The organism is Bradyrhizobium sp. HKCCYLRH2060, assembly GCF_051168135.1.
GTDB lineage: Bacteria > Pseudomonadota > Alphaproteobacteria > Rhizobiales > Xanthobacteraceae > Bradyrhizobium.
This window is the reverse complement of record NZ_JBNPUK010000016.1, coordinates 1-57,671: the sequence shown is the minus strand read 5'-3', so window position 1 is coordinate 57,671 and position 57,671 is coordinate 1. Positions and strand designations below refer to the sequence as shown.

44 protein-coding genes (1 of these 44 running past the window's edge) are annotated in these 57,671 nt (G+C 65.9%); 24 read left to right on the top strand and 20 right to left on the bottom strand.

What is annotated here, in order from left to right:
* The 4 genes from ACQR10_RS26420 to ACQR10_RS26405 all read left to right on the top strand — a co-directional run.
* Nucleotides 1-1,624: the 3' portion of a circularly permuted type 2 ATP-grasp protein gene (locus ACQR10_RS26420; protein ID WP_316218544.1), read on the top strand. The gene continues 911 nt to the left of window position 1, outside the view; 1,624 of the gene's 2,535 nt are visible here — the last part of the coding sequence; the start codon falls outside the window, past its left edge; its stop codon occupies nucleotides 1,622-1,624.
* Nucleotides 1,621-2,499 carry a transglutaminase family protein gene (locus tag ACQR10_RS26415; RefSeq protein ID WP_434912114.1) on the top strand — a complete coding sequence of 293 codons (879 nt, stop codon included), beginning with the start codon at nucleotides 1,621-1,623 and terminating at the stop codon, nucleotides 2,497-2,499. The genes ACQR10_RS26420 and ACQR10_RS26415 overlap by 4 nt, the downstream gene beginning before the upstream one ends.
* A gap of 99 nt (nucleotides 2,500-2,598) precedes the next feature.
* Complete coding sequence (locus ACQR10_RS26410; RefSeq protein ID WP_434892307.1) at nucleotides 2,599-2,979, top strand: hypothetical protein; 381 nt, start codon at nucleotides 2,599-2,601, stop codon at nucleotides 2,977-2,979.
* Nucleotides 2,980-3,166: 187 nt separating this feature from the next.
* Nucleotides 3,167-3,418: a hypothetical protein gene (locus ACQR10_RS26405; RefSeq protein ID WP_434892308.1), complete on the top strand. Its 252-nt coding sequence runs from the start codon at nucleotides 3,167-3,169 to the stop codon at nucleotides 3,416-3,418.
* A gap of 823 nt (nucleotides 3,419-4,241) precedes the next feature.
* Here ACQR10_RS26405 and ACQR10_RS26400 read toward each other — a convergent pair.
* From ACQR10_RS26400 to ACQR10_RS26360, 9 genes are all read right to left on the bottom strand, one after another.
* The gene (locus ACQR10_RS26400) at nucleotides 4,242-5,144 is read right to left on the bottom strand and encodes an SMP-30/gluconolactonase/LRE family protein (RefSeq protein WP_434912113.1); all 903 of its coding nucleotides are present in this window, start codon (nucleotides 5,142-5,144) and stop codon (nucleotides 4,242-4,244) included.
* Between the two features lie 199 nt (nucleotides 5,145-5,343).
* A complete protein-coding gene (locus ACQR10_RS26395; RefSeq protein WP_434912112.1) occupies nucleotides 5,344-7,389 on the bottom strand; it encodes a PQQ-dependent sugar dehydrogenase in 2,046 nt (681 codons plus the stop codon).
* 9 nt (nucleotides 7,390-7,398) lie between these two features.
* The gene (gene nhaD, locus ACQR10_RS26390; RefSeq protein ID WP_434892311.1) at nucleotides 7,399-8,682 is read right to left on the bottom strand and encodes a sodium:proton antiporter NhaD; all 1,284 of its coding nucleotides are present in this window, start codon (nucleotides 8,680-8,682) and stop codon (nucleotides 7,399-7,401) included.
* Nucleotides 8,683-8,797: 115 nt separating this feature from the next.
* Nucleotides 8,798-10,324, bottom strand: coding sequence for a cryptochrome/photolyase family protein (locus tag ACQR10_RS26385; protein WP_434912111.1), 1,527 nt, complete (start codon nucleotides 10,322-10,324; stop codon nucleotides 8,798-8,800).
* A 30-nt stretch (nucleotides 10,325-10,354) separates the two neighbouring features.
* Nucleotides 10,355-10,948, bottom strand: a complete 594-nt coding sequence (locus tag ACQR10_RS26380; protein WP_315801270.1) for an RNA polymerase sigma factor — start codon at nucleotides 10,946-10,948, stop codon at nucleotides 10,355-10,357.
* A 162-nt stretch (nucleotides 10,949-11,110) separates the two neighbouring features.
* A complete protein-coding gene (locus tag ACQR10_RS26375) occupies nucleotides 11,111-11,761 on the bottom strand; it encodes a ChrR family anti-sigma-E factor (RefSeq protein ID WP_315749232.1) in 651 nt (216 codons plus the stop codon).
* Complete coding sequence (locus ACQR10_RS26370) at nucleotides 11,758-12,303, bottom strand: sigma-70 family RNA polymerase sigma factor (protein WP_315772520.1); 546 nt, start codon at nucleotides 12,301-12,303, stop codon at nucleotides 11,758-11,760. The genes ACQR10_RS26375 and ACQR10_RS26370 overlap by 4 nt, the downstream gene beginning before the upstream one ends.
* Nucleotides 12,304-12,508: 205 nt before the next feature.
* Nucleotides 12,509-13,129 carry a GTP cyclohydrolase I FolE gene (gene folE, locus ACQR10_RS26365; RefSeq protein WP_315714899.1) on the bottom strand — a complete coding sequence of 207 codons (621 nt, stop codon included), beginning with the start codon at nucleotides 13,127-13,129 and terminating at the stop codon, nucleotides 12,509-12,511.
* A 90-nt stretch (nucleotides 13,130-13,219) separates the two neighbouring features.
* Complete coding sequence (locus ACQR10_RS26360) at nucleotides 13,220-14,956, bottom strand: methyl-accepting chemotaxis protein (protein WP_316183363.1); 1,737 nt, start codon at nucleotides 14,954-14,956, stop codon at nucleotides 13,220-13,222.
* A 570-nt stretch (nucleotides 14,957-15,526) separates the two neighbouring features.
* Between ACQR10_RS26360 and ACQR10_RS26355 the strand changes: the two genes are divergently transcribed.
* Together ACQR10_RS26355 and ACQR10_RS26350 are read left to right on the top strand one after the other, a co-directional pair.
* On the top strand, nucleotides 15,527-17,113 hold the full coding sequence (locus ACQR10_RS26355) for a B12-binding domain-containing radical SAM protein (protein WP_316183364.1): 1,587 nt from the start codon (nucleotides 15,527-15,529) through the stop codon (nucleotides 17,111-17,113).
* Between the two features lie 380 nt (nucleotides 17,114-17,493).
* Nucleotides 17,494-19,851 carry an efflux RND transporter permease subunit gene (locus ACQR10_RS26350; RefSeq protein WP_316183365.1) on the top strand — a complete coding sequence of 786 codons (2,358 nt, stop codon included), beginning with the start codon at nucleotides 17,494-17,496 and terminating at the stop codon, nucleotides 19,849-19,851.
* Between the two features lie 319 nt (nucleotides 19,852-20,170).
* On the opposite strand, the gene ACQR10_RS26345 is transcribed toward ACQR10_RS26350, so the two are convergent.
* On the bottom strand, nucleotides 20,171-20,665 hold the full coding sequence (locus ACQR10_RS26345) for a hypothetical protein (RefSeq protein WP_316183366.1): 495 nt from the start codon (nucleotides 20,663-20,665) through the stop codon (nucleotides 20,171-20,173).
* A 477-nt stretch (nucleotides 20,666-21,142) separates the two neighbouring features.
* Here ACQR10_RS26345 and ACQR10_RS26340 point away from each other — a divergent pair, with 477 nt between their 5' ends.
* The 5 genes from ACQR10_RS26340 (at nucleotide 21,143) to ACQR10_RS26320 (ending at nucleotide 25,679) form a co-directional block, all read left to right on the top strand.
* Nucleotides 21,143-21,379 carry a hypothetical protein gene (locus tag ACQR10_RS26340; protein WP_315801265.1) on the top strand — a complete coding sequence of 79 codons (237 nt, stop codon included), beginning with the start codon at nucleotides 21,143-21,145 and terminating at the stop codon, nucleotides 21,377-21,379.
* Between the two features lie 225 nt (nucleotides 21,380-21,604).
* Nucleotides 21,605-22,483, top strand: a complete 879-nt coding sequence (gene hpnC / locus ACQR10_RS26335; RefSeq protein ID WP_315801264.1) for a squalene synthase HpnC — start codon at nucleotides 21,605-21,607, stop codon at nucleotides 22,481-22,483.
* On the top strand, nucleotides 22,480-23,319 hold the full coding sequence (hpnD, locus tag ACQR10_RS26330) for a presqualene diphosphate synthase HpnD (protein ID WP_315801263.1): 840 nt from the start codon (nucleotides 22,480-22,482) through the stop codon (nucleotides 23,317-23,319). Before hpnC ends, hpnD begins: the two co-directional genes overlap by 4 nt.
* Complete coding sequence (gene hpnE / locus ACQR10_RS26325) at nucleotides 23,319-24,569, top strand: hydroxysqualene dehydroxylase HpnE (protein WP_316183367.1); 1,251 nt, start codon at nucleotides 23,319-23,321, stop codon at nucleotides 24,567-24,569. Before hpnD ends, hpnE begins: the two co-directional genes overlap by 1 nt.
* Before the next feature lie 345 nt (nucleotides 24,570-24,914).
* Nucleotides 24,915-25,679, top strand: a complete 765-nt coding sequence (locus ACQR10_RS26320; RefSeq protein WP_410051994.1) for a phosphorylase — start codon at nucleotides 24,915-24,917, stop codon at nucleotides 25,677-25,679.
* Between the two features lie 218 nt (nucleotides 25,680-25,897).
* On the opposite strand, the gene hpnH is transcribed toward ACQR10_RS26320, so the two are convergent.
* On the bottom strand, nucleotides 25,898-27,046 hold the full coding sequence (gene hpnH, locus ACQR10_RS26315) for an adenosyl-hopene transferase HpnH (RefSeq protein ID WP_316183626.1): 1,149 nt from the start codon (nucleotides 27,044-27,046) through the stop codon (nucleotides 25,898-25,900).
* 34 nt (nucleotides 27,047-27,080) lie between these two features.
* Complete coding sequence (ispH, locus tag ACQR10_RS26310; protein ID WP_315801259.1) at nucleotides 27,081-28,007, bottom strand: 4-hydroxy-3-methylbut-2-enyl diphosphate reductase; 927 nt, start codon at nucleotides 28,005-28,007, stop codon at nucleotides 27,081-27,083.
* 487 nt (nucleotides 28,008-28,494) lie between these two features.
* Here ispH and ACQR10_RS26305 point away from each other — a divergent pair, with 487 nt between their 5' ends.
* Nucleotides 28,495-31,095, top strand: coding sequence for an MMPL family transporter (locus ACQR10_RS26305; protein ID WP_434840196.1), 2,601 nt, complete (start codon nucleotides 28,495-28,497; stop codon nucleotides 31,093-31,095).
* Nucleotides 31,096-31,164: 69 nt separating this feature from the next.
* Here the strand turns inward: ACQR10_RS26305 and ACQR10_RS26300 are convergent, their stop codons facing one another.
* The gene (locus ACQR10_RS26300) at nucleotides 31,165-31,791 is read right to left on the bottom strand and encodes a DUF2147 domain-containing protein (protein ID WP_409997886.1); all 627 of its coding nucleotides are present in this window, start codon (nucleotides 31,789-31,791) and stop codon (nucleotides 31,165-31,167) included.
* Between the two features lie 101 nt (nucleotides 31,792-31,892).
* Here ACQR10_RS26300 and hpnO point away from each other — a divergent pair, with 101 nt between their 5' ends.
* Complete coding sequence (gene hpnO, locus ACQR10_RS26295; RefSeq protein WP_315714885.1) at nucleotides 31,893-33,284, top strand: aminobacteriohopanetriol synthase HpnO; 1,392 nt, start codon at nucleotides 31,893-31,895, stop codon at nucleotides 33,282-33,284.
* A 197-nt stretch (nucleotides 33,285-33,481) separates the two neighbouring features.
* Here hpnO and ACQR10_RS26290 read toward each other — a convergent pair whose 3' ends face one another.
* From ACQR10_RS26290 to ACQR10_RS26275, 4 genes are all read right to left on the bottom strand, one after another.
* A complete protein-coding gene (locus tag ACQR10_RS26290; protein ID WP_315801256.1) occupies nucleotides 33,482-34,264 on the bottom strand; it encodes an anti-sigma factor family protein in 783 nt (260 codons plus the stop codon).
* Nucleotides 34,261-34,815: a sigma-70 family RNA polymerase sigma factor gene (locus ACQR10_RS26285; RefSeq protein WP_316218572.1), complete on the bottom strand. Its 555-nt coding sequence runs from the start codon at nucleotides 34,813-34,815 to the stop codon at nucleotides 34,261-34,263. The genes ACQR10_RS26290 and ACQR10_RS26285 overlap by 4 nt, the downstream gene beginning before the upstream one ends.
* A gap of 97 nt (nucleotides 34,816-34,912) precedes the next feature.
* Nucleotides 34,913-35,227 (bottom strand): cupredoxin domain-containing protein, encoded by a 315-nt coding sequence (locus ACQR10_RS26280; RefSeq protein ID WP_316218557.1) that lies wholly within the window; start codon nucleotides 35,225-35,227, stop codon nucleotides 34,913-34,915.
* Between the two features lie 12 nt (nucleotides 35,228-35,239).
* Entirely contained in the window at nucleotides 35,240-36,184 is a 945-nt protein-coding gene (locus ACQR10_RS26275; protein ID WP_316218558.1) for a metallophosphoesterase family protein, read from the bottom strand.
* A 202-nt stretch (nucleotides 36,185-36,386) separates the two neighbouring features.
* Between ACQR10_RS26275 and ACQR10_RS26270 the strand changes: the two genes are divergently transcribed.
* Entirely contained in the window at nucleotides 36,387-37,574 is a 1,188-nt protein-coding gene (locus ACQR10_RS26270; protein WP_316218559.1) for an acyltransferase family protein, read from the top strand.
* Between the two features lie 358 nt (nucleotides 37,575-37,932).
* Here ACQR10_RS26270 and ACQR10_RS26265 read toward each other — a convergent pair whose 3' ends face one another.
* On the bottom strand, nucleotides 37,933-39,552 hold the full coding sequence (locus tag ACQR10_RS26265) for a GMC family oxidoreductase (protein WP_316218560.1): 1,620 nt from the start codon (nucleotides 39,550-39,552) through the stop codon (nucleotides 37,933-37,935).
* Between the two features lie 173 nt (nucleotides 39,553-39,725).
* Here ACQR10_RS26265 and ACQR10_RS26260 point away from each other — a divergent pair, with 173 nt between their 5' ends.
* The 7 genes from ACQR10_RS26260 (at nucleotide 39,726) to ACQR10_RS26230 (ending at nucleotide 48,090) form a co-directional block, all read left to right on the top strand.
* Nucleotides 39,726-40,895, top strand: a complete 1,170-nt coding sequence (locus tag ACQR10_RS26260; RefSeq protein WP_316218561.1) for a M20 aminoacylase family protein — start codon at nucleotides 39,726-39,728, stop codon at nucleotides 40,893-40,895.
* Nucleotides 40,896-41,387: 492 nt separating this feature from the next.
* On the top strand, nucleotides 41,388-41,738 hold the full coding sequence (locus ACQR10_RS26255) for a hypothetical protein (RefSeq protein WP_316183632.1): 351 nt from the start codon (nucleotides 41,388-41,390) through the stop codon (nucleotides 41,736-41,738).
* Between the two features lie 238 nt (nucleotides 41,739-41,976).
* Nucleotides 41,977-43,008, top strand: a complete 1,032-nt coding sequence (locus ACQR10_RS26250) for an aKG-HExxH-type peptide beta-hydroxylase (protein ID WP_316218562.1) — start codon at nucleotides 41,977-41,979, stop codon at nucleotides 43,006-43,008.
* A complete protein-coding gene (locus tag ACQR10_RS26245; RefSeq protein ID WP_316218563.1) occupies nucleotides 43,005-44,210 on the top strand; it encodes a radical SAM protein in 1,206 nt (401 codons plus the stop codon). Before ACQR10_RS26250 ends, ACQR10_RS26245 begins: the two co-directional genes overlap by 4 nt.
* 82 nt (nucleotides 44,211-44,292) lie before the next feature.
* Nucleotides 44,293-45,408: an aKG-HExxH-type peptide beta-hydroxylase gene (locus ACQR10_RS26240; RefSeq protein WP_316218564.1), complete on the top strand. Its 1,116-nt coding sequence runs from the start codon at nucleotides 44,293-44,295 to the stop codon at nucleotides 45,406-45,408.
* A gap of 43 nt (nucleotides 45,409-45,451) precedes the next feature.
* Nucleotides 45,452-46,741, top strand: coding sequence for a YcaO-like family protein (locus ACQR10_RS26235; RefSeq protein WP_316218565.1), 1,290 nt, complete (start codon nucleotides 45,452-45,454; stop codon nucleotides 46,739-46,741).
* Nucleotides 46,738-48,090 (top strand): TfuA-like protein, encoded by a 1,353-nt coding sequence (locus ACQR10_RS26230; RefSeq protein WP_316218566.1) that lies wholly within the window; start codon nucleotides 46,738-46,740, stop codon nucleotides 48,088-48,090. Before ACQR10_RS26235 ends, ACQR10_RS26230 begins: the two co-directional genes overlap by 4 nt.
* 46 nt (nucleotides 48,091-48,136) lie before the next feature.
* On the opposite strand, the gene ACQR10_RS26225 is transcribed toward ACQR10_RS26230, so the two are convergent.
* Together ACQR10_RS26225 and ACQR10_RS26220 are read right to left on the bottom strand one after the other, a co-directional pair.
* Complete coding sequence (locus ACQR10_RS26225) at nucleotides 48,137-49,621, bottom strand: UdgX family uracil-DNA binding protein (RefSeq protein ID WP_316218567.1); 1,485 nt, start codon at nucleotides 49,619-49,621, stop codon at nucleotides 48,137-48,139.
* 102 nt (nucleotides 49,622-49,723) lie between these two features.
* Nucleotides 49,724-50,962 (bottom strand): putative DNA modification/repair radical SAM protein, encoded by a 1,239-nt coding sequence (locus ACQR10_RS26220; protein ID WP_316218568.1) that lies wholly within the window; start codon nucleotides 50,960-50,962, stop codon nucleotides 49,724-49,726.
* 184 nt (nucleotides 50,963-51,146) lie between these two features.
* Here ACQR10_RS26220 and ACQR10_RS26215 point away from each other — a divergent pair, with 184 nt between their 5' ends.
* From ACQR10_RS26215 to ACQR10_RS26205, 3 genes are all read left to right on the top strand, one after another.
* Nucleotides 51,147-51,935 carry an ImuA family protein gene (locus tag ACQR10_RS26215; RefSeq protein ID WP_316218569.1) on the top strand — a complete coding sequence of 263 codons (789 nt, stop codon included), beginning with the start codon at nucleotides 51,147-51,149 and terminating at the stop codon, nucleotides 51,933-51,935.
* A complete protein-coding gene (locus tag ACQR10_RS26210) occupies nucleotides 51,835-53,421 on the top strand; it encodes a Y-family DNA polymerase (protein WP_316218570.1) in 1,587 nt (528 codons plus the stop codon). The genes ACQR10_RS26215 and ACQR10_RS26210 overlap by 101 nt, the downstream gene beginning before the upstream one ends.
* A 367-nt stretch (nucleotides 53,422-53,788) precedes the next feature.
* Nucleotides 53,789-57,349: an error-prone DNA polymerase gene (locus ACQR10_RS26205; protein WP_316218571.1), complete on the top strand. Its 3,561-nt coding sequence runs from the start codon at nucleotides 53,789-53,791 to the stop codon at nucleotides 57,347-57,349.
* The last annotated feature ends 322 nt before the right edge of the window (nucleotides 57,350-57,671 follow it).

Genomic DNA, 57,671 nt, shown 5'->3' with positions numbered 1-57,671 from the left:
GCTCGACTCCAACTCGCTCGATCCGCTCGAGCTCGATGCCGGCTCGCGGCTCGGCGTCGCCGGCCTGATGGACGTCGTGCGCAAGGGCGGCGTGGCGATCGCCAACATGCCGGGCTCCGGCGTGCTGGAGGCGCGCGCGCTGCTTGGCTTCCTGCCGGGCCTCGCGCGGCGCGTGCTCGGGGAGGATCTCAAGATCCCGCACATCGCGACCTGGTGGTGCGGCCAGAAGTCCGCGCGCGACGAGGTGCTGTCGCGGCTCGAGGAGTTCGCGATCGAAGGCGCCTATGGCCGCGCCGTGCCCGGCTTCGCCAGCAGCGGTCCGGTGCTGGCCGGGGAGCTCTCGGCCGCCGAGCGCGAGCGGCTGCGCGCGGCGATCAGCCAGCGCGGCATCGACTATGTCGGCCAGGAGGTGGTGCGGCTGTCGACCACGCCGGTGTGGGAGGACGGTCGGATCGCGCCGCGGCCGTTCGTGTTGCGGGTGTTCGCGGCCGCCACGCCCGACGGCTGGACCGTCATGCCCGGGGGCTTCTGTCGCATCGCCGACAAGCTCGATGCGCGCGCGGTGTCGATGGGCGACGGCGCCCGCGCCGCTGACGTCTGGGTGGTCGCCGACAAGGCGGTGGCGGCGCGCACCTTGCTGCCGGGCTCCGACAATGTGCGGATCCGCCGCATCGCGGGCGTGCTGCCGAGCCGCGCCGCCGACAATCTGTTCTGGCTGGGCCGCTATCTGGAGCGCGCCGAGGCCACCGTGCGGCTGATCCGCGCGCTCGCAGCCCAGCATCGCGATCCCGGCAAGGGATCGCCGGCGCAGCTCAACACTGCCGAGCGCATCCAGCGGCTGTTGCTGGCGTGGGGCGCGGTTGAGCAGACATCGCGCAGCAAGGGATTTCAGGTGGCGGCCGAGGCTTTGCAGGCCGAGGCGCAGTTCGGCTCGGCGCTGTCGCTGCTCAGATCGGCCCAGCGCACCGCGACCTCGCTGCGCGAGCGCCTCTCGCCCGACGCCTGGCAGGTCATCACCGAGATGCCGAACCGGCTGGCGCAGGAGGCCGAGGATGAGGACGCCGTCGTCAGCATCGCCGAGCTCACGCTGGACCGGCTCGCGAGCTTCGCCGGCCTCGCCCAGGAGAACATGAACCGCGCCGCCGGCTGGCGGTTTCTCGACATGGGCCGCCGCGTTGAACGCGCCATCAACACCGCGCGCTTCGCGCGCCAGTTCGGCTATGACGAGGCGACGCCCGAGGATCTCGACGTCCTGCTCACGCTGGTCGATTGTCAGATCACCTATCGCTCGCGCTATCTGATCGGCCCGTCGCTGGCGCCGATCCGCGATCTCGTCGTGCTCGACCTCTACAATCCGCGCTCGGTCGCGTTCCAGGTCGAGCTGCTCAACGAGCACATCGCGAGCCTGCCGGTGCTGAAGGAGAACGGGCTGATCGAGCGGCCGCAGCGCCTCGCGATCTCGCTGGGCGCGCGGCTGACCGCGGCGGAGGCGGCGCATCTCGACGGCCGCGCCCTGTTTGCGCTGGAGCAGGACCTGCTCAACCTGGCGGAGGCGATCGGCCAGCATTATTTCCCGCACGGTCCGAACGCGACGCGGCCGGAAAAGCTGACGGGCCTCGCGTGATCTACGACATCCGGCACGTCACGACCTATGAGTATGAGAGCGCCGTCAGCTTCGCGCGCTGCTCGCTGCGGCTGGAGCCGCTCAGCGGCGACGGCCAGGAGCTGATCTCGCACAGCGTCGACATCCGGCCGCGGCCCTCGGAGCGGACCGCGCGGCGCGATTTCTTCGGCACGTTGACCGAGAGCGTCGTGATCGACACCCAGCACCGCCACCTGCGCATCGACTCGCGCTCGCGGGTGAAGCTGTCGCGCACGCCGCCCGAGCGCGATGCGCCGAGTGCGGACTGGGAGCAGGTGCGCGATGCAGCGTTCGAGGCGACGAGCCTCGGCCCGTCGTCCCCGATCGGCTACGTCTTCGCCAGCGCACTGGTGCCAGTGCTGGGGCCAGTGACGGACTACGCCGCGGCGAGCTTCGCCGCCGGCACCGGCATCGTGGCCGGCGCCGCCGACCTGATGCGGCGCATCCGCAAGGAGTTCAGATACGACCCGAAGGCGACCGTGATCTCGACGCCGCTGCGCGAGGTGTTCGAGAATCGCCATGGCGTCTGCCAGGACTTCGCCCACGTCATGATCGCCGGCCTGCGCGGGCTCGGCCTGCCCGCGGCCTATGTCAGCGGCTATCTGCGCACCATCCCGCCCGAGGGTCAGCCGCGGCTGCAGGGCGCCGACGCCACCCATGCCTGGGTGTCGCTGTGGTGCGGCGACAAACTCGGCTGGATCGGCTTCGATCCGACCAATGATCTCCTGGTCGGCAATGATCACATCATCCTCGGCATGGGACGGGACTTCTCCGACGTCTCGCCGGTCGACGGCATCATCGTCGGCTCGCGCAAGCAGAAGCTTGGCGTCGCCGTCGATGTCGTGAGGGTCGAGTAGGGTTCCCTGGCCGGGAACGGCCGGAACATTTTTCCCGCATCGCACTTGATCCGCCCGAGGGGCCCGAATGGGGGCTGGCTGACCCTTTCGAGCGATGGAGTGATCGACATGAAACGTGCTGCAATCGTCATTGGCCTGGTCGGCGCCTGCGTCGCCGGCAGCGCCTCGGCCCAGCCGAGCGCCAACCTCACCGGCACCTACCGCTGCATCCAGATGTGCCGTGACGGCATGATCGGCGCGCCTGCCTTCGTGACGCAGAACGGCGATGCCGTGAACCTGACCACCGAGACCGGCGAGTCCCTCCAGGCCTGGCCGGACTGGAATGCGCCGAACAGCAGGCTCTGGATCGATGCACGTGACGAAAGCGCGGTCTATTCGCCCGACGGCATGCGCATCCAGTTCGACGACGGCCGCGTCTGGCAGCGCGACCTGCCGCCGCCGCTGATCGTCGAACGCGCGCCTGTCGTATACGGCCGGTAGTTCGACTTTCGACGTCATTGCGAGGAGCGATAGCGACGAAGCAATCCAGAGCCTCACCCGAGGTTCTGGATCGCTGCGCTCCGCCTGCGCGGGCATGACACGGATCATGGGGCGGCCTTCTCGCGACATGATATGTCCGAGTCAGAATGGATGGCTCGACCCTCCTGTTAGCAAGAGGGCGCAGGGAATGCCGGGTGAGGGCCTCACCCATGGCCCGCCTGCGAAAAAAATGCAGGCGGCAGGTACCACAGGCAAAGCCGATCAACCCGGCATTCCCTGCGCGATGGCTTTACGGTTTATACGTGGTCTCCCTGGTGCGCCGGGCTTTCTGGCCACCATCCCCGGCGCGATCGCATTGCGCCAGGTTGACACCAGCATCGGGGTGTCAGGACATCACGACTTCACCGTGCGCATCATGCTGTTCGTCGGCGCGGCTTAACACGCTGCAGTACGACACGCCCACCGCTCCCCAGGCTCCACGTTCGTGACGATCGCGATCCGCCCCTCTCACGAGCCCGGGATGCGCGGAAACATCCGCCTGATTTGCCCGACGGCGCAAGGGTTTTCCTTGCGACAAACTGGCACGACGGGCAGTTGGCGCAGGTTAGATATGTCAAGAAGAGGATGCTAACGTCGAGCAATTTGGGGGACGGAAAGCAACCAGGACAAGTTACTTGCTAAGCTGAACTAGTCTAGGCCGGGCTTGCAGTGTCGACATTTGCCCCTGTCGCTAAATCCAGGAAATGCTTCGGCCATATAGGTCTCTGCCTCCTCAAGACTTGCAAAAGGGGGCGACCATCCGGTGTGTCCGGAATTATTTCTCTCTTGGTTTTCCTGCCCTCTGCCATCGCGGCAGTGAGGGCATGACCCTTTGTGTATGCGTGCTCGCTTGATGGGGGTCATATGAGAAACATAAAAACTCATTGCAAATCCTCCCGCCATTAATTCGCCGCAAGTGTGAATATACTATAGCGCAACGGGAGGTTAATTCCAATGATCCGGCAGGAAAGCGGAAATTGGGTGGCCTATTGTGATGGTGAGTGCGGTGCTTCGGTGGCGCCGGGCCTGCGATCTTTTCAACAAACTATCAACTACATGAGCCGCGTTGAATCGTGGGAAAATCGAAGAGACCGAGACGGACGATGGAATAACTATTGTCCAGCTTGCGCTGAATATGCGCGCCCCGAACTTGAAGTCGCTGGCATCCATTTTGGAAGACGGTCCGTCCTTGATGACGAATAGCCGGCCGAGATGATTCCATTTCAGCACTTCCCCATCTGCACACAGTGCTCCCGGCCTTCGACGTCCGTGCGAAAGGATTCGACGAAGCCCCCCTGGCGCTGGGTCACGTATACACTCTTGCCGTCGCTGCCGCCGAAGGCGAGGTTGGTCGGCTCCTTGGCTTTCAGCGCGATATCCCTGATGACGCGCCCGTTCGGTGCCAGCACGGCGATCGTGCCCTTCAGGATGCGGGCGACCAGCAGGCGGCCGCTCACATCGGTGCGAAGGCCGTCGATGGTGTTCGGCTCGAACGTCTTGATCAGCTTCGGGCGTGTCAGCGTCTCGCCCTCGATCGCGTAGGACCAGATCTCGCCGCTGTTGGATTCCCCGACATAGAGGGTGCGGCCGTCGGGGCTGAGGTCGATGCCGTTGGTGGTGCCCATCGCCCGCGGTACCGCCATCGCCTCGCCCTGCATCGTCCCGTCGGCGCTCTTGGCAATGCGCCAGATGCGGCCGCTGCGCGCCTTCCAGTTCGGATCGCTCGCATAGATCGTGCCGTCGCGCGACAGCGTGATGTCGTTGGGCTGGCTCATGTCGTCGGCATGGAAGACGAGATGCGGCGCGGTCTCGCCCGGTGCGATGGCAAAGATGTTGTGCTTCTTGTAGTCGGCGATGAACATCGTGCCGGCGGCGTCGATGCGGATCGCATTGCCGACGCTGCCGTCGGGCAGCTCGGTGAATTTCTCTGACGTGGTCGCCTCAGGTGCGAGCCGGCCGATCGTGCCGGGCTTGCCGAGATTGACGACGAAGAGATTGCCGTCGCGATCGACGGCGGGCCCCTCGATGCCGAAGGTGTATTCGCCGGAAGGTGTGAGCTGCGCGCTCTCGAACAGTTTCGAGGTGGCCAGGGCAGGGACGGTCGCGAGGGCGAGCGTGACGAGCATCGCCCAACAGGAGATGCGTAGGGTGGGCAAAGGCGCGATACGCCACTGCGCGCGCCACAACGCGCTCTCGTGCGCGCCGTGCCCACCATCACGGAGACAGGTGCCCGCGGCCGGCGGGCACGGCGCGCGCGAGATTGCGTTTTGGCGGAGGAAGCGTCGCCCTGCGCCTTTGCCCACCCTACGATTCATCGCGGCATCGTCAGAGCGGCACCAGAAGCTGCTGTTGGATGTAATAGCCATCATCGTCCGTGCAGGCGCCGTTGAGATAGGTGTCGGCCGGCCGGAAGAAACGGCTGAAGCCGGGCTTATTGACGGCAGACCTCTCGGTCACCACGACGATCTTGCCGAACGGAATGTCGCCGCATTCGCGGCCATCAGCGGCGAAGAACTTGCGGTGCGGCGGTCCGCCGGGCTTGACGCGCATCCGCGTGCCGGGAACCATGCGCGCGACGAGGTCGTCGGCAACATCAAGCAGCTTCGCATAGCCTGGTTCCGTCTTGATCAGATCAGCGCCGGGCGGCATCTGTCGCTCGGCGCCTAATCCGCGCAGCCGCTGACGCAGCCGGCCGGATTCGGGATCGCCGGGATAGATCCAGCCGTCCTGGGCCAGCATGAAGCGCAGCACCGCAAGGTCCTTGTCTCGGTCGGACTGTCCGGCCTTGAGACCGAAATCCGAATGGCAGCCGCTGCAATGTCTCTCGACGAGGGTCCTGCGCACCGTCGCCAGCCGCGTGCGGTTCGTGCCATCGTCCATCACCAAGGCGGCCAGCCGGTCGATCAACTGATCGCTTCTGACATCGCAGGGCAGCGGCTCGGGCGCAGCCTCGCTGGTGCGGTCGATGCGGATCACGGTCTGGTTCTTGTCCTCGACCAGCCAGAGCGCGCCGTCGTCGGCCACGGTCATGCCGACCGGCGCGCCCTGCGGCCGGATGCCGTTGACGCGATGCCAGCCAGCAATGATCTCGTCGAACGCGGCCGCGCGCGCCGGACCGGCCGCGGTCTGGAAGGCGCGCGTCGGCTCGGCGGCACAGCTCACGTGATAGCGCACCGGCGGCGGGCTCATTTTGGGAAAGCCGTGCTCGTCGACCTCATAGGCGAGCAGGCGGCTGCCGGTCGGGCGATAGCCGTGCAGGCCGACCAGCAGCCTGCCATTCAGCTCCTCGAAACGATCGCCCGTGTAGTAGAGCATGCCGAGCGGTGCACCATGCGGCGGCAGCAGCGACCACGGCTGCTGATAGTGCGAGGCTGTCGTGCAGAAGCTCTTGAGCGTTCCGGATTGCAGCACGCGCCTGAACTCCGGGCTCGGCGTGGCGAGGTCGTAGCAATAGGGCCAGCCATAGTGGCGCCCTTGCTCGATCGCGTTGATCTCCTCGTTCGGTGCGAACACGTCCTGCAGGTCGCGCGCGTTCTCGCCCTGCAGGAAGGCGGTGCCGGGATCGGGAAAGCGCGGATGCAATGCCAGCGCCATCGAGTTGCGCAGGCCGCGGGCGTAGACCTCATGCGGGGGCGAGGGATCGCCGGGCTGCAGCGCCGCAAAGACACCACCGGCCGGTGGCGTGAACAGCCAGATCGCGGCGAGTGCCGAAGGGCCTTCGCCCGCGGCGCAGGGCTGCGTGATCGGCGCCGGCGACAGGCAGTTGTCGCTGGGCGCGCCGATATTGACGAACAACCGTCCGGTGCGGTCGAAGGCGAACGCCTTCAGCGGATGCGCACTTTCCGACAGGCGGGTGCCGTCGGGCAGCGTGAGGCGGCGTCCCGGCAGGTCGCGGATGATGGTCTCGATCGTTGCTCTCGGATCGGCCGCGAGCGGATCGAAGCGGAAGATCGACGTGTCGGTGGAGGCGTAGATGCGGCCGCCAGGGCCGGCCGCAAGTCCGAACGGATAGGATAGCCGCGTGATCACTTCGCGGAGGCGCTGGCCGGCCGGCGCCGCGGGATCGAGGATCAGCAGCCGGCCGTCATCATGGCCCCAGCCGCCCATGTCCGCGATCACGAACTGCCGATGGCCGGGGATCTGCATGATGCCGCGGGGAAATCTCAGGCCGTCGTCGCGGCTGGCGACGAGGCCGGCGCAGAAGCCGGCCTTCATGTCGATCCGCAGCCGTGGAAAGGCGAGGGGCGCTTCGCCGCAGCTCTTCGCGCCGAGCGCGTAGCCGCTCTTGAGCGCCACGTCGTCGGCGCGGCCGTCGCCCGCGCCGAGCAGCAGGGTCGCGACGACTGCCAGAATGCGCCACGACCAGCTCATGCGATCCGCTCAGTGCAGCAGGTTGTATTGGATGATGTAGGCCGCGGCGCCCGCGAAGTAGCCGAGCAGGGCGATGCCGCTGATGCGGCGCACGTACCAGAAGAAGTGGATGTTCTCGAGCCCCATCGCGGCGACGCCGGCCGCCGAGCCGATGATCAGGATCGAGCCACCGGTGCCGGCGCAATAGGCGACGAACTCCCAGAGGAAACTGTCCGGCGGAAACTGGCTCAGGCTGTACATGCCCATCGACGCCGCGACCAAGGGCACGTTGTCGATCACGGCGCTGGCGAGCCCCAGCACGATCACGATCAGGTCGAGCCGGCCGACGCTGCGGTCGAGCCATTGCGCCAGCGCCTCCAGGATGTGGGTGTGCTCGAGCGCGGCCACCGCCAGCAGGATGCCGATGAAGAACACGATCGAGGGCATGTCGATCCGAGTCAGCGCATGCACCAGGGTCAGGCGCTGCTTCTGCTCGAAGGCCTTCTCGCGATGGACGATCTCGCCGACCATCCACAACAGGCCGAGGCCGAACAGGATGCCCATGAACGGCGGCAGGTGCGTCACCGCCTTGAACACCGGCACGGCGACCAGGATGCCGAGGCCCATGAAGAACATCAAATTGCGCTCGAACGGCAGGATCGGGCTGATCGAGGCGAGGCCGGCGCTCGCCGGCGGCACGAGCTGCTTGCCGCGCAGGGTGAAGCTGATGACGGCAAGCGGGACCAGCAGGTTCAGGAGCGAGGGGATGAAGACCGACTTCATGATCGCGAGCGGCGTGATCTGACCGCCGATCCACAGCATGGTGGTGGTGACGTCGCCGATCGCCGACCAGGCGCCGCCGGCATTGGCGGCGATGACGATGATCGATGCGAAGACCAGGCGGTCCTCGTCGCGGCCGGACAGCTTCTTCATCAGCGACACCATCACGATCGCGGTGGTGAGGTTGTCGAGCATGGCGCTGAGGAAGAAGGTGACGAAGCCGACCAGCCAGACCAGCGTGACCTGGTTGCGGGTGCCGATCAGCGAGGTCACGACCTCGAAGCCGTTATGGGCGTCGATCACCTCGACGATGGTCATCGCGCCGATCAGGAAGAAGATGATCTGGGCGGTCGAGGCCACGGACTCGTTGAGCTCGGCCGCGACCGCCGGAGCCGTGCCGCCCATGACAGCATAGACGGTCCACATCAGGCCCGCGCCGACCAGGGCGGTGGCCGCCTTGTTGATCCGGAACGGGTGCTCCAGCGCCACCACGGCATAGGCGAGCGTGAAGACGGCGACGATGGCAGCGGTCATGAGTGAGGCATTCCGGGCTTGATCGGCGGAGGGGCGGGATGGAACTGCCCAAGATATGACCGATCGGCGTCCGGCCAGCAAGCCGTGAGCGCTGTTCAGACCGGCGAACGCCGGATTACACCAGGGCCGACACGATCGCGTCGGCGTGGTTGCGGATGGCGCGGATCTCCGCCGCGCTGCGGCGCTCGAGATTGACGTACTGGTTGCGCATGCGACCATTATTGGCGAAGCGGCGGCGGTGCTTGGCGAGGAAGCTCCAATACAGCGTCGTGAACGGGCAGGCGCTGTCGCCGGTCGCCTGCTTCGGATCGTAGCGGCAATTGCGGCAATGGTCGCTCATGCGGTCGATGTAGTGGCCCGACGCCGCATAGGGCTTGGTGCCGACCACGCCGCCATCGCCGTGCTGGCTCATCCCGAGTGTGTTGGGCAGCGACACCCAGTCGATGGCGTCGTGGAACATCGACATGTGCCAGAGGTGCACGTCGTAGGGCCGGACGCCGAGCAGCATCGCGAACAGGCCGAGCACCATCAGCCGCTCGATGTGATGCGCATAGGCATGGTCAATGGTGTGGCCGATCGCCTGCGCCAGGCAGCGCATCTCGGTCTCGCCGGTCCAGTAGAAGCGCGGCATCGGCAGGCTGGCGTCGAGCGCGTTCTCATCGGCGTAGTGAGGCATGCGCTGCCAATAGATGCCGCGCACGAATTCCCGCCAGCCGATGATCTGGCGGACGAAGCCTTCGAGAGCGTTCAGCGGCGCGTTGCGGCTTTCGAGCGCGGCCGTGACCACCTCGCGCGGGTTCAGCATGTGCAGGTTCAGCGCCCCCGACAGCCGCGAGTGATACAGGAACGGCTCGTCGCTCAGCATCGCGTCCTGATAGGTGCCGAACAGCGACAGCCGCCAGGCGACGAAGTCCGACAGCTCCGTCAGCGCGTCGACGCGCGACACCGGCAGGTCGAAGCGGCCGAGCTTGCCCGGACTGTTGGAGAAGCGCGCCGCGACCAGCTTGAGCACGTCGCGCGTGATCGCGTCGGGAGCATAGGATCGGGGCACGGGAATAGGCGGGCGGCTCCTGCCGAACCCCTTGCGGTTCTCGGCGTCGAAATTCCAGCTGCCGCCGACCGGGCGGCCGCTGTCGTCGATCAGGATGCCGGTCTTGCGCCGCATCGCGCGGTAGAACGTTTCCATGATCGGGCGGGGATGGCGCTCGGTGAAGGCGTCGAACTCGTCGGCCGTGCACAGGAAGTGGCGGTCGGCGCGGATGTCGGGCCGCTGCGGCAGCTTGCGCAAGCCCTCGCGCACGCGAAAATCGCCGGGCTCCAGCACGATCGTCGCCGCCGGCTGCAGCGCGGCCTGATGCCGCGCAATCTCGCTGTCGAGCGTGCCGGTGTTGGCGGGATCATCGAGCCGGACATAGTGGACGGTACGGCCGCGGCCCTCGAGATCGGCGCGGAAGTGGCGCATCGCCGCGAAGAAATAGGCGATGCGCATCTTGTGCTGCGGCACGTAGCTCGCCTCGTCGGTGACCTCCATCTGCAGCACGGCATCCTGCTCCGGGTCGAAGCCGTCGAAGGCCGCCGAGTCCGCATCGAGCTGGTCGCCCAGCACGACGACGAGATGTCTGACGGGACGTGTCCTGATCATGATACGTTGGTCATCGCGCCATGCCGACGATCAGGCCGCCACGGTAACCGCGTGGGCCTGGCCGAGACAATCCTTGCGCACCGTGAGCAGGCTGCGATGCAGCCAGGTCTTGATGGTGCCGACCGGCACGCCGAACCGTTCCGACAGCCGCGTCCGGCTTTCGCCCTCGAGATAGGCGAGCGCCAGCAGCCGTCGGCGCTCCTCCGGCAGCCGCTCGAGCGCCTCGCGGGCGATCGGTTCCGCCAGCGCGTAGTCGAACTCGTCGTCGGCGGCGCTGTCAGCGGGATCAGGGATCGCGAGCGCCTCATCGAGCTCCGAGGTCGGCACGCCGGTGGCGCGCAGCGCATCGATCGCGGTGTTGCGCATGATGGTGCACATCCAGGTGATGGGCGAGGCGCGCGCCGGGTCGAAGCTCGCGGCATGCCGCCAGATCTTCAGGTAGCCATCTTGCAGGATGTCGTCGAGGTCGGCCGAGGAGGGCAGCAAGGCGCGCACGGTCTTCCGCATCTTCAAGATCGTTGCAGCATGCAGCTCGGCAAAGGCTTGCTCGTCGTTGCGTCCGGCACGGGCCAGCAAGCCGCCGAGATGCGCGACGTACCCCTTATCCGCGCTTGCTGATCGCATCTGTCTCCTCCATGCGCTTCCTGAGCGGAAACGGGTCAGAGTCCGATGCGGATCACCCGAATGCTTGCGGTCATGGTTGCGAGGAGCGAAACGACGAAGCGATCCAGGCCCTCCGCGTCGCTCCGGATTGCTTCGCGGCGCTCGCAATGACGGCGGAGCAATTCAGAGCCGGACGAATGGGCTGATCAGCCGGCCGAGCAGGCCGTGCATGCGCAGGTCGCCGGTCATGGCGACGAGGCAGAGGCAGGGGCCCTCGTCACCGACCACCGGACGATGGTCGACCTCGTCGTCGCCATAGTCGAAGTCGCCGGGTCCGTAATAGCCGCCGAGATGGCTGAAGCTGCCCTTCAGCACGCAGGTCAGCTCGTTGCCGGAATGCGTATGCTCCAGCATCCGCGCCCCAGGCTCCGAGCGCAGCAGGAAGGCGCGCGATTTGCCGGTGCCCGGCAGCAGGATCGGGCGCATGCTGATGCCGGGCGCCACACGCCGGCGCTTGCCGATCTTGCAGCGCTTGACCATCTCGGGGAGGTCGGCGAGCTCGGGATCGTGCTCGGCGACCTCGCTCACCTGTGGCGCCGCCTGCGGGCGTCGATCGATGCGTGCCATCACGGCATCGAACGCATCCGCGCCCGTCGCGATCGGCTCGGCCGCATCCAGCGAGGCGCCGGCGAGCTGCTCGATGGCGCGGACGAAGCGCTGGCATCGGCCGCAATCGGCAACATGGACACCGACGACCAGCCGCTCGGCCTCGTCGAGCGCACCAGTGGCGAAGTCGGCCAGCAGGTCTTCCGGCGGGTGGTGGCTGATCGTCATGTCGCGTCGTCCAACAGGTCTCTCAGGCGATTCATCGCCAATCTGATTCGTGACTTTACCGTACCCAGCGGCAGGCCGAGCACCGCCGCGATTTCCGAATGCGGTCGTTCTTCAACGAACGACAGGCGGATCACGGTGGATTGCTCCACCGATAATCTTTCGATCGCGGCCGCCACCCGTGTGGCATCTTCGACACGCGAGACGATCTGGTCGGCTGCGGGCGTCGGATCGGCTTCCTCGTCGCGCCCCACTTCTCTGCTCAGCCGGCTGTCGCGGGCGGCCTTGCGCGCGGCGTCGATCCGCTGGTTTCGCGCGATCGTGAAGATCCAGGCGGCCGCGCCGGCCGTCGACGGATCGAATTGACCCGCCTTGGTCCACACCGCCACCATGGTGGATTGCGCGATTTCCTCAGCGTCGTCGGCGTTGCAGCCGGTCTTGATGAGGAAACCTTTGATGCGGGGCGCAAAATGCGCAAACAGGGCCTTGAATGCCTCGCGATCGCCGCGCGCGGCGACGCGTCCGATCAATTCAGCCCAGTCCACAGTCGCCTTCGGCCCTCTGCTCACATTCACCCTGGTACGGGCACTGAAGGCCCGTGCAAATCGATGCCGGGACGATGCCACGTTCCATTGCGCTAATCCAGTCGCTCTCAGTCGCGTGGTCATGGTCCCCGGCACGCTGCTTGACCCTGGATAACGTGGACCATGGACGGCTGGATCACAGCGGGCGGAGGATTTTCCGGCCCCTTCAATCCTTCAGGTCGGAATTGACCATCGCCAGGAACTCCTGGCGGCTCATCGGGTCGGTGCGGAAGCAGCCGAGCATGCGGCTGGTGGTGAGATCGACGCCGTGCTTCTTGACGCCGCGCGAGCTGATGCAGTGATGGGCTGCCTTGATCACGACCGCCACGCCCTGCGGCTGCAGCACCTCGTCGATGATGTTGGCGATCTCGGCGGTCATGCGCTCCTGGATCTGCAGCCGGCTGGCATAGGCCTCGACGACCCGGGCGAGCTTGGAAATCCCGACCACGCGGTTGCGCGGCACGTAGCCGACCCAGGCGCGGCCGATGATGGGCGCCATGTGGTGCTCGCAATGGCTCTGGAACGGGATGTTCCGCAACAGCACCATCTCGTCGTAGCCGGCCGTCTCCTCGAACGTCTTGCGCAGATACTCCTCGGGGTTCTGCTCATAGCCGGAAAAATAGCTCTTGTAGGCCCGCGCCACGCGGGCCGGGGTCTCGGAGAGACCCTCGCGTGACGGATCCTCGCCGATCCAGGTCAGGATGGTGCGGATGGCGTCCTCGACGTCATCCTGGGTGACCGCGACCGGGTCGCAGGCGAACGGAAGTTTCTTGGCTGTCTGGCGCACGACGGCTCTCCAAAAACCAAGAAACGGTTCCGGTGTCGGAACGGATCACGTCTTGCGGGGGCGATTTCCGCAACCGAGGGCTCGCCCCGGTCAGCTCGCCTTGCGCAGCCGCATCTCCGCGGACGGACCCGAGCGCAGGTTCTGGAAGAACTTCTCGACCTCGTTGGCGAGCGTCTGCGCGGTCGCGTTGAGGTCGCCGGACGCCGACAGGACGGAGGCGGCGGCCGTCGAGGTCTCACTGATGGCGTCGCGGAGCGAGCCGATGTTCATGACCAGCGTCTGGTTGCCCTGGGCGGTCGACTGCGCGTTGGTCGAGATCTCCCGCGTCGCCTGGTCCTGCTGCTGGATGGCATTGGAGATGTTCGAGGTGATCTCGTTGATGCCGCGGACCGCCTGGCCGATCTCGCGGACCGCGTCGACCGCGGTCTTGGTCGAGGCCTGGATCAGGCCGACGTTCTGGCTGATCTCCTCGGTCGCCTTGGCCGTCTGCCCAGCCAGCGCCTTGACCTCATGAGCGACGACGGCAAAGCCGCGGCCGGCCTCGCCGGCGCGGGCGGCCTCGATGGTCGCATTCAGAGCGAGGAGGTTGGTCTGCTCGGCGATGGTCTGGATCAGGGTCAATACGCCGTCGATGCGCTGGGTGGCGGCGGCAAGGCCCTCGATCTCCGTGACCGACTTCTCGGTGCGTTGGCCGGTCTGCTCGACGGCGCCGGCCGACTGCCGGATCTGCCGGCCGATCTCCTCGACGGACGTCGACAACTCCTCGGCGGCGCTCGCGACGGCGGAAACGTTGGTCGAGGCCTGCGACGTCGCGCCGGCTGCGGTGACCGCGCGCTCGTTGGCGTCCGCCGTCAGCCGCGTGATCGCCTCGGCGGTGGCGCGCATCGCGGCGGCGTTCTCGGTGACGGTCCGCATCACGCTGCCGATTGCGGTGCGAAATTCCTCGACCGCGGTTTCGATGTGGCGGGCCCGGGCTTCGCGGATTTCGGAGTCCTGCGAGACCTGGACGTTGAGGTCGCGGTTGTGGGCCATCGCCTGCTGGAACACGCCGATGGCGCGGGCCAGCTCGCCGACCTCGTCGGCGCGCCCGGCATACGGCACTTCGACGTTCTCGGCGCCGGTGGCGACCTGGCGGATCGTCTCGGTGATCTGAGACAGCGGCCGAGCGATCGAGCGAGCGATGATCACCACGCCGGCTGCGACCAGAACCAACATCAAGCCGCCAAGGCCTGTCAGCATGAGCGAGAGCTTGTTGTTCAGCGCCGCCTTCTCGGCGATCTTTCCTCCGCGCTCGACATAGACTTTGGACAGCGCTTCGAGGTCCGTGTTGAGCGCCTTGCGCACGGAGCGATTGGCGTCGTTGTCGCCCCACTCGCGTCCCGCAGCCGGGCTGATTTCATTGGCGCGGCGGACCAGTTCGGCGCGGAATTCGACGAATTGCTCGATCCGCTTCTTGAACGTTGCGAATTGCTGGGCGTCGTCGGCCTGTACGATCGCCTGCCACTTGTCGACGACCTTCAGAATCTCGGCGTTGAATTTGAGCAAGCCGTTGCCGTATTGCTTCACGACGGCCGGGTCTGTCGACATGTAGACGCCACGCGACTCCATCACGACGGCATAGACGAGGCCGTTGACCAGCTGAACGTTGTGAGCGGCGAGATTGGCCGTCTCGATGGCTTTGATGAGCTCCGTGGCCCGCCGCGAGTTGTAGTCGGACAGCCAGGTGATTGCGGCGGTCAATAGCGCAAACAACGCGAAGATTGCATAGAGCTTGACTGCGATGGATCGGCGCGTGGCCGTCTTCGTTGACGTCGGGCGTGAGGTCATGAGGTGAGACACCGCGAGTTTTTGCTGCGACGGAGGAGGCGCTTGATTGTTAATAGTTATGCAAAACCTTCATGGAGAAAGCGTTAAGTGGACACCGTCAGTATTATACAACCACAGCGTACTTTGCTTGGCGTTTCAATCGATTAGTTGGTGCTCCGCAGCAGGGGCGGGCGCCGGGGCGTCCGGTTGACTACGGAGGGCATGCGCCCTTTCGAGGCCCCTCGTTCCCTTGCAAATGCATTGCAAACCAGTGACCGCGCGCACGCGCGCTCAGCAATTGGTCGCCGATCGGAGACAGGCGGGAGCGGTCGTCGCGCTCGACCGATCGATGATCCATCTGATTGGAACCTTGGATCGCCCGTCGCATTCCGCCATCCGTATTGCGATACATTGGATCAGGTCGCGTCTGATCATGCCTGGCAGCGTGAGCATCGGGCACGCGGCGGGGACGTCGCGCCTTGCGACAGGAGCGGAAAACTCGATCGCACCTCAACTTTTCCGGAAGGGGTGGCGAAGCCTTGTCTTCGGCCGTAAGGTAACCAGTTAGCGGGTTGTCGCGAGGGGCAGTCGATGAGATTCGAGGGCATCGAAACGGTACGTCGCATTCTCTGTGTGTTTCCGCGCTACACCTCGTCGTTCGGAACCTTCGAGCATGCCTATCCGCTCACCGACGGCATCCAGGCCTTCATGCCGCCGCAGGGGCTGCTGCTGATCGCGGCCTATCTTCCAAGCTCCTGGCAGGTGCGCTTCATCGATGAGAACATCCGCCCGGCGCGGGACGAGGATTTCTCCTGGGCCGAAGCGGTGTTCGTCAGCGGCATGCACATCCAGCGTCAGCAGATGAACGACATCTGCCAGCGGGCGCACGCGTTCGACCTGCCGGTCGCGCTCGGCGGCCCTTCGGTCAGCGCCTGCCCGGACTACTATCCGAGCTTCGACTATCTGCATGTCGGCGAGCTTGGCGATGCGACCGACGAGCTGATCGCGCGGCTGGCGCGGGATCCGTCACGGCCTGCGCAGCAGGTCGTGCTGCGGACCAGCGAGCGGGTGGCGATGACCGATTTCCCGGTGCCGGCCTATGAGCTCGCCGAGGTGAAGAAGTACTTTCTCGGCAGTATCCAGTATTCCAGCGGCTGTCCCTATCAATGCGAGTTCTGCGACATCCCCGGCCTCTATGGGCGCAACCCGCGCATCAAGTCGCCGCAGCAGATCATCGCCGAGCTCGACAAGCTCAGGGAATGCGGCGTCACCGGCTCGGTCTATTTCGTCGACGACAATTTCATCGGCAACCGCAAAGCCGCGACGGAGCTGCTGCCGCATCTGATCGAATGGCAGAAGCGCACCGGCTATGTGATGCGGCTCGCCTGCGAGGCCACGCTCAACATCGCCAAGCGGCCCGAGATCCTGGAGAAGATGCGCGAGGCCTATTTCATCACCATCTTCTGCGGCATCGAGACGCCCGATCCGGATGCGCTGACGGCCATGCAGAAGGATCACAACATGATGGTGCCGATCCTGGAGGGGATCAGGACCATCAACAGCTACGGCATGGAGGTCGTCTCCGGTATCATCATGGGGCTGGACACCGACACGCCGCAGACCGCGGACGCGCTGCTGCAGTTCGTCGAGGAGAGCCGGATCCCGCTGCTCACGATTAATCTGCTGCAGGCGCTCCCGAAGACGCCCCTGTGGGATCGCCTCGAGCGCGAGGGCAGGCTGGTCCACGACGACGGTCGCGACTCCAACGTGAAATTCCTGATGCCCTATGACGAGGTGGTCACGGCGTGGCGGCGCTGCATGGAGGTGGCCTATGAGCCGGAGCGGCTGTTCGCGCGCTACAAGCACCAATGCGACACCACCTACGCCAACCGCATCGAGGTGCCGGTCAGCGACGAGATGAAGAGCTGGCCGAACGTCAGGCGCGGCCTGGTCATGATGGGCAAGATCTTCTGGAAGGTGGGCGTGCTCGGCGACTACAAGCGGCCGTTCTGGCGCTTTGCCTGGAGCCAGCTCAAGCGCGGCGAGATCGAGAATTTCATCGCCGTGACGCTGATCGCGCATCACCTCATCATGTTTGCGCGCGCCGCCTCGCGCGGGCATCAGAACGCGTCGAACTACTCGATCCGGCTGCGCGAGGCCGCCCTTCCTGCGGGGTGATGGCCTCGCCGGGGCAGGGCAGCGGGGCGCTCGCCGGCGCCGCGGCCTGCTCCGGCAAGGACGGCTCAGTCGGATACCGGTCCTTGAGTCGTTCAGGTTTCGAGCCCCGCGTCCGTCGGGGCCGTCCACCTCTTTTCAAGCACGGCAGAATCGTGGCGTGATCGGAAGCCGTCGCGGCTCGCCGTCTTGTGTGGCCGCGCAAGGTTGCGGCCGGGGAGTGAACCCTGCTAGACCGCCTCGACGAATTTTCACGTGTTTTCAAGGATTAGCTTCGGCTGCGGGCCACAATGCGGTCATCTCTGCTTCGCTGAGCGGCCTTATTTCTGCCCTATGCGCTCAGGCCTTCCGAATTGGGCCGCGCCCCAACCACTGGACACCGCATGCTGGAAGTCAGGCACGACAACGAAGTCCATGTCGAGAAGGTCGAGCACCGGCCGGCCGACAGCATCGCCTTTGGCATCGAGCGGCTCGGCCTCCTCGCGGTCAAGGCTCCGATCTTCTCCTGCGTCGTCCTGCTCGTTCTCATCGTGGCGGCGGTGTTCGGCATCAAGCGCATCCAGATCGACGATTCGCTCAGCCAGCTGTTTCGCTCCGACAGCAAGGAATTCCACCAGTACGAGGAGGTGACGAAGAAGTTCCCGGCCGAGGAATTCGACGTCCTCGTCGTGGTCGAGGGCAAGACCCTGCTGGCCCGCCAAAACCTCGAGAAGCTTCGTGACTTCGTGACCGACCTGCAACTGGTCGAGGGCACCCGGGGCCTGGTGTCGCTGTTCTCGGCCCGTCAGGCGCCGGCGCCCGGCAAGCTGCCGGCCGCGCTGTTTCCGTCGGATCTGCCGGAGGGCGAGGCCTACGACAAGTTCATCGAAACGGTGAAGTCCAACGAGATCATCCGTGGCAAGCTGTTGTCGGAGGACGGCACGCTGGCCCTGATCGTGCTGTCGCTCGAGCCCAAGGTGGTCGCCTCGAACGATCTCGGGAAGGTGGTGGGCGACATCCGGAAGCTGATGGCGGAGGACCTCGGCGACACCGGCCTGAATGTCCAGCTTTCCGGCGTGCCGGTCATGCAGCTCGAGATCCGCAACGCGGTGGAGCGTGACGGGCTAACCTACAACATTCTCGGCATTCTCGCCGGCTGCGTCATCGCCATCATCTTCTTCCGCAAGGTCTCGTTCATGATCGCGGCGGCGTTTCCGCCGCTGATCGCGATCATGCTCGCGCTCGGCGCGCTCGGGTGGGCCAATTTCAATCTCAACATGTTCCTGAACGTGATGACGCCGCTCATCATGGTCATCAGCTTCTCCGATTCGATGCAGCTCACCTTCGCCGCTCGCGACCGCCTGATCGCGGGGCAGGACAAGGTGACGGCGTTCAAGAACGCCGTGCTGGTCGTCGGCCCGGCTTGCGTCCTGACCCACGCCACCGCCGGCATTTCCTTCATCGCCCTGCAGTTCTCCGACAGCGACCTGATCCGCAAGTTCGGCGAGGCGGGGCTCGCCGCCACCATCATCGCGCTGGTCGCGGTGCTGTCGCTGGTGCCGGTGTTCGGCGTGCTGCTGGTGCGGAACGAGAAGACGTTCGCGGTCAAATTCCAGGGCGCCGACGCCGGCGTCCAGGCGCTGCGCAATTTCTGCTACTGGATCGCGGTGCGCATGGTCGGCCGTCCCGGCCTGTTCAGCCTGATCGCGGTGCTGTTCGTCGGCTCGCTCGCGGTGGTGTATTCGACCCTTGAGCCGCGCTATCGCCTCGCCGACCAGGTGCCGGACAAGCAGCAGGCGGTTGCGGCGAGCAACCGGCTCGATGCCAAGCTGACCGGCGCCAATCCGGTCAACGTGCTCATCCAGTTTCCGAAGGGCGCCTCGCTCTATGCCCCGGAGACCCTGCAGACCATCGCCGACGTCCATGCCACGGTCGAGAAGACCGCGGGTGTCGGCAACGTCTGGTCGGTCGAGACGCTCCGGCGCTGGCTGGCCGAGAAGGCCGGCTCGTCGGATACCGCGACCCTGCAGGAATACGTCAATCTGATCCCCGAGCATCTGGTGCGCCGCTTCATCGACAAGGAGCAGGATGCGGTGGTGGTCGCCGGCCGTGTGCCGGATGTCGACTCCAGCCAGCTGCTGCCGGTGGTCGACAAGCTCGACCACGAGCTCGATGCGGTGAGAAAGAAGCATCCCGGCTATGAAATCGCCGTTACCGGTCTCGCCGCCATCGCCGCGCGCAACTCGGCCGGCATGATCGAAAAGCTCAACCATGGGCTGACGATCGAGTTCGCGCTGGTGGCGATGTTCATCGGGCTGGCCTTCCGGTCCTGGGTCGTCATGCTCGCCTGCATCCTGCCCGGCATCTTCCCTGTCGTGATGTCGGGGACCGTGCTGTGGGCAATGGGGGAGGGGCTGCAATTCGCCAGCGTGGTGGCGCTCACGGTCTCCTTCGGCCTCGGCCTGTCGGCCACCATCCACTTCCTGAACCGGCTGCGGATGGAGAGCGCGCCCGGCGTCAGTGCCGCAGTCGCCGTGGAGCGGGCCACCGTGCTGGTCGGACCGGCGCTGATCCTCACCACCGTGGTGCTGGCCTGCGGCCTGGTCGTCACCGTGTTCTCGGATCTGCCGTCGCTGCGGCTGTTCGGTTGGCTCAGCGCGTTCTCGATGGTGGCGGCGCTGTTCGCCGATCTCTTCATCCTCCGCCCGACCGCGATGTTCCTGATCAACCTGTCGCAGAAGCTCAAGCGCAAGCCGCTCTAGCCCAGGCTGTTGCGTAAACCAGGGCCGTTATACCCGCGAAAGCGGGTGATCCAGTACGCCGTGGCCTATCGGTTCAACTACGACAGCCTCTGGAACACTGGGCGCCCGGTCCTGTCTGCGCCTTCGGCTTCGACGCGGCTAAACACCTCGGGGGCGTGCCGAAGCGTGAGCGAAGGCGGCAAGCCGGGCGACGACGACGGTGGGTCTCATTCGTATCCGACGGCTGCGGAAGCACCGCAAAACAAAACGGCCCTGACATTGTCAGGGCCGTTTGCGCATTCGACTGCCCGTGAGCGCGCGACGCGCTCCGGTCCAAAGATCAGGTCTTCGACATCGTGATGTTGACGCCGCGAATCTCGCCCTTGGAGGAGATCTGCACGACCTGCTTGTTGCCGCTGGTCCGCAGGGTGATGCTGGCGGCGAAGCCGGCGGCCTGCACGAACACGTCGATCTGGCCGTTGCCGGCGGTGCCCTGCAGCTCGCCGTTCACGTTGCGGCTGGATTCGCTCCAGTTGCCGGAGATGCGGTCGCCCTGGCTGGTGACGTCACTGGACAGGAGGAACTTGTAGCTGTCGCTGGCGCATTGCAGGCTCTGCTTCAGATTGGCGCCGGCCACCTTGTAGCTGGCCTTGCAGCGGATGCGCTCGGTGGTGCCGTCCGACAGCGCGACCGTGCCGTTGCCCGACCACGAGCCGTCGAAGCCGGCGAACGGGCCCGACTGAGCGTGAACTGCGGTCGCCGCCACGAACAGTGCCGCTCCGAGACCGGCGGCCTTGACGACGTGCCCAGAGAAAGGTGAGCCGAACAGTTTCATATCGAGTTTCCCATCCAAAATGACACCGCTGTGTCGGCGTATGCCGCCGCTTCGAACACTTGGTGTTCTCGCCGAAGGTTAGGTTCAAATGACGGCCGGTCGGGCGCTGCGACCGGATGCCATGATGCCCGCCGATACCGTGCGACCGGTCGGCGCCGAATGGTCGTCCTCGCAAGACGGCTGCACGCAAGCCGCCTCGACGGCGCCCGCATCTAACGGTCCGCGCGGCATGCTTGCAACAGCCAAATGCGAAAAACGTGTTCCGAGAATAACGCCCTAGTATCAACGCCTTGTTTGTGCCAAAGCTGTGATCTCCGAGCTTGATCCGCTCGGGATCATAGGGCGCAAATTTGGCCGCATTTGGCAGCGTACCTCCGGCGCTGGGGGGCTTGCGGTCCTTGCCAAACCAAACAGGTGTTTCCCGGGCAGCATCGGCGATCCGGGAGGTCTCCTCTGCTGTCAAAATGAAGGAACACGATGCGTAAGATTTTCCTGGCACTTTCCCTGCTGTCGTCGGTGTCCGTTTCCACCGGTGCGTTCGCGCAAGGCCGCGGCGGCACGCCCGAAGAGCAGGCGGCCTGCACGCGTGACGTTCAGAAGTTCTGCCGTGCGGTCATCGATCAGGGTGACTTCACGATTCTGGCGTGCCTCAAGGAGAACCGCCCCAAGATCAGCTCGGCCTGCGATCAGGTGCTGAAGACCCACAACCAGTAAGCGGTTGCCGTTCGGAACGGTTGTTTCCGAACTCTCTTGGTTAACGACCGCCGGCCCGCCCCCTCGGGGCAGGACGGCGGTTCGCTTCTATGGGCTGCCCGACATCGATTGCATTGGTTTTGGCGGGATCTTCGCCTATATGGGGGGCGAGCAATCCGTTCGCATGAGCGAAGCGGCGGGCATTGTTTTCGGTAGCGCCCCTTCAACCTGATAGCTGTTTCGTCCATGACCACCGCGAGCGATTTGCGATCCGGCAAGACACACCGGGACGAGAACTTTCCGGTGGCGTCGTGGATCATCCGTCCTGAGCATCGGGCGCTGATCCTCGCCTTCTACAATTTCGTGCGCACCGCCGACGACATCGCCGACCATCCGAGCCTGCCGGGCGACGAGAAGCTGCGGCTGCTCGACCTGCTCGAGGCTGAGCTGACGGGAACGGGCGAGACCCAGGACGTCGCCGTCAGCCTGCGCCGGGCGCTCGCCGGGCGCGGCATGTCGCCCCGGCACGCGCTCGATCTGCTGGTTGCCTTCCGGATGGACGTGACCAAGCTGCGCTACGAGAACTGGGACGAGGTCATCCACTACTGCCGCTATTCGGCGATGCCGGTCGGCCGCTTCATGCTCGATGTGCACGGCGAGTCCACCGCGACCTGGCCGGCCTCGGACGCGATCTGCGCCGGCCTTCAGATCAACAACCACCTGCAGGACTGCGGCAAGGACTACAAGGCGCTCAACCGCGTCTATCTGCCGCGTGACGCGCTGGCCGAAGCCGGCGCCACGGTCGAGATGCTCGGCGCAGCCAAATCGTCGCCGCAGCTCTTGAGCTGCCTGCAGAAGCTCGCCGTCCGCAATGCGGCGCTGCTCGAGGAGGGCAGGGACCTCAACAGCGGCGTCAAGGATTTCCGCTTCGGACTGGAGATCGCCGTGATCCAGGCCTTCGCCGACCGCATCGTGGCGTTGCTGAAGGTGCGCGATCCGCTGAGCGAGCGCGTGCACCTGTCGCCCATCGGCATGCTCGGTCTCACCTTCACCTCGGTGATGGGCGAGATCGGCCGCCGCGTGGCCGGGCGTCATCCCCAGACCAAATCGGCAGCCGGCGCATGACCCTCGAGGCGACCGCGGATAACGTCGATCACGGCACGGCGGCCTCCGGCAGCTCGTTCTATGCCGCCATGCGCATCCTGCCGCGCGCCCAGCGCGATGCGATGTTCCAGGTCTACAGCTTCTGCCGCGAGGTCGACGACATCGCCGATTCCGACGGCCCGCGGCCCGAGCGGCTGGCAGCGCTGCAGAAATGGCGCGACGACATCGACGCGCTGTACCAGGGCAACCCGCCGCCGCGGCTGCGCGACTATGTCGCGTCGGTGAAGACCTTCGGACTGAAGCGCGAGGACTTCCTCGCCATCATCGACGGCATGGAGATGGACGTGCCGGCGGAGATCCGCGCGCCCGATCTCGCCACGCTCGACCTTTATTGCGACCGCGTGGCGAGCGCGGTCGGCCGCCTCTCGGTGCGCATCTTCGGCATGCCCGAGGAGGACGGCATCCTGCTCGCGCACCATCTCGGCCGCGCGCTGCAGCTCACCAACATCCTGCGCGACATCGACGAGGATGCCGGCATCGGCCGGCTCTACCTGCCGCGCGAGGCGCTGCTGTTCGCCGGCATCACCAGCGACGATCCGGTCAAGGTGATGCAGGAGCGGGCGCTGCCCAAGGTCTGCAACTCGGTAGCGGTCAGGGCCAAGACGCATTTCGAGAAGGCCGACGAGATCATGCGGCGAAATCGTCGGCGCGCCGTGCGGGCGCCGCGGATCATGTCGAAATATTATCGCGCCGTGTTCGACCTCCTGCTCGAACGCGGCTTCGCGCTGCCGCGCGAGCCCGTCCGCGTGAGCAAGCTCACGAAGATCGGCATCATCCTCCGTTACGCAATCATCTGATGCAGAAGACAGCTCACATCATCGGCGCCGGCGTGTCCGGCCTTTCCGCCGGCGTGCGGCTCGCCAACGCGGGCTACATCGTGCACGTCCACGAGGCCACGCAGCAGCTCGGCGGCCGCTGCCGGTCCTATTACGACGCCGCGACCGACCTGGTGATCGACAACGGCAACCATCTGCTGCTGTCGGCCAATCATCACGTGCTGTCCTATGCCCGTGCGATCGGCTCGGAAGCGGGGCTGGTCGGGCCGGAGAAGGCGCAGTTCGCATTCGTCGACATCCGGAGCGGCCAGCGCTGGCTGCTCGATCTCGGCAACGGCCGGCTGCCGCTGTGGGTGTTCGACGAGGGCCGCCGCGTGCCGGATACCAAGCTCGGCGACTATCTCGCATTGTCGCCGCTGATTTGGGCCGGCACGTCCAAGACCATCGGCAGCACGATTCCCTGCAAGGGCGCGCTGTACGACCGGCTGGTGCAGCCGCTGCTGCTCGCGGCGCTGAACTGCGATCCGCCGGAGGGCTCGGCGGGGCTCGCCGGCGCCATCGTCCGCGAGACGCTGTTGGCCGGCGGTCAGGCCTGCCGGCCGCTGATCGCGCGCGACGGGTTGTCGGGCGTGCTGATCGATCCGGCCGTGAAATTCCTGGAAGGCAAGGGCGGCAGCGTCCGGATCGGCCGCGAGCTGCGCGGCCTCGACAATGCAGGCGGTCGCGTCACCGGGCTCAGGTTCGGCGGTGATGAAACCGTCGCGCTCGGTCCCTCCGACGTCGTGGTGCTCGCCGTGCCGCCGCGGCCGGCGATGGCGCTGCTGCCGGGACTCACGGGGCCGACGAAATATCGTGCCATCGTCAATGCCCATTTCCGCATCACGCCGCCGCGCGATGCACCAGCTCTGCTCGGAGTGGTCGGCGGCCTGGTCGAGTGGCTGTTCGCCTTCCCGCAGCGGCTCTCGGTCACCATCAGCAATGGCGATCGCCTGGTCGACATGCCGCGCGAGGAACTCGCCGCCGCGATCTGGGCCGACGTCTGCAAGGCCGCCGGGATCTCGGGCGAGCTGCCGCCGTGGCAGATCGTGCGCGAGCGTCGCGCCACCTTCGAGGCGACGCCGGAGCAGAACGCGCTCCGGCCCGGAGTGAAGACGGCGTTCGGCAATCTCGCTCTGGCGGGGGACTGGACCGATACCGGCCTGCCAGCAACCATCGAAGGCTCGGTGCGCTCCGGCGACCGCGCCGCGAATCTCCTGCTCGGGCACGGCTGACGGGCGCAGGGCTGCCGAATCCGGCCGCGCCGTCACGCCGCCCCCCGCCCCGAGTCTCACATTTTCGTGGCGTAGTTCTTGCTTAAAGTTCAACGCCTGGAGGCGCTGACGCGATCTGTTCCAGGGCGGAACAGGGGTCGGCGGGGCCAAATGGCAACACCCGGCAAAAAACGCATCGGGTGCGGGTGCAGTGCGGCGCAAACGGGGTTTCCTCGTGGAAATTTTCTGCGTAATCCTCGGTTTGTTAAGGTCTTTCCGCTCTGGCGCCGCCGCGGCTGAGGCTTTGGAACAAGAGACGGAGACGTCGGATCACGCGACGTCCGAGAAGGTGTCAGGGGTCGGATTGTGAAGTTGGGGATGGGGGACGACACGTCCGCGGATCGCCCGATTGATCCGCGGCCGGTCTTGGTCGTGACGGGCTTGGTGCAGGAGGCCCGGATTGCTGCCGGGCCCGGCATGATGGTGATCTGCAGCTCGAGCGACCCCAGACAGTTGCGCTCGCTGCTCACCGTGTTCGATCCGACCTCGATCCGCGGCGTCGTCAGCTTCGGCGTGGCCGGTGGCCTCGATCCGAGCCTCAAGGCCGGCGACATCGTCGTCGCCACCGAGGTGACCGCCGGCGATGCCCGCTGGCTGTCGGGCCTGTCGCTGCGCGAGGAGCACATCGCCCGCGCCGCCCTGAAGAAGCGCCGCGTCGTGCGCGGCGTGCTCGCCGGCGCCGAAGAGGTGGTGGTGGCGCAGGCCCGCAAGGCGGCGCTGCGCATGAAGACCGGCGCGGCCGCGGTCGACATGGAGAGCCACATCGCTGCCGCCTATGCCGCCGAGTACGGGCTGCCGTTCGCGGCGCTGCGGGTGATCTCCGATCCCGCCCATCGCACCCTCCCGTCGCTCGCCAAGGACGCCATCAAGCCGAATGGCGACATCGACCTGCCGATGATCCTGCGCGGCGTCGCCCGCAATCCGGCCGTGCTGCGTGGTCTGGTGTCGACGGGCATCGAGTTCAATCGCGCCCTGCGCTCGCTGCGCGGCGCCCGCGACCTGCTGCTGAGCGGCCTGCTGGCGGCCGAGCATTTCCTCGAGACCGAGACGCTGGCCGCCGCCGAAGCGTAAGGCGCCGGCTGGCGAATGATCGTCGGCTTTATCGGCTAAGGCTCCGATAATCCCGCTTGCTCCGTCGCTGCGCTCGCAATGACGTGTGGAAAGAGCTTCGCTCAGAGGCGCAATCCCTGCACCGAAACGGAGCGGCGCCTACGAGCCCATAGCACCTCAACGAAAAACGGCCGCCGGTTGCCCGGCGGCCGTTTCGTTGTGGACTGATCTCAGCGGCCTCAGGCCGCGGTCGAGGCCTTCTGCTGGGCTTCGACGGCCTCGTCCTTGCGGATCTCGGAGAGGCGCTTCTGCACCTCCGACGAGAACACGTATTGCGCCGGGCGCTGCTTGGAGAGGTCGATCTCCGGCGCCATCGGGCCTTCGGTCTTGATGCCGCGCAGCGACACGAACATCGCCTTGATCGGGTTGGTCAGCGCCGCATTGGCGGCGGTCGCCTCATAGCCGCAATGCGCCATGCAGTCGGCGCACTTCTCGTACTTGCCGGTGCCGTAGGAATCCCAGTCGGTGGTCTCCATCAGCTCCTTGAAGGTCTTGGTGTAGCCTTCGCCGAGCAGATAGCAGGGCTTCTGCCAGCCGAAAATGTTGCGCGCAGGCATGCCCCAGGGCGTGCACTCGAATTCCTGGTTGCCGGCGAGGAAGTCGAGGAACAGGCCGGAATGCATGAAATTCCACTTCTTGCCCTTGCCGAGCTTGAAGACGTCGCGGAACAGCTGCTTGGTCTTGGTGCGGTTGAGGAAGTGCTCCTGGTCCGGCGCGCGCTCATAGGCATAGCCGGGCGACATGGTGACGCCGACACCGAGCTCGGTGGTGAAGTCCAGGAACTTGGCGATCTCCTCGGCCGGGTGGCCGTCGAACACGGTGGCGTTGACGTTGACGGTGAAGCCGCGCTCCTTGGCGGCCTTGATCGCGGAGACGGCGCGGTCGAACACGCCCTTCTGCGACACCGCCTTGTCGTGATGCTCGCGCAGGCCGTCGAGATGCACCGAGAAGAACAGGTAGGGCGACGGCTCGAACAGGTCGAGCTTCTTCTCCAGGAGCAGCGCGTTGGTGCAGAGCGAGACGAACTTCTTGCGCGCGACGAGGCCGCGCACGATCTCGCCGATCTCCTTGTGGATCAGCGGCTCGCCGCCGGGGATCGCGACCATCGGCGCGCCGCATTCGTCGGCGGCGTCCCAGCACTCCTGCGCGCTCATGCGGCGGTTGAGGATCGCGTCGGGATAGTCGATCTTGCCACAGCCCGCGCAGGCCAGGTTGCAGCGGAACAGCGGCTCCAGCATCAGCACGAGCGGATAGCGTTTCCGGCCGAGAAGCTTCTGCTTCATCAGATAGGCCCCGATACGCAGTTCCTTATGGAAGGGGATTGCCATTACGTCTCTTCTTTCTGGACCAAACGAGGACCGATCAGCCCGCGACCAGCTCGGCCGGCAGGCGGAATTCGATGTTTTCTTCCCGCCCCGGGACCACCGCGACCTCGACCGGTCCGATGCGCCGCAGGGCTTCGATGACGTCGTCGACAAGCACTTCGGGAGCCGAGGCGCCGGCAGTGATGCCGACGGCCTTGGCCCCCTTCAGCCAAACCGGATCAAGCTCGCTGCCATCAGCGATCAGATAGCTTGCGACCCCGGCCTCGGTGCCGATCTCGCGCAGTCTGTTCGAGTTGGAGCTGTTGGCGGCGCCCACCACCAGGATGACGTCCACCAGCTTGCTCAAATCCCTTACCGCAGATTGGCGGTTCTGTGTCGCATAGCAGATATCCCGGATATCGGGACCTTGAAGGTCTGTAAAGCGGGCTTGAAGGGCTAAAATGATGTCCCGGGTGTCGTCCACGCTGAGCGTGGTCTGGGTAATATAGGCCAAGGGGGTGTCGAGCGGCAGAGGCAGGGCGGCCACATCGGCCACGTTCTGCACGAGGTAGACCGGGCCGGGAACCTGGCCCATGGTTCCCTCCACCTCCGGATGGCCGGCATGACCGATCAGTACCAGGGTACGTCCCTTGGACATGTAGCGCTTGCCCTGGTTGTGAACCTTCGTCACCAGCGGGCAGGTGGCATTGAGCACCGGCAGCCCGCGGGCGGCCGCTTCCTCCTCGACCGTCCGGGCGACGCCGTGGGCGCTGAACACGGTGACGGCGCGCGGGGGGACCTCGGAGAGGTCCTCGACGAAGATGGCGCCCTTGGCCTTCAGGCTCTCGACCACATGCTTGTTGTGGACGATCTCATGACGCACGTAGACCGGCGGGCCATACTTCTCCAGCGCGCGCTCCACGATCTCGATCGCACGCACGACTCCAGCACAAAAACCGCGCGGCTGCGCGAGATACACCTGCATGGGACGTCCAGCCACGTTGCCTCACTTTCGACCCGGCACCTCCGTGCGTGCGACAGGGTTGCAATAATCGCACCAGCGAGTGCCCCCAATGGCCCGCCACACGGATGGAAACGCAGGGCTTTGTGTCAAAAATCGAGCGAAGAGAAAAGCCGGTCTGCAAGTCGCTCGCATGTGATGCGTCGCACGCAGCCCCCGAGAGGTTGCAGGTAATTTAGTAATTATAAATTAGATCAATCAATTGAGTTGGTTATGCTCTCACTCGTTCGTCACTTTACCGCCGAGAACAGCCGCTATATCAGCCGGCCCGACGGTTCCGTGCATCGTTCAACTTGATCCGCCGTCGAGGGACCATCCTCGTCTTCAAGGTTGGGCCAGGCCGGGTCGGGGCGCGCTCAGGATGTGTGCGTCCGGGGCTCGCCCTGATCGGGGAACTCCGCCATGAAGCGGACGTTTCCGCCCAGCTCTCTAAACATTAGAAAGTCACGAAGTGCTGACCACGTTTGTCGTCTCGATCGTCAAGGCCTGCACCCGGTTTGCCTGGCCGACATTGATTGCGGCCCTGCTGCTCGCCGTCGGCGCGGGCTTCTATACGGCGCGTCATTTCTCGATCAATACCGACATCAACAAGCTGATTTCGCCTGATCTCGACTGGCGCAAGCGCGACCAGCAATATGAGCAGGCGTTCGATCGCGATCGCATGATCCTGGGCGTGGTCGAGGCGGCGACACCGGAGCTGACCGGCGTGGCGGCTGATGCGCTTGCCAAGAAGCTCAAGGGCGACACCGCGAACTTCTCATCGGTCGAGCTGCTCGGCGGCGGCGAGTTCTTCGCCAGGAACGGCCTGCTGTTCCTGCCGACCGAGGAGGTCAAGCAGCTCACGGACCAGTTCACGGCGGCGGCGCCGCTGGTCGAGATCATGGCCGGGGACCCCTCGATCCGCGGCCTGACCGGTGCGCTGGAGACCGGCCTTGCCGGCGTCAAGCGCGGCCAGGTCAAGCTCGATAATGCCGCGCGGCCGTTCGACTACATCTCCCAGACGGTCGAGACCGTGCTCGACAAGGGCGATGCGACCTTCTCCTGGCGCCAGCTGATCTCCGACAAGCCGCTCGAAGACAGCGACAAGCGCGCCTTCATCCAGTTCAAGCCGATCCTCGACTACCAGGCCCTGGAGCCCGGCAAGGCGGCGACGGATGCGATCCGTCAGGCGGCGGCCGAGCTCGATTTCCCGCACCGCTTTCACGCCCGCGTGCGGCTGACCGGGCCGGTGCCGATCGCCAACGAGGAATACGCCACCGTGCAGGAAGGCGCCGTCGTCAACGGCATCGGCACCGTGGTCGTCGTGCTGATCATCCTGTGGCTGGCGCTGCATTCGGCCAAGATCATCTCGGCCGTGTTCATCAACCTGTTCATCGGCCTCGCGCTCACCACGGCCGTCGGCCTGATGATGGTCGGCTCGCTCAATCTGCTGTCGGTCGCGTTCGCCGTGCTGTTCATCGGCCTCGGCGTCGATTTCGGCATCCAGTTCAGCGTGCGCTATCGCTCCGAGCGGTTCAAGAACGACAATCTTCCGGAGGCGCTGGCGGAAGCCGCGCGCCGCTCCGCGGTGCCGCTGTCGCTCGCGGCGATGGCGACGGCTGCCGGTTTCCTGTGCTTCCTGCCGACCGACTACAAGGGCATCTCCGAGCTCGGCGCCATCGCCGGCGCCGGCATGATCATCGCGTTCCTGTCGTCGATCACGGTGCTGCCGGCATTGCTGAGGATCCTCAATCCGCCCGGCGAGAAGGAGCCGGTCGGCTACGCCTTCCTGGCGCCGGTCGATCATTTCCTCGAGAAGCACCGCGTGCCGATCATCGTCGGCACGCTCGGCCTGGTCGTCGCCGGCCTGCCGCTGCTCTACTACATGAAGTTCGACTTCAACCCGATGAACCTGCGCAATCCGCGCGCCGAGTCGATCGCGACCTATCTCGACCTGCGAAAGGATCCGAACACGGGCGCCAATGCGATCGACGTGCTGACGCGCTCCGAGACCGAGGCCAAGGCGATCGAGGCCAAGCTGGCGAAGTTGCCCGAGGTGGCGCGCGTGATGTCGCTCGACAGCTTCGTCCCCGAGGACCAGCCGGCCAAATTGAAGCTGATCGCGCAGGGCGCGAAGGTGCTGGGGCCTGCACTCAACCCCGATCAGGTCGATGCGGCGCCGAGCGACAAGGAGAATGTCGACGCCCTGAACTCGACCGTCGACAATCTCCGGCGCACCGCGGGCGAGAGCAACGGGCCGGGCGCGGTCGCGTCGCGGCGGCTCGCCGACGCGCTTGCCAGGCTCGCGGGCGCCAGCGAAACGGTTCGCAACAAGGCGCAGGCGGTGTTCGTCGAGCCGTGGAAGATCACGCTGACGCAGCTCAGCGCCACTCTCCAGGCGCAGCCGGTCAGCCTCGCGAACCTTCCGCCGGAACTGGTGTCGCAGTGGAAGAGCAAGGACGGACTGATTCGGGTCGAGGCGCAGCCCAAGGGCGATCCGAACGACAACGACAATCTCAGGCGATTCGCCAACGCCGTCCTGACGGCCGAGCCCAACGCGATCGGCGGTCCGGTCTCGATCCTGAAGTCCGGTGACACGATCGTGAAGGCATTCATCCACGCCGGCATCTACTCGCTGGTCGTGATCAGCCTCCTGCTGTGGGTGACCTTGAAGCGCTTCAGCGACGTGCTCATGACGATCGTGCCGCTGCTGGTTGCGGGCGCCGTGACGCTGGAGATCTGCGTGCTGATCAAGCTGCCGCTGAACTTCGCCAACATCGTCGCCCTGCCGCTCCTGCTAGGCATTGGCGTCGCGTTCAAGATCTACTACGTGGTGGCGTGGCGCGGCGGCCGCACAAATTTGCTCCAGACCAGCCTGACCCGGGCGATCTTCTTCAGCGCACTGACGACGGCGACCGCATTCGGCAGCCTTTGGCTGTCGAGCCATCCCGGCACGTCCAGCATGGGCAAGCTGCTGGCGCTGTCGCTGGTCACCACGCTCGCCGCCGTGCTGCTGTTCCAGCCGGCGCTGATGGGCAAGCCTCGCGAGATCAAGGAGCAAGAGGGCTCGTGATCACGGAATAGAAAAAGCGGCCGATCTCTCGGCCGCTTTTTTTTTGTTCGCGTGACGGACGCCCGTTAGTTAGCGGGGGCGCGCGATCTCGGGCAGCAGGCAGATATCGCCGACCTGGTCCGCGGGCTTGTGTCCCGGCTTGGCCGATGCGGTTGCGCCACTGCCGACGCCGGTGGTCGTCTTGGCCGCCGGAGCAGGGGCCGGCGCGATTGGTTTCTGTGTACCTTTGGCCATGCTGTTCACAGGGCTCGACGGAATCGGCGGAGCAACCCGCGTCCAGGTCTCGCCGCCGCACAGGAAGCCGAGCACGCAGCCCTTGATCTCCAGGTGATCGGGGTCGACCGGCGTGATGGTGGAGCTGTAGAGCTGCCCATCCTTGGCGTTGTAGACTTGGCCTTCCCACGCGTCTGCGCCGGGCTTCTTCTTCATGTCGATCAGGATCGGCATGCCGAGCGTCGGCCGGCTCTGGCGGGCCGGATCGGGGTTGTTGCTGTCGCGTCCGCCCGGGGTCTTCTCCCAGGCCACGACGCCCCACATGCTGCCATTACATTGTGCGACTCGGATGTTCGCGACGCCGTCGGCAACCCGCCAGTCGCCGGTGGGGTCGGCCGCGAGCGCGGAAGAAATTCCTGCTGCGAACACGACTGCGGAGTATGCTAGTGTCGTCGACATGAGATATCTAAGGCGATGCAACATTGGCAGAAACCCGTGCTTGCTTTGATGGTGCGAATGAGGGCAAAACGCCGCATTGCGCGTTTTCAGTTGACGTCACGTCCATCAACCGAAGTATGTAGCCGATGCTAAAACCCAATCTAGACGTTTCCGAGATGTTTGTGGAGCGGCAAGCGCAGCGCAGCACGATGCACTCTCGGCATCTGAACGAGCAGCTTGTCCGCGTTCTCAAAACGATTGGATATGATGTTGGGTTCCAGAAGGGACAAGGGCAATATCTCTACGATCGTGATGGGGCCCGTTATCTTGACCTGCTCAGCGGTTTTGGCGTCTTTGCAATCGGCCGCAATCATCCGACACTGCGCGCCGCGCTGAAAAGCGTCCTCGACACCGACCTGCCGAATCTCGTTCAGCTCGACGTCTCGACCTTGGCGGGCGTTCTTGCCGAGCGGCTGCTGGAATATGTCCCGTATCTGGACAAGGTGTTCTTCGCCAATTCCGGCGCCGAGACCGTGGAAGCCGCGATCAAATTCGCGCGTGGCGCGACCGGCCGGCCCGGCATCGTCTATTGCGGGCACTCCTATCACGGTCTCACCTATGGCGCGCTGTCGCTGACCGATGATTCGAACTTCCGCAACGGCTTCGAGCCGCTGCTGCCGGGCTGCACGGCAATCCCCTTCAACGATCTTGCCGCGCTCGAGCAGGCGCTGTCGTCGCGCGAGATCGCAGCGTTCATCGTCGAGCCGATCCAGGGCAAGGGCGTCAACATGCCCTCCGACGAGTTCCTGCCGGGTGCCGCTGCGCTCTGCAAGAAATACGGCACCATCTTCATCGCCGACGAGATCCAGACCGGCATGGGACGCACCGGCCGGTTCCTCGCGGTGGAACATTGGAACGTCGAGCCCGACATGGTGCTGCTGTCGAAAGCGCTGTCCGGCGGCCATGTCCCGGTCGGCGCGCTGCTGACGCGCAAGCAGATCTTCGACAAGATATTCAACCGCATGGATCGCGCCGTGGTGCACGGCTCGACCTTCGCCAAGAACGACCTCGCGATGGCCGCCGGCATTGCCACGCTCGAGGTGATGAAGGCCGAGAAGCTGGTCGAGGCCGCCGCCAAGCGCGGCGCCGAGCTGCGGCTGGCGCTGACCCGGATGGTGCCGGGCTACGAGCTGCTCAAGGAAGTACGCGGCAAGGGGCTGATGATCGGCGTCGAGTTCGGTCCGCCGAAATCGCTGCGCCTCAAGGCCTCGTGGACCATGCTGGAGAGCGCCAACAAGGGCCTGTTCTGCCAGCTCATCACGGTGCCGCTGTTCAAGGATCACAAGATCCTGACCCAGGTCGCCGGTCACGGCCTGCACACGATCAAGCTGCTGCCGCCGCTGACCATCACCGAGGAGGACTGCGCCTGGATCGAGCGCGCCTTCGATGACGTCATCGCGCAGAGCCACAAGGTCCCCGGCGCGATCTGGTCGCTCGGCAAGACCCTGGTCGACAACGCCATCCGCAAATCGGCGTGAGCTGACGAACATGTAGGGTGAGCAAACGCGCGACGCGCCGTGCCCACCATCTCGATCCTCGCAGGACCTTTGGTGGGGCACGCTACGCTTTGCCCGCCCTACGAAGGGCTTGTCATGGCGAGCGAAGCAATCCAGCCTTCCTTCGCGCCTCGGGATTGCGTCGCTTCGCCCGCAATGACGGAGCGCGCGAGAGCGACTCAGCTGCTCCCACCCATCTTCCGCTCGAACCGCTCGCCGAACTCCTCGAGCTCGTCGCCGCCGATATCGCTGATCGCCCAATAGCTGAGGCCGCGGTCGCGCCAACTCCTGATATTGAAGCCCTGGATCGTGTCCATCCGTGCGGCGCGGCGCTCGGTGGACGAGGTCTGCGCCACGAACAGATTGATGACGTGCTGGCGACGGCGATAGACCACCGCGCCGATCGGGCGGGCGTCGACATAATCGAGCCGCCCGCCGATCAGGGTGAATCCCTCGGCGGTGAGGTCGATCACCGGCGGCGCCACGTCGAGCCTGCCGTTGAACCAGGGCTTGACGGTGTGCTGGTCGGTCGAGATCACATCGGTCAGGTGGCCCGCCTGCAGCGAGCGCAGATGCGCCGAGACGATCTCGGCCTCGATCCGCTGCTGGTCGTCATTGCGCAGCACGATGGCGACGAGACCGGTGGCGGCCAGCGCCGACACGGCGGAGCCCATCGCAAAGCCTTTCAGCAGCGAGCGGCGGCTCGGCCGGACGGCAAACGGAGTAACGACGGCCGCCTCGACCGGCGGCAGGGCGGCTTCGATGCGCTGGCGCAAGGCGGCGGGCGCCTTGTAGCCGAGGTCGGCGCCGGCGAGCATCTGCTTCATCTCCCTGATGGCAGCAAGCTCCGCAGCGCAGCGCGGGCAGGTCGCGACATGGGCTTCGACCTCGAGAGCGTGGCCGGCGTCGAGCTCGCCATCGGCCAGCGCGTGGATCAGGATTTCGGCTTCATCGCAGGTCATGGCTGAGGCTCCTCCTGCGCGAGCCAGGCGGCGCGCAGCATCGCGCGGGCGCGGGCGAGGCGCGACATCACGGTGCCGACCGGCACGCCGGCGGCCTCCGCGATCTCGCGATAGGACAGGTTGTTGACCTCGCGCAGCACGAAGGTCTCGCGGAACGGCTCGGCCAGCGTGTCGATCATTCGCCGGATCGCCGAGGCGTCGCGCTCCCGCAACACGGCGCCTTCCGGCGTCTCCGCGCTCTCCTGCCACAGCGGCGGCTGCTCGGCCGCTTCCGGCGCATCGTCGAGCGGCTTGACCGGCGCGCCGGCGCGGCGCGCGAATTCGGCGTGGCAGACATTGCGCAGGATCGCGAACAGCCACGGCTTCATCGCCGGACCACGGTAGGTGTCGAAATGCTTCAGCGCACGCAGATAGCATTCCTGCACCGCGTCCTCCGCGTCGGCGGCGTTGCGCAGCAGATAGCGCGCCAGCGTGTAGACATCGTCGAGATGCGGCAGTGCCGCCTCGCGGAAGCGTCGCGCCCTCTCGGGATCGTCACTGGCTGTCGTCACCGGCGTGGTCTCCGGCCCGGTTCGCGGTCGCACGGCGCGGCCGGCGCTACGGCGCCGACCGGCCCATGCGACGATGCTCATGCCCTGGTTCGCGATGCTACTCAACCTTGACCAGCCCCGTCATGTGCGGATGCAGCGAACAGAAATATTTGTAGTCGCCGGCGGCTGCGAAGGTGAAGGAGAAGCTGTCGTCGGTATCGAGCGTTTTCGACCGGTATTTCCCGGCCGACACTACGGTGTGCGGGATGTCGTCGTGGTTGGTCCAGGTCACGGTGTCGCCGACCTTCACCGTCACCGCGGCCGGGGTGAAGGTGAAGTTGTCGATCGTGACCTTGATGGTCTCGGCGCGCAGCGGCGTGGCGAGAAGCAGCGCGGCGGCGAGGCAGGCGCCGCGAACAACGGACTGGCTCATCGTGTCTGTCCCTCAGCCGGCCAGCGGCGTGTCGATGATGGCGAGCCGCTCGGACCCGACCTTGAAGTCGATGCTGGCGATGCCGAGCAGGCTGCGGAGCCTTGCGTCCTCGACCTTCATCGGGCCGGGCGAGGGCGCCGTGCCCGGCACCGGCTGCGGAAAGGCGGTCGAGCGCGCGGTGTGGAAGGTGACGTTGCCCTCGACCTTCTGCATCACCTGATGGATGTGGCCGTTCAGCACCGTCACCGAGCCGAACCCCTTCAGGCTGTCCAGCGCGCGGCCGCCATCCTCAGTGCCCCAGCCCCATTCCGGATACACGGTCCACAGCGGGATATGCGCGAACACGACGACCGGGGTCGATTTCGAGCGGCCCTTGAGATCCTGCTCCAGCCAGGCGAGCTGCTCGGCGCCGAGATTGCCGAGCCCGCCGGCCTTGAGATCGACCACGTTGACCAGCCCGATGAAGTGCACGCCATTGGCGTCGAACGAATACCAGCCGGAGCCGCGCGTGCCCTTGCCGTAGCGCTCCTTGTAGAGCTTGACGTCCTCATCGAGGAAGTCGTGCTCGCCGGGCACGTAGTGCACGTCGAGCCGCGTCTGCGAGATGATGCGATCGGCGTCGTCGAACTCGGCCGCCTTCGACAGATGCGAGATGTCGCCGGTGTGGATCATGAAGGACGGCTTCACCGGCATCGCCTTGATGCGGTTGACGGCCTCCTCGAGCGTGCCGAGCGCGTTGGGATTGGCCGGCTTGTCGAAGCCGACATGGCTGTCGCTGATCTGCAGGAAGGTCAGGCCGGAGGCGGGCTGCTCGGCCGCCCGCGCGGCGTCGACCAGGCCGAGCGAACGCGGCACGCCGCCCGACAGCGTCCAGAGCACGCCGGTGCCGGCCCACGTCATGCATTCCAGCACCTTGCGCCGGCTGACGCCGTTCTCATCATGATCACCAAGGCTCATCGTCATCTCCCGTTGCCCGTCATCGGGCTTGCGGGGGAGAAGAGCGGCGGTGGTCCGGTTTTATTCCCGGATTGCAGCCGTCGAAACGCGATGACGTGTTCGTGATCATGCCGGCGATGGCCGTCAGCTCACCTGGTCGCGCAGGATGTCGGCGCAGGGCCGCGCGAAAGATATAAGCGGGTGGCCGCCGAGGGCGCGGCCGATGGATACGACGTCGATGCATGAGCGCGTGACCCCGAACTCGCAGAACACAGAAGCGGCGCGCGATCGGATCGTGCCGCTCGATCGCGCCAGGACGTTCATCACGCTCTCGGTCGTGCTCTATCACTCCGCCATCAACTACACTCATTTCGGCCAGGGCGGCGACCGCATGCACTGGCTCGGCTTCGACCTCGTCGCGCTGTTCAACGACAGCTACTTCATGTCGTGCATGTTCTTCATCTCCGGCCTGTTCGTGCCGGCAAGCCTGGCGGGCCGGGGCGCGTCGGACTATGTCGGGCGCCGCGCGCTGCGGCTCGGCGTGCCCTACATCGTGTCGATCCTCGTGATCATGCCGATCGCCTATTACCGATACTACGTGGCCGAGGATCAGTTCGCCGCGGTGTGGTGGCGCATGATCAGCGAAGGGCCGTGGCCGTCCGGCTCGGCCTGGTTTCTCGGCGTGCTGCTGGGGTTTGATATACTGGCTGCGCTCGTCTGCGTCCTGGCGCCGCAGGCGATCGGCGCAGTCGGGCGCTGGGCCGGGACGTTGCTGCACTATCCGCTCACTGGCTTCCTGATCTTCCTCGTGATCGCCAACCTGGCCTATCTGCCGCCGCATCTCGGCTTCGGTGACGGTTTCTGGTTCATGCCCGGACATTTTCCGCTGCCGCTGCAGGCGAGCCGGGTGCTGCTCTATCCGGCCTTCTTCGTCGGCGGCGTCGCGATCGGTGCCGCCGGGCTGCGAGCGGGCCCGTTCGCGGCCGACGGCGCGCTGGTGCGGCGCTGGTGGATCTGGTTCGGTCTTTCCTATGGCTGCTATGGCGCGATCCTGTTGCTGGCCTACGCCCATCACAACTGGATCGCCGACTTCGACTCGCCGCCGCTATGGTGGCGTGCGGCCTATGGCGTGGCGGTGGCGAGCTTCTGTGCGTCGATGGCGTTCGGCGTGCCGACCTTCTTCCTGCGCTGGGCGAAGGCGCCGCTGACGCTGATGGACCGCATGCAGCCGTCGGCCTACGGCATCTACCTGCTGCACTTCCTGCCGCTGCTGTGGCTGCAATATTTGGTCTACGACCCGGCGTGGCCGGCGGCCGTGAAGTTCGCGATCGTGCTGGTGGGCACGCTGTCGGTGAGCTGGCTGGCGACCGCGCTGTTGCGCCGAGTCCCGTTGGTTGCGCGGATCGTCTGATCCGTTACGCGCGGCGGCAGCTACCGTCGAATTCCTCACCGTAACACTTGGAGTCAGCAAGACGAGGCGTGGTGCGAGTGAATGCGCCCTCGCCCCTTGTGGGAGAGGGCATGTAGGACGGTGCAGCAAGCTCGGTTGGGTGAGGGGTATGCCTCAACCAGCGTCGCTCGCCGAGAGATACCCCTCACCCAACCGCGTGCGTGGATAGGCCGAAGATGCCCTCTCCCACAAGGGGAGAGGGCGCTGTATCGTACAGCGCTGTGTGTCAACGCCATCGATGCCGCCGGTGGGAACTGCGCGCGCGAGTTCAGCGCAAGGCGAGCGGGGGGTTGCATGCGCGCTTTGCCCCGGGCGATCGTCAGCGCCCATCCTCCAAGATCATCATCGCCGCCTTCTCGGCGATCATCGCGGTCGGCGTGTTGGTGTTGCCAGAGGTGATGGTCGGCATGATCGAGGCGTCGGCGATGCGCAGGCGGTCGATGCCGCGGAAGCGCAGCCGCTCGTCGACGACGGCCATCGGATCATCCGCGGAGCCCATCTTCGCCGTGCCGACCGGATGGAAGATCGTGGTGCCGATGTCGCCGGCGGCCTTGGCCAGCGCCGCGTCGTCATCGCCGACGGAGGGGCCCGGCAGGTATTCCTCCGGCCTGTAGGCAGCGAGCGCATTCTGCTTCATCAGCCGGCGGGTGACACGGATGGCGTCGGCCGCGACCTGGCGGTCGTCCTCGGTCGCCAGGTAGTTCGGCGCGATCGACGGCACTTCATCGATTGCTGCGGAGCGGATGCGGACCGTGCCGCGCGAGGTCGGCCGCAAATTGCAGGCGCTGACCGTGATCGCGGGAAAGCGATGCAGGGGATCGCCGAACTTGTCGAGCGACAGCGGCTGCACGTGGAATTGGATGTTGGCGCGGTCGCGCGTCGCATCCGAGCGCGTGAAGATGCCGAGCTGCGACGGCGCCATGGTCAGCGGCCCGCGGCGCCGGAACGCGTAGTCGAGCCCCATCAGGCCGCGGCGGACCAGCGAGTAGTAGGTCTCGTTCAGCGTCTTCACGCCCGTGACCTTGTAGATCGCGCGCTGCTGCAGATGGTCCTGCAGGTTGCGCCCCACGCCCGGTCTGTCGAGGACGAGGTCGATGCCGAGCGCGCCGAGCCACTCGGCCGGGCCGATGCCCGAACGCTGCAGCACCTGCACCGAGCCGATCGAGCCGGCGCTGAGGATGACCTCGCCCCTGGTGCGGGCCTCGATGGTCTCGCCGTTCTGCCGGAAGCGCACGCCGACGGCGCGGCCGTTCTCGATGATCAGGCGATCCACCATCACCTGCGTTTCCAGCCGCAGGTTCGGCCGGCTCAGCGCCGGCTTGAGGAAGCCCCGCGCGGAGGACCAGCGCCGGCCGCGCTTCTGGTTGACGTGGAAATAGCTGATGCCCTCATTGTCGCCGGTGTTGAAGTCGGGGATGCGGCGCAGGCCCATCTGCTCGGCGGCGTCGCCGACCGCGTCGAGCACCGCCCAGGACAGCCGGGGCGCCTCGATCCGCCAGCCGCCGCCGACGCCATGGTGTTCGCTTTCGCCGAGAAAATGATCCTCCAGCTTCCGGAACACCGGCAGCACGTCGGCATAGCTCCAGCCGGCGAGGCCGAGCTGGCGCCAATGGTCGTAGTCGGCGGCCTGGCCGCGCATCGAGATCATGGCGTTGATCGCCGAGCAGCCGCCGATCACCTTGCCGCGGGGGTAGGCCAGCGAGCGGCCATTGAGGCCCGGCTCGGCCTCGGTGCGAAACATCCAGTCGGAGCGCGGATTGCCGATCGCGAAGAGGTAGCCGACCGGAATATGGAACCAGATCCAGTTGTCGTTGCCGCCGGCCTCGAGAATCAGGACGCGGGCCTTGGGATCGGCCGACAGCCGGTTGGCGAGGATGCAGCCGGCGGTGCCGGCGCCCACCACGATATAGTCGTAATCCCCCTCGAGCTGTCTCGGCATCGGCATTCCCTTCCCATCGTTGCGAGCTTTTAGTCAGCCCGGACCGGCCCGGACAAGCGCCACGTTCATGGCTGGTTGACCGAGCCATGAGACGGGCGCAGCCCTTATCTTGGGCGGTGCGACTTTTGCATGCTAAACAGGCGCAAAGTCCCACCGGAGTTACGAGATTCCCCATGCCCATCGTCAACCGCGTCGCCGATCTGCAGCCCGATATCCAGGCCTGGAGGCGGGATATCCATTCGCATCCGGAGCTGCTCTACGACGTGCATCGGACGGCGGCCTTCGTCGCGGATCGGCTGCGCGAGTTCGGCTGTGACGAGGTCGTGACCGGCCTCGGCCAAACTGGCGTCGTCGGGGTCATCAAGGGCCGCAAGCCCGGCCATGGCGAGGTGAAGGTGCTCGGACTGCGCGCCGACATGGACGCGCTGCCGATCGTGGAGGCGACCGGACTGCCCTATGCCTCGAAGACCCCCGGCATGATGCATGCCTGCGGCCATGACGGCCATACGGCGATGCTGCTCGGCGCCGCGCGCTATCTGGCGGAGACCCGCAACTTCGCCGGCGAGGTGGCGGTGATCTTCCAGCCGGCCGAGGAGGGCGGCGGTGGTGCGGACGCGATGATCAAGGACGGGCTGATCGACCGCTTCAAGATCGACCAGGTCTACGGCATGCACAACGGGCCCGGCCTGCCGGTCGGCGCCTTCGCCATTCGCCAGGGGCCGCTGATGGCGTCGACCGACGCGATCGACATCACCATCGAGGGTCATGGCGGTCATGCCGCCAAGCCGCACAATTGCATCGACTCGCTCCTGGTCGGCGCCCAGCTCGTCACCGCGCTGCAGCAGATCGTGTCGCGCAGCGTCGATCCGCTGGAGGCCGCGGTGCTGTCGATCTGCGAGTTCCACGCCGGCAATGCCCGCAACGTGATTCCGCAGAGCGCGGTGCTGCGCGGCACCGTGCGGACGCTGACACCCAAGGTGCGTGAGCTGATGGAGAAGCGGGTGCGCGAGGTCGTGACCGGCGTCGCCCAGATGACCGGCGCCAGGATCGACCTGAATTATGCGCGCGGCTATCCCGTGGTGATCAATCACGCCGAGCAGACCGAGATCGCGATCCGCGCTGCCAAGGAGGTCGCCGGCGACGCCAACGTCCACGAGATGCCGCCGATGATGGGCGGCGAGGATTTCGCCTACATGCTCGAGGCCCGTCCCGGCGCCTTCATCTTCGTCGGCAATGGCGACAGCGCCGGCCTGCATCACCCCGCCTACAATTTCAACGACGAGGCGATCGTCTACGGAACGTCGTTCTTCATCAAGGTGGTGGAGAACACGCTGGCGGCGTGAGGCTCGTCATCGCGCATGGGAATGTGACGGGCCCGCGCGGTGAGCGCGGGCCTTTTGCTTGCCCTATGCACGTTGGGATTCATGACCTTCGCGAGATGGCTGCGCGTGCGCTGCGGTGGAGCGAGGTGCGACGATATGCCTTGCGATGATATCTGCAGGCGCAAGGCACGCGTCATGCGCAGCCGTTGCAGGCATATGAGGCGATCGCAGCATGTCCTCCATGTAAGCAATCAGCAGGTGTATCGACCCGACTACTCTATTGTGCCTCAAATAGCTTCATGTTAGTTTTTTCCGACTTCGGCGACTGTCTGGGTGTGGACGGCCTGAGCGAAGTGGTTAGCACAGCTGCATCGTTGCAAGATCTGTCTGTGTTCCAAGACGAATGTTCCAAGATCTGTGAGTTCAGGGCGCGAGGTCACAGGACTTGTACCGGGACGTTGCTATTTCCTTTCTGAATGAATGGCGGTTCTCAACCGACTGGGAGTTTTAGGAATGGCTGATCGCGATCCGGCGGAAATGCGCAAGAAGGTCGATCTTGCGTTGAAATCCGTAGTAGATTCAGAGATTGCACGTGCCTCTCTGAAGATCGACATCATGGCGGAAGGCGTTCCATTCTCGCGCGGAGCGATCTTCAGCAAGACCAACCCGTTTTCGCGCGGCATCGTCTTCAGCCGTCTCGCGGCGATGGAGCGTCCGGACGAGATGGAACGCGAAATCGCCAACGATCCTGCGGTCCTGGGGGCTCTTGCTGAGCGCCTCACGCAGGTGCGGGCTGTGAAGGACCTCAAGGGGCAGTTCAACGTGTCCCAGGCGCCGGCCGCGTCGACGAAATCGACCAGGTGATCGGATCGATCGTTCGGCTTAGACCCAAGCGAAGCGGGCCTGCCGTGTCGGATCTTGCCGATGTGATCGGTCTTGGCCCGCCCGCGCCTCGCCATGGCATATGACGGACGTGGTCGCCGTCGTGTGCGTGAGCTTTCCTGATAGCTGCTCTTGATACCGGATTCGGTTGCGGTCCTGCCCCACGGCGGGAAAGCTCGCGGCTGGCTTCGTTGGTGTATTTCCGGAGGCATGCTCGATCATGACTGACGCGTGGACCTGGCGACCGTCGAAATCTGCCTGGCATGAGAAATTCAACGACAAGATCCTGAGATGGCAACCGGAGGAGCGCCTCGGCCTCGATGGCGAGCCGCTCAAGGCGTCGCTCATCGAAGCCAATGCGCGCGAAGCGGATTGGCTTCGCCATCCCTGCATGAACTCCATCACCTATGAGGGGCACGACAAGAGTCCGCAGCGCGATCTTCAGGTCGCGATCTGGACGGCCGCGAATGCGCCGACGGCGTCCACGTCGCTGACGGCGCCGGAGCCGCTGACCTTATGGTCGCCTGTCGGAGGCTATCGGATCGAGGCCGGCACGTATGACTTGAACGAACTGGCCGGGCTGCTTCCGATGAAGGAGTGGCCCTACGACATATCGGTCGATGTGGGGTGCCACTCGCTGGGATTTCCGATCCCCGATACCTGGGCCGAGCACGCCGATCTCTCGGCCGACGAGCAGGCCCGGATGATGCGCGAGGTGACGAACGCGCTCGAGATCCTCGTGACCGCCGCAAAGAAGTTTCCCGAGTGCGTGAAGTGGGTGTCCGATGTGACGCGCGTCCTGATTCCCTTGCGCAGCAGCGAGCGATCCTATTTCCGCAGCGGATCGCAGGCCGATGTGCCCGGCATGGTCTATGCCGATCTGTTCGGCGGGCTGATGCAGGTGATGGAGGCCGTCGTCCACGAATCCGCGCATCTGCATCTGTTCATGGCGGAGGCCTCTGGCCCCCTGGTGGATCCGCAGCACCAGGGCCGCTACGCATCGCCGCTGCGGCCGGAGCCGCGGCCCCTGCGCGGGATCCTGCTGGCGTTTCACGCCATCGCCTACATCTGCGCCTTCTATCGCGAGGCCGAGAAGCAGGGGTTTGGCGGATCGGTCGAGTACGATGCCGAGCTTGCCAACATGCTGACCAAGCTCAAGGAGGCGCAGGTCGTATTGGACGGCGCCCGGCCGTTCCTCACCGAGGACGGCCGCATCTTCGTCGATCGCACCGCCGAGATTGCCTACCAATGAAGGACGGTCCGCATCTTCACTTCGTGTTCAAGGTCGCGTCGCGCTGCAATCTGAACTGCTCCTATTGCTACGTCTACAACAAGGGCGACAGCACCTGGAAAGAACGCCCCGCGATCATGGACGATGAGGTCGTCGAGATCGCGATCGACCGCATCCGCCGTCATTGCCTGGCCACAGGCCAGACCTATCTGACGATCACGTTTCATGGCGGCGAGCCGTGCCTGGTGAAGCATGAGCGGTTCAGCTCCTGGTGCCAGAAGATCAAGGACGGGCTGGCGGGCGTCGCGCGAGTGCAGCTCTGCATGCAGACCAACGGCACGCTGCTCGACGACGGCTGGGCCGAGATCATCAAGAGGTTCGACATCGATCTCGGGATCAGCATCGACGGCACGCCGGAGGTGCATGATTCCCTGCGCGTCGATCATGCCGGGCGGGGCTCCTATCGCGACGTCGAGCATGGCCTTTCGGTGCTGCGCCGCGCCGGAATTCCGCTGCGCTTCCTGTCGGTGATCCAGCTCGGGGCCAGCGGCGCCGCGGTGCATCGCCATCTGACGAGCCTGGGACCGGCCTCCATCGACTATCTGCTGCCGGATTTCACCCATGACAGCATCACGGCGGTTCGCGACCGCTATGGGCCGACGCCCTGTGCCGATTTCCTGATCCCGATCTTCGAGGATTGGTGGCGGGACGGCACGCTGGATCTCCGGATCAAGATTTTCTGGAACATCGCCTGGCTGGTTCAGGGCGGCGAGAGCCGCATCGACATGCTCGGCAACCAGCCGCTGACCTTCCTGTTCGTCAACACCGATGGCGAGATCGAAGGGCTGGATGTGCTGCGGGTCTGCTACGACGGTGCCGCGCGCACCGGCCTCAACGTGCGGACCTCCGATTTCATGGATGTCCAGCACGCCAGCGCGTTTCACCGGGCCGCGGTGTTCGAGGGCATGCCGCTGCCCGACAGCTGCCGCGCCTGCCGCGAGCGCGACACCTGTGCCGGCGGCTATCTTCCGCATCGCTATGCGTCGCAGACCGGCTTCAACAATCCGACGGTGTGGTGCGCCGATCTCCTGAAACTGTTCGATCACGTCCGCGAACGGCTGGGGACGTCGGTGGAGGAAACGAAGCTCCGCCGGGCCCATTTCATCGACATGGCGCTGCAGCGGGCGGTGGGGTTGCAGCAGGAGTTGCCGGCCATCGCCTGAGGCGAGACCTGATCGCCGTCTATCAGCGATCGCGCCGGGACCGCGGCGAGAGTGGAATGCGGAAGCGGAAGGAGTGCGCAGGATGACGATCACCCGGATGCCCGACGTTCTCCGCTGGAACGATTACGACGCGGTGTGCGACGGCGTGCTTGCCACCTATGGCGACCGGCTGGCGCAGAAGCTGGGCGAAGCCCTGGGCGAGATATGCCGCGACGATCCCGCTGGCGGGGACGAGCTGCGCAGCCTGATGGATCGCGTCGCGGACGATGGCTTCATGCGGGTTCTCGATGCGCCCGAGACCTCGTTTCGTCTGTTGTCGGCACCGGGCCGGCACGCCGAGGACAAGGGTCGATTTCTGCGCGATGCGTTCGTGGCCGAGGCGTTGCGCCAGGGGCTCGACGTCGCCGCCGACCGGGACGTGTGGACCGCGCTCGGCGACCGCGGCTATCTGCGTGACGGCGCCTGCATCTGGCCGCAGGTCGAGGGCATGCCGGTCACCGATTACGGCAGCCCGCATGCGCTCAGGGTGGACCTGTCCGGCCAGGACCGGCCGGTCCCGCCGCCGCGTCCGCCGTTCTCGGACAGCGAAATCGACCGGCTGCACGATCTGCTGCGACGGTCGCGGGCGGCGCTCGAGCGGACCGAGGCGGGGCTTCCCCGTTTCGTCGCCCGCTTCAACATCGCCCTCATCCTGCAGAAGGATCCGGAGAGCCCGGCCAGCTTCTCGTCGGGATCGAACGGCTATTACATCGGCCGAACCTTCCTCGCCAATCCGCACCTTCCCGAGATCGACGAATCCCACGTCGCCGATGCGCTCGTCCATGAGGGCATCCACGCGCTGCTCTACATGCAGGAGCAGGAACAGCCCTGGTTTCTCGATTCGACGGCGAAGGGATCGCTGCCGCGCATCACCTCGCCCTGGAGCGGTAGCCGCCTGCCGTTTCCGTCGTTCCTGCAGGCCTGTTTCGTCTGGTACGGCCTGCTGCATTTCTGGAGCCGGGCGATGCAGTCCGGCGCGTTCGAGCAGGGCGTCGCGATCAAGCGCATCCAGCTCTGCCTGCGCGGCTTCTGCAAGCAGCCGCTGCTCGACAGCATCGCGGGGTTTTCGTCGGTGGTCGATGCCGATGTGCAGAAGACCATCGAGGAGATGCAGAACGTCGTCGTCGGCGCCTTCGCCGATGTTCGCCACGCGGGCTGATGCGACGACGACGTTGGTGGCGGTTTGAGTGCGGAGGCTGCGGATGGGGAGTGGAACGGCACTGCATCGGGATCGTCTGGCGCGTCCGGTCCAGAAGAGCTTTCGATCGGGAACGCAGCGGTCGGTGCCGCCGTCGCAGACGGTGGAGCGAGTGCGTCCTTACCTCGGCGAGATGGGGATCACGCGGGTGGCCGACGTTACGGGTCTCGACCGCGTCGGCATTCCCGTCACGATGGTCTGCCGGCCGAACTCGCGCTCGGTTTCGGTGTCGCAGGGCAAGGGGCTGACCCTGGACGCCGCCAAGGCGTCTGGCCTGATGGAATCGATCGAGCTGTTTCACGCCGAGACGATCACGCTGCCGCTGAAGCTTGCGACCTATGCCGAGCTGATCCGCGACCATGACGTGGTCGACGTCGCCGACCTGCCGCTGATCGCCGGCGGCCGCTTCCATCCGGATCTACAGATGCTGTGGATCGAAGGCCGCGATCTGATTGCGGATGCCGATGTCTGGGTGCCGTTCGAGATGGTGAACCTCTCGACATCGCGCCCCGAAATGCCGGCCGGCAGCTTCATCTCGTCGTCGAACGGCTTGGCGTCCGGCAACCACCTGATCGAGGCGCTGCTGCACGGCATCTGCGAGGTCGTCGAGCGCGATGCGACCACGCTCTGGCACCTGCGCAGTCCGGACGAGCAGCAGGGCCGGCGCATCGCGCTCGACACGGTTCAGGATGAAGGCAACAGGCGGCTCCTGGAGATGTGCGAGCGCGCGGGCCTCGAGGTCGTGGCGTGGGACATCAGCTCCGATGTCGGGCTCGCCGCCTGCCAGTGCCTGATCTTCGACCGTGACGAGGAGCTGGGGCGGGATCTCTATGCTGCGTTGGGCATGGGCGCGCACCTGTCGCCGGAGATCGCCTTCCTGCGCGCGCTCACCGAGGCGGCGCAGAGCCGGCTGACGCTGATCGCGGGCGCGCGCGACGACGTGTTCCGCGAGGAATATGACGAGACGGCGCTGGCCGCGCAGTTTCTCGGCGAGCAGCGGGCGCTGCTGCGAACCAGCCCGCCGAAACGAAGCCTGCGCGAAACGCCGTCGCTGGCGTCGGAGACGTTCAACGACGATCTCGCCGTGGTTCTCGAACGGCTGCAGTCCGCCGGTGTCCGGCAGGTGATCGCAGTCGATCTCACCAAGAGCAGGTTCGAGATCCCCGTGGCGAGGGTCGTCATTCCGGGGCTCGAGACCTTCGACAAGAATCCGGACTACAGCCCGGGGCGGAGGGCGCGGGCCTTCGCCGATGATCAGCTCTCGCGGCGCCAGCCATCGGGGCATCCGCTATGACATGCATCGTGTTCACCGGGCCGACGCTGCATCCGCGCGACGCCGCGCTCGAATTGGAGGCGGAGTATCTCCCGCCGGTGCAGCAGGGCGACGTCTATCGCGCCGCGCTGGCGAAGCCTGCGGCGATCGGGATCATCGACGGCTATTTCGAGCAGGTGCCGTCGGTGTGGCACAAGGAGATCCTGTGGGCGATGGCCAATGGCATCCACGTGTTCGGCAGCGCCAGCATGGGCGCGCTGCGCGCGGCCGAGCTGCACGCGTTCGGCATGGAGGGCGTCGGCAAGGTATTCGCGGCGTATCGCGACGGCGTGTTCGAGGCCGACGACGAGGTCGCCCTGATTCACGGGCCGGCGGAGCTCGGCTTTCCCGCGCTGTCCGAGCCGCTGGTCAACATCCGCTTCACCCTGCAGAAGGCGGTCGCCGCTGGCGTGATCTCGGAGGCGTCCCGTCAGATCCTGGAGGCGCTCGGCAAGGCAAGCTTCTATCCCGAGCGCAGCTACCCGGCGCTGCTGCAGGGCGCGCGGTCCGATGGCCGCCTGACGTCGCAGGAGATCGCCGCGCTCGAGGCCTGGCTGTCGGATCACCGCATCGACCAGAAGCGCGAGGACGCGCTGGAGATGCTGCGGACGATGCGGCGCCGGTTCGCCGGAGACGTGGTGCCCAAGGCGGTCGAGTACGCCTTCGAACACACGCAGTTGTGGGACGGGCTGATCCAGGACGCGCGGCGCTCGGCGGCAGCAGAACGCGAGTCCGGCATCCCGGACGGGACGCCGCAACTGATGGACGAGCTGCGGCTGCTGGCGGCGCGCGGCGGCGACCTGTCCGACAAGGCGATCGCGCGATTTCTCGCCGCATCGGAGGCCAAGCGCCGCGGCGTCAGGGTCGACGCCCAGGCGCTGAGCGCGGAGATCATCCGGTTTCGCCAGAGCAGGGATCTGATGGACCCGGCCGAGCTCGAGGCGTGGATCGCGCGCAACGGCCTGACCCGCTCGGAGTTTCTGGAGCTGATGCTGGACGAGGCGCGCATACGCTCGTTCAGGAAGGGGCTCAACGGCTCGGCCCTGAATGCGCTGGCCGACTGGGCCCGGATCGACGGCCATTTCGAGGATCTGCTGGCGCGCGCACGCGACAAATGCGAGGTGCTGAAGCAGGCGGAGATCGATGGCGGCGGCTGTCCGGCCGATTTCGGGATCAGCGAGGACGAGCTGATGACGAGATATCTGCCGGCAGTGGCCGATGACCAAGCCCAGGACGAGGCGGAGTTGGCGGGATCGCTCGGGTTTCCGGATCGCGCCGCGCTGATCCAGGCCCTGCTGCGCGAGCACGTTTACACGTCGCGCAAATCCTGACCGACGGTTGCCGTGTCGTGCTTCACGCCCGATGGCGGGGAGGCGGTCATGCCGCGTGGGCGCGCTTGAGCGCGGCGGCGGCGATCTTCAGGTCTTGCACGAAGAGTTCGTATTCACGCGCCTTGGCGTCGGCGTCGGGCAGGCGCAAGAGATAGGACGGGTGCACCGTGATCATCGCCCTGACACCATCGGGCAGGTCGACCACATGGCCGCGATTCTTGGTGACCTGGGTGATCTTGCCGAACACCGACTGCGCCGCGGTGGCACCCAGCGCCACGACCAGAGCGGGCCGGACGGCGGCGAGCTCGCGCTCGTACCATTGCCGGCAGGCCTTGATCTCCGGCGTGGCCGGCTTCTGGTGCAGCCGGATCTTGCCGCGCGGCACGAACTTGAAATGCTTCACCGCATTGGTGACGTAGACCTTGGACCGGTCGATGCCGGCCTCTGCGAGCGCACGGTCGAGCATCTGTCCCGCCGGGCCGACGAACGGATGGCCGGCCAGATCCTCCTTGTCGCCCGGCTGCTCGCCGACCAGCATCAGCGGCGCATGCTCAGGACCTTCCCCGAACACGGTCTGGGTCGCATCCTTCCACAGCGGGCAGGCGCGGCAGGACGCGGCTTCTTCACGCAAGGTCTCAAGGTCGGCGGCGACAACATCACGTGAGGTCTCAGCAGCAGCATGCGCGTGGGCTTTCGGCTTGCGGGTCATCGCGGTCTCCTCGACGCGCTTCTGTGGCTTGTGCGGTTCGGTGCCAGGTTCGGCGATCATCTCGGTGGTGCGCCGGGCGGCAGCCGCGATCAGCGGCTGGATCAGCTTGGCCTCGGGCAGGTTCTGCCAATATTTCTTCGGCATCTCCTTTTCCATTGCCTTCACTTTGAGCCGTGCCGGATTGAAAATGCTGGCATAATAGCGCAGCCACACCTCTTCGAGGCGGTCTTCCGACGGCGCTTCGGCCTTGCTCACACCCGGCGTGAACGAGACGTGGCTGCCGTCCCAATGCGCGCAGATTTCCGGGGTGAGGATCGACCAGGGCATGTCGGCGAAGCGCCGGGCGAAGAACGGCGCGGCGCGCTCGACGATGTGATGCTCCGGCTCGAACCAGGCGACGTAGCGTGACTCGCGCTCGCGGCCGACCTCGCGGAAACGGACGAAGGCGTGCATCTTGTGGACGTCGCGGCGCACCGCGCGCGCCAGCGCATTGGCCTGCGCGACGTCGGGATCGGTCGCGATGTCCATGAGATCGTGGTTGGTCCGCAGACACCACAGCAGCCGGTAGAGCAGGGTGAAGCGGCTGGGGTCGCTGTGCAGGATCGCGCTTTCAGCCAGGTCCATGAAGCTCGTCGGCACCGAAAACGCGCCCTTGGGCACCTCGGGCAGCTGGGTGTCAGCATGGTCGTCGAACAGATCGGGCGCCGCGCCCTTGACGCGCCAGGTGACATCCGCCGGCCTGACGTCGTTCATCGCCAGCGCCCGCGCCGCCCGGCGCCAGCCGTCGAAATCGGTGTCGCTGTCGAGGGTTACGACGTGCATTTGTCTCCTCACGTCATTGCGAGGAGCGAAGCGACGAAGCAATCCAGAGTCGTCGTGTCGCCCCTGGATCGCGCGTCGCTGCGCTCGCGATGACGGCTTCCGTCAAAATCCAAATCCCAGCTGCTGCGGTTTCGGCCGCAGCCGGGCTCTGAGGCTGGCACCGTCGAGCAAAGACGGAGACGGCCGGTGGTCGGAGAGAACGATGAACGGCAGCGCCTTGTTCCGGACGACGTTGAGCCGGGCGAGATCCGCAAGGCGGATCGTGGTGGTGCGCCGGGTCGCGAGGATGCGCTGCACGGTGCGGGTGCCGAAGCCGGGTACGCGCAGCAGCTCCTCGTGGCTTGCGGTGTTGATGTCGAGCGGGAAGCGGTCGCGGTGGCGCAGCGCCCAGGCAAGCTTGGGGTCGATGTCGAGCGGCAGCATGCCCTCGTTCTCCTCGACGATCTCGTCGGCGTCGAAGCCGTAGAACCGCATCAGCCAGTCGGCCTGGTACAGCCGGTGCTCGCGCACCAGAGGCGGGGCCTGCAGCGGCAGCGCGCGGCTGGCATCGGGGATCGGGCTGAAGGCGGAGTAATACACGCGCTTGAGCTTGTAGGCGCCGTAGAGATTGGCTGAGGTCGACAGGATGACGCGGTCGTTGGCCGCGTCGGCGCCGACGATCATCTGCGTGCTCTGGCCGGCCGGCGCAAAGCGCGGCGGCTTCGCCCGGCGCACCGTCTTCTTGGCTTCCGCCGTCTCGTCGAGCTTCAGCCTGAGACGGCCCATGGTGCGGCGGATCGCGCGCTGGTCCTTCTCCGGCGCGAGCTGCGTCAGGCTCTCTTCCAGCGGCGTCTCGATGTTGATGCTGAGCCGGTCGGCGTAGCGGCCGGCTTCCGCGATCAGCGCCTCGTCGGCTTCGGGAATCGTCTTCAGATGGATGTAGCCGCGGAAGCGATGCTCCTCGCGCAGCTTGCGCGCGACGCTCACGACCTGCTCCATCGTGTAGTCCGGGCTGCGGATGATGCCCGACGACAGGAATAGCCCCTCGATGTAGTTGCGGCGATAGAAGTCGATGGTGAGCTTCACCACCTCGTCGACCGTGAAGCGGGCGCGCGGCACGTTGGAGGAGGCGCGGTTGACGCAATACAGGCAGTCGTAGTTGCAGGCATTGGTCAGCAGAACCTTGAGCAGCGAGATGCAGCGTCCGTCCGGCGCATAGGAATGGCAGATGCCCATGCCGGGCGCGGTCGAGCCGAGACCCTTGCCGTCGCGGGAATCCCGCATCTCAGTACCGCTGGAGGCGCAGGACGCGTCGTACTTGGCGGCATCGGCCAGGATCTCCAGCTTGCGGAGCAGCTCCATACCTTTGAATCCCTTTGATTCCATTCGTTGAATCGTATCCGGGGCAATCCCGATTGACTCTCTCGAAGGCGTTAGCTTTATATTAGAACGTATCATGAACAAAGAGGGTCGTCGCGGGTTCAACTGCCTGCTTCACTTGAGAACGGCAGCGCCCGCACGATGGATTGAAGAGGAGCGGCGACGGATGACCGGCGCACGCATGGATACGCTCGCGCGTCTGCGCGGCCGCATTGCCCGTCTCGAGGCGGGAGATGGCGCACATGATTTGCGCCGGGTCGCGCTCGGCCATGACGCGGCCGATGCGGTGCTGCAGGGTGGGCTCGCCACCGGCGCGCTGCATGAGGTGTTCGCCGAGACCGGCCGCCAGGCGGCGGCCGCGACCGGTTTTCTGTGCGGGCTTGCCGCGCGTGTCGCCGCGCGCCGGCCGCTGATCTGGATCCGGCAGGATTTCGCCGAGCGCGAGATGGGCGCGCTGTCGATGAGCGGGCTTGCCGAGCTCGGCCTCGATCCGTGCCGACTCGTGATCGTGCGCGCGCCCGATCTCGATCACGCCCTGCGCACCGCCGCCGACGCGCTCGTCTGCGATGCGCTGGGCGGTGTGATGCTGGAGGTGTGGGGCGAGACGCAAAAGCTCGATCTCGTCGCCAGCCGCAAGCTGACCCTGGCGGCGCAGGAGTCCGGCGTGACAGCGCTCATGTTGCGCATCGCGGCTGCGCCCGAGCCGTCGACCGCGGAGACGCGCTGGGTGGTGCGCACCGCGCCATCGCCTGCCGTGGCGCCGTGGATGGCGTGGGGCGCACCGCGCCTCGATGCCGAGCTCATTCGCAACCGTCACGGCCAGACCGGACGATGGATCATGGAGTGGACCCCCGATGCATGCCGTTTCAACGAACCGGCGGCGGATCCTCAGCCTGTGGCTGCCGCGCCTGCCCATCGATCGCATCAAGCGCAGCCGCGCCGCCGATCCGCATGATGGCCTTCCGCAGGCCGTCGTCCTCAAGGATGCCAATATGCTGCTGATCCATTCGTTGGACGAGGCGGCGGCGCGTCACGGCGTCAGCCTCGGCCAGCCCTTGGCCAATGCCCGCGCGGTCTGTCCCGATCTCGTCGTGCACGAGGCGGATTTGGCGGCTGATGCAAAGATGCTGGAGGGCATCGCCGACTGGTGCGACCGCTTCACGCCGCTGGTGGCGCTCGATCCCCCGCATGGGCTTTTGCTCGACATCACCGGCTGCGTGCATCTGTTCGGCGGCGAAGCCAGACTGATGCGGTCGGTCTGCGACGCGCTGACCGCGCACGGCCTCATTGTGTCGGCGGCGATCGCCTCCAACGCCGTCTGCGCGCGGACGCTGAACCGGCAGGTGCACGGCCGCATCGTGCCTGATGGCGAGGAGGCGACTGCGGTGGCGCCGCTGCCGGTGGCCGCGCTGGGCGGCAGCGAGGCCATCACGCTCGGCCTGCGCCGCGCCGGCTTGAAGACGATCGGCGACGTCGCCGCGCGCGGCCGCAACGAGATCACCGCGCGGTTCGGCGCCGCTTTCACCCGTGTGCTGGCGCAGGCGCTGGGCGAGGCCGATGCGCCGATCAGCCCGCGCAAAGTCCCGCCGGACTACATCGTCGACAAGCGCTTCGCCGAGCCGGTCGCGACCGACACCGTGATCGCGGCCAGCCTCTCCAGCCTGGCCGCGATGCTGGTGGCGGCGATGGCGCAGCAGGGCAAGGGCGCGCGGCGGCTGGAGGCCTGCTTCTTCCGCACCGATGGGCTGGTGCGCGTCATCGCGGTCGACACCGGCCAGCCGGTCACCGAGGCCGTCGTCATCGACCGGCTGTTTCGCGAACGGCTCGAGGCGCTGAATGATCCGCTCGATCCCGGCTTCGGCTTCGACATGATGCGGCTGTCGGCCAGCCGCAGCGAGATCGTGGTGCAGCAGCAGCGCGATCTCGACGCGCATGTTCATGACAATGATGAGCTCTCGGCCCTGATCGACCGCATCGCCGCGCGCATCGGCGGCAAGCGTGTGGTCGTGCATCTGCCGGTGGATACGCATATTCCGGAGCGCGTAGCGCTGCCGCTGCCAGCGCAGCACCATCTGGCGGCCACCAGCACGGCCGCTTGGCCCGAGCGAAGCGACGGCGAGCCGCCGTTGCGACCTCTGCGGCTGTTCGCGCGCCCCGAGGCGATCCAGGTGATCGCCGGCGTACCGGACGGCCCGCCCGCGCGCTTCGTCTGGCGCCGCGCGGCGCATGCCGTCGTGCGCGCCGAAGGCCCGGAGCGCATCGCGATGGAATGGTGGCGGCCGGACGGGCAGGGCCTCACGCGTGACTATTTCCGCGTCGAGGACGAGCACGGCCTGCGCTTCTGGCTCTACCGCGACGGTCTGTATGACCGCGAGCTCGAGCAGCCGGAGAACGGTTTGCCGATGCAGTCCGCCTGGTACATGCACGGGCTGTTCGCATGAGGGCGGGAGCGATCACACACATCTCGCGGCAAGCTCGCTACTTCCCCTTTGGAGAGCAAGTTAACGCACTTGTCTGGAAATTGGATCCGAGCACTTGCAGCGCGGACGGTGCGCTCCCTCTCCCCGTTCTTCACGGGGAGAGGGGTGGGGTGAGGGGCAGCCGCACGGGAAGTGTTCGTGGTGAGACCTGTACCCCCTCACCCGGATTGCATCTGACGATGCAATCCGACCTCTCAGCGCGAGCGCAGCTCGTCGCGCCCCCGCAAGCGGGGCGAGGTGAGGGCCGAGCAAGCCGCGAGATGCGCGCTTACATCGTCCTGTTAAGGGACAGGCATCGTGCCGCCGCCCCAGCCTCGGCGATCACGCGATGACTCCCGTCCCCTATGCCGAGATCGGCATCACCACCAATTTTTCCTTCCTGCACGGCGGCTCGCATCCGCAGGACTATGTGCATCAGGCCGCCGAGTATCGCCTCACCGCCATCGGCATCGCCGACCACAACACGCTCGCCGGCATCGTCCGCGCCTACAGCGAGCTGAGTAGTGACCGGCTGAGCTGCAAGCCGAAGCTGCTCTACGGCGCACGGCTGGTGTTCACCTGCGGCACGCCGGACATCCTGGTCTATCCGCGCGACCGCGCCGCCTACGGCCGGCTGTGCCAGCTGCTCACCCGCGGCAAGCGCGGCAGCGACGCCGACAAGGTCGCCAAGGGCGACTGCCGCCTGACCTTCGAAGATCTCCTCGCGTCCATCGAAGGCCAGCTCGTGGTGCTGATGCCGCCGCATCGCTTCGAGGAGGACGCCCTCGGCAAAATCCTGGCCCGTCTCAAGGACAGCCCCGCCGAAGGCGTGTGGCTGGCCGGCAGCCTGCTGTATCGTGGCGACGATCGCCGCCGGCTGGCGCGGCTCGCGCGCCTTGCGGCTTCCAGCAAAGTGCCGCTGATCGCCACCAACGACGTCCTCTATCATCATCCGCAGCAGCGCATGCTGCAGGACGTGCTCACCTGCATCCGCGAGAAAGCTTCGATCGAGACCATCGGCCGAAGGCTCCAGGCCAATGCCGAGCGCCATCTCAAGCCGGGACACGAGATGACGCGGCTGTTTCGCGATCATCCCGACGCAGTGACCGAGACCATCCGCTTCACCGACCGCATCGTCTTCTCGCTCGACCAGCTCAAATACCAATATCCGGACGAGCCGGTGCCGCCCGGCAAGACCGCGCAGGGGCATCTGGAGGACCTGACCTGGGCCGGTGCCAAGACCTGTTTCGGCGACCATCTCGATGACAAGCTGCGCGCTGTTCTCGACAAGGAGCTGGCGCTGATCGCCGAGCTCAACTACGCGCATTACTTCCTCACCGTCCACGACATCGTCCGCTATGCCCGCAGCCAGGGCATCCTGTGCCAGGGCCGCGGCTCGGCGGCGAATTCGGCTGTCTGCTACGTGCTCGGCATCACCTCGGTCGATCCAACCAAGATCGATCTGCTGTTCGAGCGCTTCATCTCCAAGGAGCGGCTGGAGCCGCCGGATATCGACGTCGATTTCGAGCATTCGCGGCGCGAGGAGGTGATGCAATATGTCTATCGCCGCTATGGCCGCCACCGTGCGGCGATCATCGCCACCGTCATCCATTATCGCCCGCGCAGCGCCATCCGCGACGTCGGCAAGGCGCTCTGCCTGACCGAAGACGTCACCTCCGTGCTCGCCGACACCGTGTGGGGCAGTTGGGGCGACGGCCTGTCGGACATGCAGGTGCGCCAGGCCGGGCTCGATCCCGCCAACCCGATGATCCGTCGCGCGGTGGAGCTGGCGGGGGAGCTGATCACCTTTCCGCGCCATCTGTCTCAGCATGTCGGCGGCTACGTGCTGACGCAGGATCGGCTCGACAGCTACGTCCCGATCGGCAACGCCGCGATGGACGACCGCACCTTCATCGAATGGGACAAGGACGACGTCGACGCGCTCAGCATGATGAAGGTCGACGTGCTCGCGCTGGGCATGCTGACCTGCATCCGCAAGAGCTTTGCGCTGATCGAGCAGCATAAGCATATTCATCACGATCTGGCGTCGGTGCCGCGGGAGGATTCCAGAGTCTACGACATGCTGTGCAAGGGCGAGTCGCTCGGCGTGTTCCAGGTCGAGAGCCGGGCGCAGATGAACATGCTGCCGCGGCTGAAGCCGCGCACCTTCTACGACCTCGTGATCGAGGTTGCGATCGTCCGGCCCGGGCCGATCCAGGGCGATATGGTGCATCCGTATCTGCGACGTCGGAACAATCAGGAAAAGGTGACCTATCCGTCGCCGTCGCCCGATCACGGCCCGGCGGACGAACTCTACAAGGTGCTGCACAAGACGCTCGGCGTGCCCTTGTTCCAGGAGCAGGCGATGCGGATCGCGATCGAGGCGGCAAAGTTCTCGCCGGAGGAGGCGAACGGCCTGCGCCGCGCGATGGCGACGTTCCGCAACGTCGGCACCATCGGCTCCTATGAGGAGAAGATGGTCACGAGCATGATCGCGCGCGGCTACGATCCGGCCTTCGCCAAGAGCTGCTTCGACCAGATCAAGGGCTTTGGCTCCTATGGCTTCCCGGAAAGCCACGCCGCGAGTTTCGCCCAGCTCGTCTACGTCTCGTCCTGGCTGAAATGCTTCCATCCCGACGCGTTCTGCTGCGCGTTGCTGAACTCGCAGCCGATGGGATTCTATGCCCCGGCGCAGATCGTCGGCGAGGCCCACAAGAACGGCGTCGAGATCCGCAACATCGACGTGTCCCACAGCTTCGCCGACAACACGCTGGAGAACACGAACGACGAATACTGCGCCGTCCGCCTTGGCTTTCGCCAGATCGACGGCTTCCGCTGGATCGACCGCGACGAGGAACGGATCAGGAAGTTGTCGGAGAAGATGCGGAGAGAGACGCTGGCTGATTCTACACCTTTATTGCCAGCTGTCTCCTCGGTGTCATTCCGGGCCTGCGCCCAAGAGGGCGCATCCCGGAATGACGGTGGGGATACAGCGGGTGACTCACAAAGACTTGATGCGTTTCGAGGGCTCGACGCTGTCGCTTCGCCTTGGAATGACAACGAGCAACAAATTCACTTGTCACTCCCAAACGACGACCGCGAAGACGACTGGGCCGACCGCATCATCAAGGCCCGCGCCCGCGGACCGTTCACCTCGCTGGAAGACTTCGCCCGCGACACTGCGCTGCCCAAGCGCGCGCTGCTGCTGCTGGCCGATGCCGATGCGTTCCGATCGCTCGGGCTCGACCGTCGCGCCGCGCTCTGGGCCGTGCGCCGGCTGCCCGACGACGTGCCGCTGCCGCTGTTCGAGGCCGCCATCGCCCGCGAGCAGCCGGACGAGGGCGCCAAGCCGCTGCCCGAGATGCCGCTGCCGGAGCACGTCGTCGCGGACTATCAGACCATCCGCCTGTCGTTGAAAGGCCACCCGATGGAGTTCCTGCGCCAGCGCTTCGCTGCCGAAGGCGTGCTGGCCTGCCGCGACGTCAACCACGCCAACGATCGGCGCCGCGTCCGCTGTGCTGGCGTCGTGCTGGTGCGGCAGCGGCCCGGCAGCGCCAAAGGCGTCGTGTTCATGACACTGGAGGACGAGACCGGGATCGCCAACATCGTGGTTTGGCCGAAGGTGATGGAGACCTTCCGCAAGGAAGTGATGGGTGCGCGCCTCGTGCTGGTCGAAGGCCGCATCCAGAGCAGCCCCGAGAAAGTCGTTCATCTCGTCGCCATCAGCCTGGTCGACCGCAGCGCCGATCTCACCTTGCTGTCAGACGACCGCCTCGGCGCCGTCCCTCATGGCGCCACGCCCGCCGAGCCGCTCAACGACGACCGCCGCGACCACCCCGACACTCCCTCCCAGCGCGTCAGCCACCCCCGCAACGTCCGCATCCTGCCGCGCTCGCGGGATTTTCATTGAGGTACGGAGAGGTGTTGCCACATGGCTCGCCTAACATGTTGGGCGCGGTGTTTCGTGCGATGCTTCGCATCGCCCGAAGTAACTTCCTCCACCAAGTGCAATGACGATCCGCATCAACGATTGGAATTATCATCGCGGTGTTTGCACGTTGAAAGATCGTGCGCAGTGCAAGTGAATGCGCCCTCTCCCCTTGTGGGAGAGGGCATGTAGGAAGGTGCGGCAAGTTCGGTTGGGTGAGGGGTCTGTCTCATTGGCGCTAACTTACCATTTTGCTGCCGGAAATGGATGATTCCTCGGTCGAGTGACTGACGAATCGCTTTCG

What these genes read in the sequence shown, in the direction of transcription:
- ACQR10_RS26340 (WP_315801265.1), top strand. Translation starts at nt 21,143, where the DNA reads ATGCGTAAGATTTTCCTGGCACTTTCCCTGCTGTCGTCGGTGTCCGTT.
- hpnD (WP_315801263.1), top strand. Translation starts at nt 22,480, where the DNA reads ATGACCCTCGAGGCGACCGCGGATAACGTCGATCACGGCACGGCGGCC.
- ACQR10_RS26350 (WP_316183365.1), top strand. Translation starts at nt 17,494, where the DNA reads ATGCTGGAAGTCAGGCACGACAACGAAGTCCATGTCGAGAAGGTCGAG.
- ACQR10_RS26265 (WP_316218560.1), bottom strand. Translation starts at nt 39,552, where the DNA reads ATGCCGAGACAGCTCGAGGGGGATTACGACTATATCGTGGTGGGCGCC.
- hpnH (WP_316183626.1), bottom strand. Translation starts at nt 27,046, where the DNA reads ATGGCAATCCCCTTCCATAAGGAACTGCGTATCGGGGCCTATCTGATG.
- ACQR10_RS26255 (WP_316183632.1), top strand. Translation starts at nt 41,388, where the DNA reads ATGGCTGATCGCGATCCGGCGGAAATGCGCAAGAAGGTCGATCTTGCG.
- ACQR10_RS26230 (WP_316218566.1), top strand. Translation starts at nt 46,738, where the DNA reads ATGACATGCATCGTGTTCACCGGGCCGACGCTGCATCCGCGCGACGCC.
- hpnE (WP_316183367.1), top strand. Translation starts at nt 23,319, where the DNA reads ATGCAGAAGACAGCTCACATCATCGGCGCCGGCGTGTCCGGCCTTTCC.
- ispH (WP_315801259.1), bottom strand. Translation starts at nt 28,007, where the DNA reads ATGCAGGTGTATCTCGCGCAGCCGCGCGGTTTTTGTGCTGGAGTCGTG.
- ACQR10_RS26345 (WP_316183366.1), bottom strand. Translation starts at nt 20,665, where the DNA reads ATGAAACTGTTCGGCTCACCTTTCTCTGGGCACGTCGTCAAGGCCGCC.
- hpnC (WP_315801264.1), top strand. Translation starts at nt 21,605, where the DNA reads ATGACCACCGCGAGCGATTTGCGATCCGGCAAGACACACCGGGACGAG.
- ACQR10_RS26220 (WP_316218568.1), bottom strand. Translation starts at nt 50,962, where the DNA reads ATGGAGCTGCTCCGCAAGCTGGAGATCCTGGCCGATGCCGCCAAGTAC.
- ACQR10_RS26375 (WP_315749232.1), bottom strand. Translation starts at nt 11,761, where the DNA reads ATGACGATCAGCCACCACCCGCCGGAAGACCTGCTGGCCGACTTCGCC.
- nhaD (WP_434892311.1), bottom strand. Translation starts at nt 8,682, where the DNA reads ATGACCGCTGCCATCGTCGCCGTCTTCACGCTCGCCTATGCCGTGGTG.
- ACQR10_RS26280 (WP_316218557.1), bottom strand. Translation starts at nt 35,227, where the DNA reads ATGAGCCAGTCCGTTGTTCGCGGCGCCTGCCTCGCCGCCGCGCTGCTT.
- ACQR10_RS26235 (WP_316218565.1), top strand. Translation starts at nt 45,452, where the DNA reads ATGGGGAGTGGAACGGCACTGCATCGGGATCGTCTGGCGCGTCCGGTC.
- ACQR10_RS26300 (WP_409997886.1), bottom strand. Translation starts at nt 31,791, where the DNA reads ATGTTGCATCGCCTTAGATATCTCATGTCGACGACACTAGCATACTCC.
- ACQR10_RS26240 (WP_316218564.1), top strand. Translation starts at nt 44,293, where the DNA reads ATGACGATCACCCGGATGCCCGACGTTCTCCGCTGGAACGATTACGAC.
- ACQR10_RS26385 (WP_434912111.1), bottom strand. Translation starts at nt 10,324, where the DNA reads ATGATCAGGACACGTCCCGTCAGACATCTCGTCGTCGTGCTGGGCGAC.
- ACQR10_RS26290 (WP_315801256.1), bottom strand. Translation starts at nt 34,264, where the DNA reads ATGACCTGCGATGAAGCCGAAATCCTGATCCACGCGCTGGCCGATGGC.
- ACQR10_RS26400 (WP_434912113.1), bottom strand. Translation starts at nt 5,144, where the DNA reads ATGCTCGTCACGCTCGCCCTCGCGACCGTCCCTGCCCTGGCCACCTCG.
- ACQR10_RS26380 (WP_315801270.1), bottom strand. Translation starts at nt 10,948, where the DNA reads ATGCGATCAGCAAGCGCGGATAAGGGGTACGTCGCGCATCTCGGCGGC.
- ACQR10_RS26395 (WP_434912112.1), bottom strand. Translation starts at nt 7,389, where the DNA reads ATGAGCTGGTCGTGGCGCATTCTGGCAGTCGTCGCGACCCTGCTGCTC.
- ACQR10_RS26215 (WP_316218569.1), top strand. Translation starts at nt 51,147, where the DNA reads ATGACCGGCGCACGCATGGATACGCTCGCGCGTCTGCGCGGCCGCATT.
- ACQR10_RS26360 (WP_316183363.1), bottom strand. Translation starts at nt 14,956, where the DNA reads ATGACCTCACGCCCGACGTCAACGAAGACGGCCACGCGCCGATCCATC.
- ACQR10_RS26205 (WP_316218571.1), top strand. Translation starts at nt 53,789, where the DNA reads ATGACTCCCGTCCCCTATGCCGAGATCGGCATCACCACCAATTTTTCC.
- ACQR10_RS26270 (WP_316218559.1), top strand. Translation starts at nt 36,387, where the DNA reads ATGGATACGACGTCGATGCATGAGCGCGTGACCCCGAACTCGCAGAAC.
- ACQR10_RS26210 (WP_316218570.1), top strand. Translation starts at nt 51,835, where the DNA reads ATGCATGCCGTTTCAACGAACCGGCGGCGGATCCTCAGCCTGTGGCTG.
- hpnO (WP_315714885.1), top strand. Translation starts at nt 31,893, where the DNA reads ATGCTAAAACCCAATCTAGACGTTTCCGAGATGTTTGTGGAGCGGCAA.
- ACQR10_RS26260 (WP_316218561.1), top strand. Translation starts at nt 39,726, where the DNA reads ATGCCCATCGTCAACCGCGTCGCCGATCTGCAGCCCGATATCCAGGCC.
- ACQR10_RS26275 (WP_316218558.1), bottom strand. Translation starts at nt 36,184, where the DNA reads ATGAGCCTTGGTGATCATGATGAGAACGGCGTCAGCCGGCGCAAGGTG.
- ACQR10_RS26245 (WP_316218563.1), top strand. Translation starts at nt 43,005, where the DNA reads ATGAAGGACGGTCCGCATCTTCACTTCGTGTTCAAGGTCGCGTCGCGC.
- ACQR10_RS26355 (WP_316183364.1), top strand. Translation starts at nt 15,527, where the DNA reads ATGAGATTCGAGGGCATCGAAACGGTACGTCGCATTCTCTGTGTGTTT.
- ACQR10_RS26250 (WP_316218562.1), top strand. Translation starts at nt 41,977, where the DNA reads ATGACTGACGCGTGGACCTGGCGACCGTCGAAATCTGCCTGGCATGAG.
- ACQR10_RS26405 (WP_434892308.1), top strand. Translation starts at nt 3,167, where the DNA reads ATGCCGGGTGAGGGCCTCACCCATGGCCCGCCTGCGAAAAAAATGCAG.
- ACQR10_RS26225 (WP_316218567.1), bottom strand. Translation starts at nt 49,621, where the DNA reads ATGCACGTCGTAACCCTCGACAGCGACACCGATTTCGACGGCTGGCGC.